The 57671-nt window shown below is 66.8% G+C and carries 52 protein-coding genes and 2 tRNA genes (2 of these 54 only partly in view); 34 read left to right on the forward strand and 20 right to left on the reverse strand.

Annotation, left to right across the window (positions count from 1 at the left end):
• From BN1186_RS01140 to pyrR, 7 genes are all read right to left on the reverse strand, one after another.
• Positions 1-3695 carry the 5' portion of a beta-galactosidase gene (locus BN1186_RS01140; RefSeq protein WP_139650735.1) on the reverse strand. 1873 nt of this gene lie to the left of the window's left edge, so the window shows 3695 of its 5568 coding nt (coding positions 1-3695); its start codon is at positions 3693-3695; the stop codon falls past the left edge of the window.
• A gap of 127 nt (positions 3696-3822) precedes the next feature.
• Positions 3823-3951: a hypothetical protein gene (locus tag BN1186_RS16195; RefSeq protein ID WP_281278422.1), complete on the reverse strand. Its 129-nt coding sequence runs from the start codon at positions 3949-3951 to the stop codon at positions 3823-3825.
• A gap of 517 nt (positions 3952-4468) precedes the next feature.
• Positions 4469-5056 (reverse strand): hypothetical protein, encoded by a 588-nt coding sequence (locus BN1186_RS01145; RefSeq protein WP_040281741.1) that lies wholly within the window; start codon positions 5054-5056, stop codon positions 4469-4471.
• 645 nt (positions 5057-5701) lie between these two features.
• Positions 5702-6007, reverse strand: a complete 306-nt coding sequence (locus BN1186_RS01150) for a hypothetical protein (RefSeq protein ID WP_139650736.1) — start codon at positions 6005-6007, stop codon at positions 5702-5704.
• 327 nt (positions 6008-6334) lie between these two features.
• The gene (locus tag BN1186_RS01155; protein ID WP_040281746.1) at positions 6335-7600 is read right to left on the reverse strand and encodes a dihydroorotase; all 1266 of its coding nucleotides are present in this window, start codon (positions 7598-7600) and stop codon (positions 6335-6337) included.
• Positions 7601-8530: an aspartate carbamoyltransferase catalytic subunit gene (locus BN1186_RS01160; protein ID WP_040281748.1), complete on the reverse strand. Its 930-nt coding sequence runs from the start codon at positions 8528-8530 to the stop codon at positions 7601-7603.
• On the reverse strand, positions 8527-9060 hold the full coding sequence (pyrR, locus tag BN1186_RS01165) for a bifunctional pyr operon transcriptional regulator/uracil phosphoribosyltransferase PyrR (protein WP_040281750.1): 534 nt from the start codon (positions 9058-9060) through the stop codon (positions 8527-8529). The genes BN1186_RS01160 and pyrR overlap by 4 nt, the downstream gene beginning before the upstream one ends.
• Before the next feature lie 79 nt (positions 9061-9139).
• Between pyrR and BN1186_RS01170 the strand changes: the two genes are divergently transcribed.
• Positions 9140-9364 carry a hypothetical protein gene (locus BN1186_RS01170; protein ID WP_040281752.1) on the forward strand — a complete coding sequence of 75 codons (225 nt, stop codon included), beginning with the start codon at positions 9140-9142 and terminating at the stop codon, positions 9362-9364.
• A gap of 220 nt (positions 9365-9584) precedes the next feature.
• Here BN1186_RS01170 and pepN read toward each other — a convergent pair whose 3' ends face one another.
• Positions 9585-12173 carry an aminopeptidase N gene (gene pepN / locus BN1186_RS01175; RefSeq protein ID WP_040281754.1) on the reverse strand — a complete coding sequence of 863 codons (2589 nt, stop codon included), beginning with the start codon at positions 12171-12173 and terminating at the stop codon, positions 9585-9587.
• A 166-nt stretch (positions 12174-12339) separates the two neighbouring features.
• Here pepN and ligA point away from each other — a divergent pair, with 166 nt between their 5' ends.
• Positions 12340-14433 (forward strand): NAD-dependent DNA ligase LigA, encoded by a 2094-nt coding sequence (ligA, locus tag BN1186_RS01180; RefSeq protein WP_040281756.1) that lies wholly within the window; start codon positions 12340-12342, stop codon positions 14431-14433.
• A 7-nt stretch (positions 14434-14440) separates the two neighbouring features.
• A complete protein-coding gene (locus BN1186_RS01185; RefSeq protein WP_040281758.1) occupies positions 14441-14887 on the forward strand; it encodes a ribose-5-phosphate isomerase in 447 nt (148 codons plus the stop codon).
• Positions 14888-14922: 35 nt separating this feature from the next.
• Here BN1186_RS01185 and BN1186_RS15330 read toward each other — a convergent pair whose 3' ends face one another.
• Entirely contained in the window at positions 14923-15072 is a 150-nt protein-coding gene (locus BN1186_RS15330) for a hypothetical protein (RefSeq protein ID WP_180348994.1), read from the reverse strand.
• Between the two features lie 34 nt (positions 15073-15106).
• Between BN1186_RS15330 and BN1186_RS01190 the strand changes: the two genes are divergently transcribed.
• The 15 genes from BN1186_RS01190 to BN1186_RS01260 all read left to right on the forward strand — a co-directional run bounded on the left by BN1186_RS01190 (position 15107) and on the right by BN1186_RS01260 (position 30299).
• On the forward strand, positions 15107-15916 hold the full coding sequence (locus BN1186_RS01190) for an Fpg/Nei family DNA glycosylase (protein ID WP_040281760.1): 810 nt from the start codon (positions 15107-15109) through the stop codon (positions 15914-15916).
• A gap of 48 nt (positions 15917-15964) precedes the next feature.
• Positions 15965-16393, forward strand: coding sequence for an OsmC family protein (locus BN1186_RS01195; RefSeq protein WP_425471457.1), 429 nt, complete (start codon positions 15965-15967; stop codon positions 16391-16393).
• Between the two features lie 97 nt (positions 16394-16490).
• Positions 16491-18008, forward strand: a complete 1518-nt coding sequence (locus BN1186_RS01200) for an ABC transporter substrate-binding protein (RefSeq protein ID WP_040281764.1) — start codon at positions 16491-16493, stop codon at positions 18006-18008.
• 41 nt (positions 18009-18049) lie between these two features.
• Positions 18050-19015, forward strand: a complete 966-nt coding sequence (locus BN1186_RS01205) for an ABC transporter permease (protein WP_040281766.1) — start codon at positions 18050-18052, stop codon at positions 19013-19015.
• Entirely contained in the window at positions 19012-19884 is an 873-nt protein-coding gene (locus tag BN1186_RS01210) for an ABC transporter permease (protein WP_040281768.1), read from the forward strand. The genes BN1186_RS01205 and BN1186_RS01210 overlap by 4 nt, the downstream gene beginning before the upstream one ends.
• Positions 19881-20684 (forward strand): ATP-binding cassette domain-containing protein, encoded by an 804-nt coding sequence (locus BN1186_RS01215; RefSeq protein WP_040281770.1) that lies wholly within the window; start codon positions 19881-19883, stop codon positions 20682-20684. The genes BN1186_RS01210 and BN1186_RS01215 overlap by 4 nt, the downstream gene beginning before the upstream one ends.
• Complete coding sequence (locus tag BN1186_RS01220) at positions 20681-21454, forward strand: ATP-binding cassette domain-containing protein (RefSeq protein WP_040281772.1); 774 nt, start codon at positions 20681-20683, stop codon at positions 21452-21454. The genes BN1186_RS01215 and BN1186_RS01220 overlap by 4 nt, the downstream gene beginning before the upstream one ends.
• Before the next feature lie 21 nt (positions 21455-21475).
• The gene (locus tag BN1186_RS01225) at positions 21476-22189 is read left to right on the forward strand and encodes an HAD family hydrolase (RefSeq protein ID WP_040281774.1); all 714 of its coding nucleotides are present in this window, start codon (positions 21476-21478) and stop codon (positions 22187-22189) included.
• Positions 22186-24693 carry a glycoside hydrolase family 65 protein gene (locus tag BN1186_RS01230; RefSeq protein WP_040281776.1) on the forward strand — a complete coding sequence of 836 codons (2508 nt, stop codon included), beginning with the start codon at positions 22186-22188 and terminating at the stop codon, positions 24691-24693. Before BN1186_RS01225 ends, BN1186_RS01230 begins: the two co-directional genes overlap by 4 nt.
• On the forward strand, positions 24690-25985 hold the full coding sequence (locus tag BN1186_RS01235) for a hypothetical protein (RefSeq protein ID WP_040281777.1): 1296 nt from the start codon (positions 24690-24692) through the stop codon (positions 25983-25985). The genes BN1186_RS01230 and BN1186_RS01235 overlap by 4 nt, the downstream gene beginning before the upstream one ends.
• Before the next feature lie 76 nt (positions 25986-26061).
• On the forward strand, positions 26062-26943 hold the full coding sequence (locus BN1186_RS01240) for an ABC transporter ATP-binding protein (RefSeq protein WP_040281779.1): 882 nt from the start codon (positions 26062-26064) through the stop codon (positions 26941-26943).
• Positions 26944-26952: 9 nt separating this feature from the next.
• A complete protein-coding gene (locus BN1186_RS01245; protein WP_052459632.1) occupies positions 26953-27750 on the forward strand; it encodes an ABC transporter permease in 798 nt (265 codons plus the stop codon).
• Positions 27751-27762: 12 nt separating this feature from the next.
• Positions 27763-28878, forward strand: coding sequence for a sensor histidine kinase (locus BN1186_RS01250; protein ID WP_052459633.1), 1116 nt, complete (start codon positions 27763-27765; stop codon positions 28876-28878).
• Positions 28875-29495: a response regulator transcription factor gene (locus BN1186_RS01255; RefSeq protein WP_040281781.1), complete on the forward strand. Its 621-nt coding sequence runs from the start codon at positions 28875-28877 to the stop codon at positions 29493-29495. Before BN1186_RS01250 ends, BN1186_RS01255 begins: the two co-directional genes overlap by 4 nt.
• A 60-nt stretch (positions 29496-29555) precedes the next feature.
• Entirely contained in the window at positions 29556-30299 is a 744-nt protein-coding gene (locus BN1186_RS01260; RefSeq protein WP_074436877.1) for an SDR family oxidoreductase, read from the forward strand.
• 28 nt (positions 30300-30327) lie between these two features.
• Here BN1186_RS01260 and BN1186_RS01265 read toward each other — a convergent pair whose 3' ends face one another.
• Positions 30328-30609: an HU family DNA-binding protein gene (locus tag BN1186_RS01265; protein ID WP_040281783.1), complete on the reverse strand. Its 282-nt coding sequence runs from the start codon at positions 30607-30609 to the stop codon at positions 30328-30330.
• Positions 30610-30991: 382 nt separating this feature from the next.
• Between BN1186_RS01265 and BN1186_RS01270 the strand changes: the two genes are divergently transcribed.
• Both BN1186_RS01270 and BN1186_RS16415 read left to right on the forward strand, forming a co-directional pair.
• Positions 30992-31972: a tyrosine-type recombinase/integrase gene (locus tag BN1186_RS01270; protein ID WP_484421937.1), complete on the forward strand. Its 981-nt coding sequence runs from the start codon at positions 30992-30994 to the stop codon at positions 31970-31972.
• Entirely contained in the window at positions 31972-32118 is a 147-nt protein-coding gene (locus tag BN1186_RS16415) for a hypothetical protein (RefSeq protein ID WP_425471461.1), read from the forward strand. The genes BN1186_RS01270 and BN1186_RS16415 overlap by 1 nt, the downstream gene beginning before the upstream one ends.
• Before the next feature lie 159 nt (positions 32119-32277).
• Here BN1186_RS16415 and BN1186_RS01275 read toward each other — a convergent pair whose 3' ends face one another.
• The gene (locus BN1186_RS01275; RefSeq protein ID WP_040281785.1) at positions 32278-33366 is read right to left on the reverse strand and encodes a PIN domain-containing protein; all 1089 of its coding nucleotides are present in this window, start codon (positions 33364-33366) and stop codon (positions 32278-32280) included.
• A gap of 282 nt (positions 33367-33648) precedes the next feature.
• Between BN1186_RS01275 and BN1186_RS15335 the strand changes: the two genes are divergently transcribed.
• Both BN1186_RS15335 and BN1186_RS01280 read left to right on the forward strand, forming a co-directional pair.
• Entirely contained in the window at positions 33649-33822 is a 174-nt protein-coding gene (locus tag BN1186_RS15335) for a hypothetical protein (protein WP_180348995.1), read from the forward strand.
• 153 nt (positions 33823-33975) lie between these two features.
• The gene (locus tag BN1186_RS01280) at positions 33976-34527 is read left to right on the forward strand and encodes a hypothetical protein (protein ID WP_139650738.1); all 552 of its coding nucleotides are present in this window, start codon (positions 33976-33978) and stop codon (positions 34525-34527) included.
• A 641-nt stretch (positions 34528-35168) separates the two neighbouring features.
• On the opposite strand, the gene BN1186_RS01285 is transcribed toward BN1186_RS01280, so the two are convergent.
• The 3 genes from BN1186_RS01285 to BN1186_RS01295 form a co-directional block, all read right to left on the reverse strand.
• Entirely contained in the window at positions 35169-36758 is a 1590-nt protein-coding gene (locus tag BN1186_RS01285; RefSeq protein ID WP_040281789.1) for an IS1182 family transposase, read from the reverse strand.
• A gap of 983 nt (positions 36759-37741) precedes the next feature.
• Complete coding sequence (locus BN1186_RS01290; protein ID WP_082031055.1) at positions 37742-38353, reverse strand: ATP-binding protein; 612 nt, start codon at positions 38351-38353, stop codon at positions 37742-37744.
• Positions 38354-38707 carry a Mu transposase domain-containing protein gene (locus BN1186_RS01295; protein WP_139650740.1) on the reverse strand — a complete coding sequence of 118 codons (354 nt, stop codon included), beginning with the start codon at positions 38705-38707 and terminating at the stop codon, positions 38354-38356.
• A 283-nt stretch (positions 38708-38990) separates the two neighbouring features.
• Between BN1186_RS01295 and BN1186_RS01300 the strand changes: the two genes are divergently transcribed.
• The 6 genes from BN1186_RS01300 to BN1186_RS01330 all read left to right on the forward strand — a co-directional run bounded on the left by BN1186_RS01300 (position 38991) and on the right by BN1186_RS01330 (position 47436).
• Complete coding sequence (locus tag BN1186_RS01300; RefSeq protein ID WP_040281793.1) at positions 38991-41759, forward strand: type I restriction endonuclease subunit R; 2769 nt, start codon at positions 38991-38993, stop codon at positions 41757-41759.
• Positions 41756-43042 carry a restriction endonuclease subunit S gene (locus tag BN1186_RS01310; protein ID WP_074436879.1) on the forward strand — a complete coding sequence of 429 codons (1287 nt, stop codon included), beginning with the start codon at positions 41756-41758 and terminating at the stop codon, positions 43040-43042. Before BN1186_RS01300 ends, BN1186_RS01310 begins: the two co-directional genes overlap by 4 nt.
• Entirely contained in the window at positions 43039-44067 is a 1029-nt protein-coding gene (locus tag BN1186_RS01315) for a restriction endonuclease (RefSeq protein WP_040281795.1), read from the forward strand. Before BN1186_RS01310 ends, BN1186_RS01315 begins: the two co-directional genes overlap by 4 nt.
• Before the next feature lie 28 nt (positions 44068-44095).
• Complete coding sequence (locus BN1186_RS01320) at positions 44096-45583, forward strand: type I restriction-modification system subunit M (RefSeq protein ID WP_040281797.1); 1488 nt, start codon at positions 44096-44098, stop codon at positions 45581-45583.
• A gap of 72 nt (positions 45584-45655) precedes the next feature.
• Positions 45656-46669 (forward strand): type IV toxin-antitoxin system AbiEi family antitoxin, encoded by a 1014-nt coding sequence (locus BN1186_RS01325; RefSeq protein WP_082031056.1) that lies wholly within the window; start codon positions 45656-45658, stop codon positions 46667-46669.
• Complete coding sequence (locus BN1186_RS01330; RefSeq protein ID WP_139650742.1) at positions 46666-47436, forward strand: hypothetical protein; 771 nt, start codon at positions 46666-46668, stop codon at positions 47434-47436. Before BN1186_RS01325 ends, BN1186_RS01330 begins: the two co-directional genes overlap by 4 nt.
• 143 nt (positions 47437-47579) lie before the next feature.
• Here BN1186_RS01330 and BN1186_RS01335 read toward each other — a convergent pair.
• The 3 genes from BN1186_RS01335 to BN1186_RS01345 form a co-directional block, all read right to left on the reverse strand.
• Positions 47580-47655: transfer RNA gene (locus BN1186_RS01335), tRNA-Pro, on the reverse strand.
• A gap of 361 nt (positions 47656-48016) precedes the next feature.
• Positions 48017-48090 (reverse strand) — tRNA-Gly (locus tag BN1186_RS01340).
• 62 nt (positions 48091-48152) lie between these two features.
• Positions 48153-49043 carry a patatin-like phospholipase family protein gene (locus BN1186_RS01345; RefSeq protein ID WP_040281805.1) on the reverse strand — a complete coding sequence of 297 codons (891 nt, stop codon included), beginning with the start codon at positions 49041-49043 and terminating at the stop codon, positions 48153-48155.
• Between the two features lie 93 nt (positions 49044-49136).
• Between BN1186_RS01345 and tig the strand changes: the two genes are divergently transcribed.
• Positions 49137-50501 carry a trigger factor gene (gene tig, locus BN1186_RS01350; RefSeq protein WP_040281807.1) on the forward strand — a complete coding sequence of 455 codons (1365 nt, stop codon included), beginning with the start codon at positions 49137-49139 and terminating at the stop codon, positions 50499-50501.
• Between the two features lie 66 nt (positions 50502-50567).
• On the opposite strand, the gene BN1186_RS01355 is transcribed toward tig, so the two are convergent.
• Entirely contained in the window at positions 50568-50798 is a 231-nt protein-coding gene (locus BN1186_RS01355; protein ID WP_040281808.1) for a hypothetical protein, read from the reverse strand.
• 134 nt (positions 50799-50932) lie between these two features.
• On the opposite strand from BN1186_RS01355, the gene BN1186_RS01360 reads away from it, so the two are divergent.
• The 3 genes from BN1186_RS01360 to clpX all read left to right on the forward strand — a co-directional run bounded on the left by BN1186_RS01360 (position 50933) and on the right by clpX (position 53612).
• Positions 50933-51562 carry an ATP-dependent Clp protease proteolytic subunit gene (locus BN1186_RS01360; protein WP_040281810.1) on the forward strand — a complete coding sequence of 210 codons (630 nt, stop codon included), beginning with the start codon at positions 50933-50935 and terminating at the stop codon, positions 51560-51562.
• A gap of 47 nt (positions 51563-51609) precedes the next feature.
• The gene (locus BN1186_RS01365; protein WP_040282001.1) at positions 51610-52206 is read left to right on the forward strand and encodes an ATP-dependent Clp protease proteolytic subunit; all 597 of its coding nucleotides are present in this window, start codon (positions 51610-51612) and stop codon (positions 52204-52206) included.
• Between the two features lie 125 nt (positions 52207-52331).
• Positions 52332-53612, forward strand: coding sequence for an ATP-dependent Clp protease ATP-binding subunit ClpX (gene clpX / locus BN1186_RS01370; RefSeq protein WP_040282003.1), 1281 nt, complete (start codon positions 52332-52334; stop codon positions 53610-53612).
• Here the strand turns inward: clpX and BN1186_RS01375 are convergent.
• Both BN1186_RS01375 and BN1186_RS01380 read right to left on the reverse strand, forming a co-directional pair.
• Complete coding sequence (locus BN1186_RS01375) at positions 53609-54979, reverse strand: MFS transporter (RefSeq protein WP_040281813.1); 1371 nt, start codon at positions 54977-54979, stop codon at positions 53609-53611. The two genes, clpX and BN1186_RS01375, sit on opposite strands and share 4 nt — an antisense overlap.
• Entirely contained in the window at positions 54976-56400 is a 1425-nt protein-coding gene (locus BN1186_RS01380) for a glycoside hydrolase family 5 protein (RefSeq protein WP_040281815.1), read from the reverse strand. The genes BN1186_RS01375 and BN1186_RS01380 overlap by 4 nt, the downstream gene beginning before the upstream one ends.
• 122 nt (positions 56401-56522) lie before the next feature.
• Between BN1186_RS01380 and BN1186_RS01385 the strand changes: the two genes are divergently transcribed.
• Positions 56523-56918, forward strand: a complete 396-nt coding sequence (locus BN1186_RS01385) for a hypothetical protein (RefSeq protein WP_040281817.1) — start codon at positions 56523-56525, stop codon at positions 56916-56918.
• A gap of 21 nt (positions 56919-56939) precedes the next feature.
• Positions 56940-57671, forward strand: the 5' portion of a protein-coding gene (locus BN1186_RS01390; RefSeq protein ID WP_040281819.1) for a S41 family peptidase. The gene runs 2490 nt beyond the window's last position; the window shows 732 of its 3222 coding nt (coding positions 1-732); its start codon is at positions 56940-56942; its stop codon lies off the right edge, out of view.

Raw genomic sequence — 57671 nt, forward strand, 5'->3', positions numbered from 1 at the left:
AGGTCCACCTGGGAACCGTTGGTCCGGGTCTGGTGCGTGTTGCCGAAGTTGTCGACGTCGAGTTCGAGGCGCCACGCGGTGTCCTGGCCCTCGGGGACGTTGAGGTCGACCTCGGTGCGGTACCAGGCGACGCCGGGCTCGGTGGCCTTCATGGTGGTGGCCGGGGCCCAATCGGTGGTGTCGACGCCCGGCAGGTGCCAGCCCTCGCGCTCACCGATCTTGCCGCCCGTGTTGTACATGCCGCGCATCTGGTCGATCTGGCCGAACGGGTCAGCCGAGCCCAGGATCTTCCAGGTCTCCGTGCCGGCCTTCGAGCCCAGGGTGGCCTCGTACAGGCCGCGGTTCTGGCGCGACAGACCGTCGTCGGACCAGTCGAGGTTGAGGCCCAGGTTGTTGGCCAGGACCGTCACGACGACCTGCTCGCCGCCTGTGATGGCGCCCTCAGGCACCGGGACGGACTGAGTGCTGCCGTTGAGGGTGCGGGCGCCGGCGTACTCGCCGTTGACCCACACCTGGAAGAAGCCGGGGTTCTTGCGCTGCGCGCCGAACGTGCCCGCGTTGCCGCGGAAGCTCAGCGTCTCGGGCGCCTCGTCGGCGGCGGTGTACTCGGCGCGGTACCACACGGATCCGTTGTGGAAGCCGTAGCGGTTCGAGTCGAGCACCACGCCGTTGCGGCCGGGGCCCTGGCGGTGCTGCAGGGGAGTGGTGGCGTTGGCCAGCACCCAGTCGGAGTCGTCGAAGTCGACGGCGACGGGCATCTCCTCGGCCTTCTTCACCCAGTCGAGCTGGGGCTCAGTCACGTCCACCGGGCCGGGGGCCGCCCCATTGGTCAGGGCGCCACCGTTCCAGGTGTAGGACGTGATGCCGGCGGGGAGGGTGACGGCCAGCGTGCCGGCCTCATCCATCGAACCGGTGATGTGCGCGACGGTGCCCTCGAACGTGACGGTGCGCACCAGGTACGCGCCCGAGACCTGGACCTTGTCGTTCACATCGCCACGGATGCCCTCGACCATCCAGGTGTCGGCCGCGTAGTCGCGGTCCATCACGCGCAGGATGAGCGTCTCGCCGTCGGCGCGGGTCACCGTGATGTCGATCGGGGCGGCGCCGTGGGTGTAGTTGAGGCGCAGCTGCTGGGTGGCCGCGGTGTAGGTCTGCTGCACCGAGGCAGGAGCCTCCACCGTGTAGCCGGCAGGGAGGCGCAGCACGGTCTCTCCCGCGTCGCCGCTGTAGCCCACCAGCGTCTGGAGGGTGCCGTCGGCGGTGACGATGGGGGAGTCGAAGACCTGCGAGGTGGTGTACAGCATGTCGTGCACGCCGCCGATCTTCAGATCTGCGGTGAGCATGAGCGCGTCGCGGCCGTGGATGGTGAGCTTGGTGCCGGGCTCCTGCGGGATGCGGGGCCAGGCGAGCTCGCCGGCCGGGGCCTCGGGCTCGGGCGCGGTGTCAGCGCTGTAGACGCGCACCGCGTCGACGGAGAAGTACGCGCCGCGGGGATCGGTTGCGCCGTCGAAGAATTCACCGGTGTGGACCAAGCGGACGGTGTGCTCGCCGTCGGCCAGGTCGCGCTTGGAGAAGATCACCTGCTGGGGGATGGCGCCGGTGGTGACGACCTCCTCCGCGGTCTGGCCCACCTTGACGCCGTCGATGAAGACATCGGCCGGGCCGTGGTTTTCGGAGAAGGCCGCGAGCACCTCGAAGCCGGTGCCGGTGAAGGTGAACTCCACCGAGTCGCCGGCGGTGCGGGTGTAGGTCTCGTCGCCGTCGATGTTGCCGGCGGTCCAGGTGTGACCGGAGGCATGCGTCCAGCGGGCGGACTCGGTGCCGCCGGGGCGGAACGCCACCGGGGCGGGATCGAAGGTGAAGAAGTCCAGATCCGAGTTGTTGTACACCGTTGGCGCTGCGCTGGGGGCACCCAGCACGTTGATGGCGTCAATCGCGAAGGCCGTGCCGTTCGCGTTGGCGCCCGCCTGGCCCGTCAGGGTGATGACGGCGGTGTGGTTGCCGGCCGCCAGATCCGCCTTGGAGAACAGCGTCTGCTGGGCGGGCGCGTTCTGCTCGGTGTTGTAGGAGGCGTCCATCGTGACGGGGGCGCCGCCGTCGATGGAGATCGTCGCGGTGCCGTACTGCGGCGAGGTGGGCGCGATGACCTCAATGCCGGTGCCGTTGAAGGTGACCGTGGCGGTCGAGCCGGCGGTGGCGCTGCGGGTCAGGGTGCCCTTGTAGGCGGTGCCGTCTGCCACCTGGTTCCAGTTGGCCGAGTAGGAGATCCGCGCGGAGCGGTCGTCGTCGGTGAACTGGTCGGTGATGACGCCGCCCTCCTCGCCGAGGTTCAGCGGGATGGCGAACGAGGTGGTGCTGGTGTCGTTGGAGTTGCCAAGGCGGGCGCCGATGAAGCGCACGCCGTTGCCGGTGACCGAATCCTCCAGGTCATCGGTGGCGACGCGCTGGTAGACGTTGGTGGCGCCGCCCTGCAGCTCAGCGGGCTGGATGCGGGGGGCCGGGTCCATCGAGCTCAACTGCGGGACGCCGCGCTGATAGTAGCCCAGCTCCTTCTGCACCGCGAGCTTTGGCGTGATCGTGCGGTCCTCGTCGAGCGCCGCACCGTAGTCGTAGCTGGTGAAGCCGGAGCCGGGAGCGCCGGTGTAGCCCCAGTTCGTGCCGCCGATGATCATGTAGTAGTTGAACGCGGTCACGCCCTGGCCGATGTTGTTCATGCCCCACTGGCGCGTGAAGGCGGGATCGACGTAGGTCTTGCAGTGGTCGTTGTCCGTCCACGGGGCGCCCCACGGGGAGAACGCGCCGCCCTGGGCCTCGGTGATGAAGTTCGGGCTGTCCGGCGCGTAGCGGCGGAGGTTGGCCTCCTGGTCGCTGATCGTGCCGCGGGTCGCGTCGCAGGAGAAGCCCAGCGGGTACCAGTCGTAGGCGTAGAAATCGAGGCCGAGGTTCTCCACGTCGGAGAAGCGACCGCCCAGGCCATAGTCGTTGTGGAACAGCGGCACCGTGATGCCGTCGGCGCGGACGAACTCCGCCAGTTCCTTGAGGAACGCGCGGCGGGGCTCATTGTCGGCGATCAGTTCGTTCTCCACCTGGTACATGACGATGGAGCCACCGCCGTCGGTGACCTGGTGCTCGCGCGCGATGTCGTTGAACGCGGCCAGCCATTCCTTGGAGGGCTCGAGCACGGACGGGTCGGTGCCGCGGAGACTGTCGGCGGACTTGTTGGAGAAGTAGGCGGGGAGGCCACCCATGGAGATCTCAGCGTTGACGTACGGGCCAGGGCGGGCGATGACGTACAGGCCCTCCTCAGCGGCCAGCGTCAGCAGCCTGTCAAGGTCGCGGGGGCCGGTGAAGTCGAACTCGCCGCCCTCTTCGCTCTGGTGCAGACCCCAGAAGAAGTACAGCGACACGGCGTTGAAGCCGGCGGCGCGGAGCTTCTGGAACACATCCCGCCAGCCGTCCTCGTGCGGGACGCGCCAGTGATGCAACTCGCCGGACCAGATGACGAGACGCTCGCCGTCGACCATGTAGGAGTTCTTGTCCCACGTGACGGTGTGGGGCTGGCCGTCGTTGCCGGGGAACGTGATCTTGTTCCCCTGATAGGCCGGCGGGTCGACGGCTTGTGCCGACCCCGGTGAGATGAAACCGGTGATTGACAGGGCAATCACCGCGAAGATGGCCAAAAGCCGTCTTGACAAGGTGTTGAACACGCTGAGACCTTCCGTGCGACAGTGCAGGTGAACTGAGTCTGTCAAGTCACGGGCCCCGAGGCAAGGAAACCTCCGGTTCAATCATGCGGTGTGGTCGCTTGCCGCCCGAGCCCGCTCAGCTGTCGACGGTAGCGCTGGCCACTTGTGTCCAGTCGGCGTCCTGCACAAGCATCCTGGGCTGCTTCGACTCGGGATCCGCTGAGACCTCCACCCGGCCGACCGTCGTCAGGTCGAGATCCTTCATGAGGTCATCGAACGCGGCTGCCACATAATCTGGCGACAGCGCGTCAACCCTGAAGGGCTGCTCCTGCTCAGCCTCGTGAGGCTCATGTGGGAGACGGTGCCCTCGGACACGCAGGTGGAGTGGGTCGTCACCACTTCCGGCGCCAATGCCCACACCTCGACGTGAGCCTCCCCGTCACATCCCTCGACGAGGGTGACGGCCCGGTGGAGGGAGTCCTCGAGAGGGAAGTCGCGCCCCAGAACCGACAGCGGCTGCGCCGTGTCAGCGACGGGGCTGAAACGCGTCTCATCGGGATCGGCGGTGCGATAAACGTCGCGTTGTTCCACCGGCCGACCCGAGAACACAGTGACCGCAGCCGGGGTGATGCGGTAGCCGGCCACGGTGTGGCGTCGCTGATTGCCTCTGCCAGACGCGCTGAGGCCGCTTCAAGGGGTGGCTCAGGCGCCTGGGTGCACCCCGCGCCGAGCGCAACCGCGTCAGTCAGTCCCAGCAGTAGGCGTACCGATGGAGCCGGGCGTTACCCGAAGTACTCATTGAACATTGCGTCGGCCTGGCCAGCGGAGGAGGCCTCATTGTCGATGTAGTTGCGGATAGTGGTGCGTAGGGCCACCACCATGTCCTCCGCGGCGGTGTGTCCACCGGCGATGGCTGTTTCGAGCCTATCCGCGAGGGAGTTGATGGCTGATGACTGCGCGGCTGTGACGTGCGGCATGTCAATCATCTGCACGGGCAGATCTGAGGTCGACTTGGCCTTGGTCTCCAGTGCGCCCATCTCGGTGGCGATATCGTCCCAGTAATCGATGTGCGTCTTGAACCACTCCACATCCGTGCGCAATTCGTCGTCGGAGGGGTTGCCGGGGTTGTCCAGGTTCCGGCCGGAGCCTCCTGGGCCTGTCCATTCGCCACCGGGGCCGATGTTGATCAGATCGTTTTCCAGCAGTCCGACATTGATGACAGTGTCGATGGCGGAGGAGAGCTCGCGACCCTGCTCCTTGACGCGGTCGAAGAAGAGGGTGCGCTGCCGCTGGATGGCGTCGACGACTCCTTTGGCGGCGCTGATGAAGCCATCGATCTTCGAGTAGTTCTGGATCAAGTCCTGGACCATGTCGATAGATGTCCTGCTGCTCGATCGCAAGATCGCTCAGGTTGCCCATGGTGGTGGTGATGTTCGTCAGGAAGCTGGAGGTGTTGGTTACCATGTCCCCCACGAGGCCGCGGGCCGCGCCCGCGCGGCGGTTCTGGGTGCCCACGACACTGTTGAACTCATTCGCGCTGGAACCCAGCCAGGAGTCTCCCGCAGCCTGGACCTCTTCCATGTTGGCCGGGTAGTAGATGGCGGAGAAGTCGGCGTGGACGCCGAACCAGTCGATGAGGAAGTCGCCGATGTCATCGGGGATCCTAGCCAGTTTGTCCGCACGCGTGCCCTGCTCGTCGTCGGTGGTGTTGTACTCGGTGCGGGCGGACTCGATGTGCTCCATGGCCTCGCCCTGACGCGTGTGGTCTTTGCCACGGATGTTGTGCCAGAACTTGTCGAACCCGCTGGGCTCTTCCTCGCTGTAGTAGCCGCCCGAGGGGCAGAACGGCCACGATTCACAGGAGTACTCCTTGAAGTCCCCGACGAGGCCTTGGGCGGCGTCAAGTTCCGCGAGCACCAGTTCCGCTTGGAGCTCGTAGGCGTCAGTCAGGTCTTCTGTCATCTGTCTGATGAGATCAATGGTGTCTTGGGGGCTCATGGTTCACTACCTCCGGGTCACGATGCGATGAAATGTTGGCGGGCGGCGGCGAAGTGGCCGCGGGCTTCAGCGATGTCGGTATCAACTTGGGGCGCGGCGGCCAGCGGTCGGGGCAGAATGGCGAGGATGGTGTCGCACAGCTCCTGCAGCGACGCCTCCTGCGCCCATTCGGGGTTGAGATACACGGCGTTGAAACGGCCTCCGACGGTGGAGACGTTGACACGGTTGCCGGCGTCCTCGTGACGCTCCTCGCGCGTGCGCTCGACTTCGCCGGCCTTCAGCCTGGCGAGGTAGCGACGCATGGCCTGACGTCCGCGGCGCATGTCTTCGAGGTAGGAGGCTACCGCGTTGATCGGCAACTCCCGGTGAGGTGTCTCTTCGACCGCGTCAGTGCGTGGGGAAACTCGGGGCGGTAGGGCCTCCCCGATGAGTTGAGACAACTGTTCAGCGAGTGCTGCGGGTTCGAATCGGTTTCTCCATTGGCTGGAGATCCGTGGCGATTCCACAGAGCCGTTCTCGACGTGGATCGCGATGGTCCCTGTGGGGTCTTCGAGCTGCTGATCGTTCACACTTCCTCCTAGCTGAGAACTCTAGAGGGCAGCGAGGTCACGGGCTCTAGGCCCAGATGCTCACATGGTTGCCGAGGTGCGTCAGCGTCGGAAGGTCGGCTTGCCGCGCAGGAAGGTGGCCTCCACGGGGTCCGGGAGCGTACGGCCGTCGTACGGGTTGTTCCGGCTCAGGGACTTCGACCCGGTCTTGTCCACCTCCGCGGTGCGATCCGGGTGGATGAGCACAACGTTGGCGGGTTCGCCGACAGTGAGGGGGCGGCCCTGGCCGGACAGCGAGGCGAGGCGGGCCGGCGCGTGGCTCATCCGCTCGGCCACCTGTTCCCAGGTGAGGCGGCCCGGCTTCACCATGGTCTCGATGACCACGGACAGCGCCTGCTCCAGGCCCAGCATGCCGGGCTTGGCGTCGACGAAGGCGTGGTCCTTGTCCTGCGGGGCGTGCGGCGCATGATCGGTGCCCACCATGTCGATGGTGCCGTCCTCGAGCGCGGCGCGGAGCGCCTCGATGTGTTCGGGGGTGCGCAGGGGCGGGTTGACCTTGTAGACGGTGTCGTAGCCGGTCAACTCCTCCGTGCCCAGCAGGAGATGGTGCGGGGTGACCTCGGCGGTGATGTTGATGCCGCGGGACTTCGCCCAGCGCACCACCTCGACGCCCTCTGCGGAGGTGATGTGGCACACGTGCAGCCTGGAACCGGTGGCCTCGGCGAGCATGGCGTCGCGGGCGATGATCGTGGCCTCGGCCACAGGCGGCCAACCGGCCAGGCCGAGGCGACCCGAGAGTTCGCCCTCGTGGCAGCAGGCGCCGGGGCCGGCCAGGAACGCGTCCTGCGAGTGCTGCGCGATGACGCCACCGAACGGGGCCACCCATTCGAGGGCGCGGCGCATGAGTTGCGGGTTCATCACGCACATGCCGTCGTCGGAGAACATCGTCACGCCGGCTCCGGAGCGGTGCATCAGGCCGAGTTCGGAGAGTTCCTCGCCCTTGAGTCCCTTGGTGATGGCGCCGATGACGACGACGTCGACGAGGCCGGCCCGGCGGCCCAACGCATGGACGTGCTCGGCTTTCTCCGCGGTGTCGGTGACCGGCTGGGTGTTGGCCATGGCGCACACCGCGGTGAACCCACCACGGGCCGCGGCCTCGGAGCCGCTCTGCACCGTCTCGGCGTCCTCGCGGCCGGGCTCGCGCAGGTGCGTGTGGGGATCGACCAGTCCCGGCAGGGCGATGAGGCCGTCGCAGTCGATGACCTCGGCGTCGGCGGGGGCGTCCTCGGCGAGCACGCCGTCGACAAGGTGCAGATCCGTGCGCGTGCCGTCGGGCAGTTGCACTCCTCGAAGCGTGGTGGCGGTCATCTACTGTTCCTCTCCCGCGAGCAGGTGATAGAGCACGCTCATGCGCACCGCGACTCCGGACGAGACCTGGTCGAGGATGATCGAGCGGGCGGCGTCGGCGGCGGCCGACGAGATCTCGAGGCCGCGGTTGAGCGGGCCGGGGTGCGCGATGCAGGCGCCGTCCTTCAGCATCGCCAGGCGGCGGGGGGTCAGCCCGTAGGCGTCGATGTATTCGCGCTCCGACGGGAAGAACCCGCCGTACATGCGTTCGCGCTGCACGCGCAGCATCATGGCGACGTCCGCCTCCGGCAGCACGTCGTCGAAGGTGGCGGTCGTCTCCACGCCCCAGGCCTCGACGCCGGGAGGCATGAGCGTGGGCGGGGCCACCAGCGCGACGGAGGCGCCGAGTTTCTGCCACAGCAGGACGTTGGAGCGCACAACGCGGGAATGGAGGAGGTCTCCGGTGATGACCACGCGTTTGCCTGGGAGGTCGCCGAGGTCGTGGGCGCGGAGGTGGCGGCGCACGGCGTGCGCGTCGAGCAGTGCCTGGGTGGGGTGCTCGTGCATGCCGTCGCCGGCGTTGACCATCGAGGCGCGGACCCAACCGGCGGCCTGCGCCACGGAGCCGGAGCCGGCGTGGCGCATCACGATGGCGTCGACGCCCATCGCGTCGAGCGTCTGCAGCGTGTCCTTCATCGACTCACCCTTGGACACCGACGAGCCCTTCGCCGAGACGTTGATGGCGTCGGCGGAGAGCCACTTGGCGGCGAGTTCAAAGGAGGAGCGCGTCCGCGTCGAGTCCTCGAAGAACAGGTTGACCACGGTGCGCCCGCGCAGTGCGGGCAGCTTCTTGATGGTGCGCGACTGGACCTCGTGCATCTCCTCGGCGGTGTCGAGGATGGTCCAGATCTCGTCTTCGCTCAGGTCCGCTATGCCGAGGAGGTGCTTCACTCGCCGCTCCGTTCGATGGTGATGAGGTCTTCCCCGTCCGTCTCGGCGAGATGCACGCGGACGCGCTCGTCGCGGGCGGTGGGGATGTGCTTGCCGACGATATCGGCCTGGATCGGGAGGTCGCGGCCGCCGCGGTCGATGAGGGCCACCAGCTGGATGGCGCGGGGCCGGCCGAGATCTGCCAGCGCGAGGAGGGCGGCCTGGATGGTGCGGCCGGAGAACAGCACGTCGTCGACGAGGACGACGACCTTGTCGTCGATCTCCGCGGGCAGGACGGTGGGGCTGGGCATGCGCGTGGGATTGCGGCGCAGGTCGTCGCGGTACATGGTGATGTCGAGCCTGCCGACGGGCAGGTCGTGGCCCTGCTCCCGGGCGATGGAGGCGATGCGCTCAGCCAGCGGCGCGCCTCTGGTGATGATGCCCAGCAGGATCACGTCGTCGCTGCCGTGGTTCTTCTCGAGGATCTCGTGGGTCATGCGGGTCAACGCCCACTGCATCTCGTCGGCACCTACGACGGCGCGTGGCTCCATGGCTTCCTCCCGTGGTCGCACCGAATCTACCGCACGGACCGGCATGCCCGGCACCCCAGTTCGGTATAGAGTGCAGCCCATGAACCTGCTCCCTCTTGAGGTCCTTCCAGGCTGGCCCCAGCCGGAGCCCGTCTCTGACACGTTCCTCATGCTGCTGATGGTGATCGGCCCGCTGGCCTTCGGCGTGATCGTGGCCCTGCTGTACTTCGGCCCCAAACTCGCCCGTGAGCGGCGCGAGCGTGAACTCGGCACGGTCGTCGCCCGCCACGACCTGGACGCCTCCCGCCCCGATCAGTCCCTGTAACTGCGCCGGGGTTGCGGGGCATCCTCCGGCCACCACGTCCCTGAGGCCGGGCGAGAACGACTTCTTCGACGGACCTTTTGCATGCTTCCTCGCCACCATCGTGGTGGAACTCCTCTGAGTGAAGACCGTGTCGAAACCCCCAAGCATCCGCACCGGCCGGAAACGGACGCTTGGGGGGTTCGACGCGACCGCTCCGCTCGCTAGCTCGCGGCCGGCCGGCTCAACCAGCGTTGCGGCTGCGCCCCTGGGCCTTCAGCGCGCGCCTGGCCTCGTCGAGGCGTTCGGTGACGCTGCGGCGCACCTGCTCGCTGGGCTCGTTGTCATCAAGCCACGCCTGCACGGTGGCCACGAGGGACTCGGTGACCAGCGGCGTCGGGAACAACCACCGCAGGGCGGTGCCCACGGTGGCGTAGCCCCGCTCTGCCCATGGGCCCTCGCGGCGCGAGATCTTCCCCAGCAGATCGAGATAGGCGGCCGGGTAGGGCTCCAGCACCTCGTCCTGGCCGTAGCGCCAGAAGCCCATGCAGATGGCGCGGTGCGTCTCGTTGGGCACGTCCGCGTCGTCGGTGGCCAGCGACCAGGCCTGAGCCTTGGAATCCTCGTCCGGTACAGCGGCGCCCGCGCCAGCGGCCTGCTCGGCCCCGGCGGAGGTGTTGTCGCGGTCCAGTTCGGCCGAGATCTCGTCGTGGCCGATCGCGCCCAGCTTCGCCAGCGAGGCGGTGATGGCCCAGCGCATGCCGGTGTCGATGGCCAGCCCCGCGGGCACCTCCTCGCCGTTCAGCCAGCCGCGCAGCAACTCGATGCCCTCGGCGGAGCGGATGTTGGCGACCAGAGCCTTGGCGATCAGCACCTGCTTGTCGGAGCCGGGCTCGGCGTCCTTGAGGAGTTTGGCCAGTCCGCCCACCCAGCGGGTGTTGAGCTCGTCGCGCAGCTCGGGCGCGGTGAAGGCGAGGGAGGCGTTGGTGGCCTGGTTCAGCAGCGTGGAGACGCCGGCCATGTCCTGCTCCGACGGCAGCGCGGCCTGCACGAGGCGCTTGTACTGCTGGGAGGGGAACTCCGCGTCGCGGGTCATCTCCCAGAACGCGGTCAGCGCGACGGCGCGGGCGAGCGGATCGGTCAGCGCGCCGATGTGCTCCACCAGCGCGGCGGCGGACTGCTCGTCGAGGCGGACCTTGGCGTAGGTGAGGTCGCCGTCGTTGAGGAGCACCACGTCGCCGCGGTGCACGCCGATGAGGTGGTCGATGGCGGTGCGCTCGCCGTCGATGTCGGTCTCCACGTACTCGCTGCGGGTCAGGCCGTCCTCGCCGAGCGCGTAGACGCCGATGCCGAGGCGGTGCGTGCGCAGCGTCGGCCAGTCCGGGTGCGCGGTCTGCACCACGTCGAAGCGGGTGAAGCGGCCCTCGTCGTCGACGTCGAAATCCGCGGCGAGGGTGTTGACGCCGGCGGTCTCGAGCCACTGGGAGGAGAACCAGGACAGGTCGCGGCCGGAGGCGGCCTCGAGTTCGACGAGCAGGTCGTTGAGCTGCGTGTTGCCCCAGGCGTGCTTGCCGAAGTACTCGTGCACGCCCGCCAGGAAGGCCTCCTCGCCGACGACGGAGACCAGCAGCTTCAGGACGGAGGCGCCCTTGGCGTAGGTGATGCCGTCGAAGTTCTGCTCCACCTTCTCCAGGTCGCCCATGTCCGCGGCGATGGGGTGGGTGGTGGAGAGCTGGTCCTGCAGGTAGGCCCATGCCTTGCGCTCGTTGCTGAACGACGCCCACGAGTTGGCGCCGGTGTCGTAGCGCTGCGAGATCTTGTCGTTGGCGTAGTGGGAGGCCCACTCGGCGAACGACTCGTTGAGCCACAGGTCGTCCCACCACCGCATGGTCACCAGGTCGCCGAACCACATGTGGGCCAACTCGTGGAGGATGGTGTTGTCGCGCGAGTCCAGTTCGCGGGAGGTCACGCGGGAGCGGAAGAGGTACTCGTCGCGGAACGTGACGCAGCCGGCATTCTCCATGGCGCCGGCGTTGAACTCGGGCACGAAGATCTGGTCGTACGTGGTGAACGGGTAGGGCACGCCGAAGGATTCCTCGAACACCTCGAAGCCGCGCTGCGTGGTGGTCAGGATGCGGTCCGCGTCCAGGTATTCGGCCAGCGACTGGCGGCAGGCCACCGAGGCGGAGATCTCCTTGCCGTCGGTGGTGATGGTGCCGGGCACCACGTGGAACTCGCCGGCCACGAGGGCGGTGATGTAGGTCGACATCCGCGGCGTAGTCTCGTGCTCGAAACGACCGAAGCCGTCGCCGATGTCGTGGGGTTCCACGCTGGCGGAGTTGGTGAACACCACCCAGTGGTCGGGCGCGTCGACGGTGAGCTGGAAGGTGGCCTTCTGATCCGGCTGCTCGGCGTTGGCGTACATGCGGCGCGCATCCGCGGTCTCGAACTGCGTGTAGAGGTAGACCTTCCCGTCGGCCGGGTCGACGAAGCGGTGCAGGCCCTCGCCGGTGTTGGAGTAGCGGCATGTGGCCACCACGCGCACCTCACAGGTGCCTTCGGAGAGTTCCGGGAGGGGGAGGCGGTAGCCGTCGAAGGCGGAGGTGTCGAAGGGCTCGCCGTCGAGGGTGGCCTCACGCACCTCATCGGCGATGAGGTCGAGGTGCGTCGAGCCGCCGTGCGACGTCAGCGTCAGCTCGGTGGTGGAGACGAACTGCTTCTCCGGCTGCGCCACGTCGCGCCCGGTGAGATCCACGTGGATCCGGTACGACTCCGTGCTGATGACCTGGGTCCGCGCGACTGCCTCGTCGCGCGTGATGTTCGCCGTAGCCATGAGGTGGTGGTTCTCCTGTTCACTGGTTTCAGCCGCCGCCAAAGGCAACGGCTCTCGACATTGTTCTACCGAACTGCACGAAAAGGTGGGATTTCGGGCACTCTCCCGCAGAACTGGGCGGTGAGACGCCTTTCCGGGCCTGCTCCTGGTGGTTGCGTGTGCAACGATGAGCGCCATGACCGAACAGACCGAGGCGGGGGTCGAGTCCCCGGAGTTGCGCCGCGAGTGGACCGAGCTGAACAACCGGCTGGCCGAGGCGCAGGAGGCCTACTACGGGGCGGATTCGCCCACGTTGTCAGATGCGGACTACGACGAGGCCATGCGCCAGTTGCAGGCACTCGAAGAGGCCCATCCCTCCCTGGTCACGCCGGATTCGGTCACGCAGCGGGTGGGTGCGGCCCGCATCACGGACTTCAAGCCGGTGGAGCACCGCCGTCGCCTGCTCAGCCTGGACAACGTGTTCTCGGAGGAGGAACTCGCGGCATGGCTGACGCGCACGCCCGCAGAGCGTTACCTGTGCGAGCTGAAGATCGACGGCCTGGCCATCAACCTGCTCTACCTCGACGGCAGGCTCAGCGTGGCCGCCACCCGGGGCGACGGGCGCGTGGGCGAGGACGTGACGCCCAACGTGCTCACCATCAAGGGGGTGCCGCACCGGCTGAAGGGGGATGCGCCTCCCGTGCTGGAGGTGCGCGGCGAGGTGTTCTTCCCTGTGGCCGGTTTCGAGCGCCTCAATGAGCAGTTGGTGGCAGACGGGAAGGCTCCGTTCGCGAACCCGCGCAACGCCGCGGCGGGCTCGCTGCGGCAGAAGAATCCGGCGGTGAGCGCCTCGCGCCCGCTGCAGATGATCGTGCACGGCATCGGTGCGGTGGAAGGCACCTCCTTCACGTCGCAGTCTGATGCCTACCGCCGGTTGAAGGAGTGGGGCCTGCCCGTCTCGGAGGCGTACCAGGTGGTCTCCTCCGCCGAGGAGGTGGCCGGATTCGTCGACTACTACGGCGAGCACCGCCACGATGTGGCCCACGAGATCGACGGCATCGTGATCAAGGTGGACCAGCTCTCGGAGCAGGACAGGCTGGGTTCCACGTCGAGGGCGCCCCGCTGGGCCATCGCGTACAAGTATCCGCCCGAGGAGGTCAACACCAAGCTGCTCGACATCCAGGTCAATGTGGGTCGCACCGGCCGGGTGACCCCGTACGGGGTGATGGAGCCGGTGTTCGTCAGCGGCTCCACGGTGGAGATGGCCACGCTGCACAACGGCTACGAGGTGGCACGCAAGGGCGTGCTCATCGGGGACACGGTGGTGCTGCGCAAGGCCGGCGACGTGATCCCGGAGATCGTGGCACCGGTGGTGGCCCTGCGCGACGGCACGGAGCGCGCGTTCGTGATGCCCACACACTGCCCCTCCTGCGGCACGGAGCTGCGGCCGGAGAAGGAGGGGGACAAGGACATCCGCTGCCCCAACTCGCGCACCTGCCCCAGCCAGTTGCGCGAGCGGCTGTTCGGGTTGGCCTCGCGGGGTGCGCTCGACATCGAGGCGCTGGGCTGGAAGGGGGCGGACGCGCTGCTGGGCGCCGGCCTGCTGGCAGACGAGGGCGGGCTGTTCGACCTGAAGGCTGAGGACCTGCTGCGCACCGAGTTCTACACCCGGCAGGCCAAGCCGTCAGACGGCGACGCGCCCACCCGTGACGGCCGCGTGCTCTCGACGGTGGGGGAGAACCTGCTGAAGAACCTGGAGGCCGTCAAGACCCAGCCGCTGTGGCGCGTCCTGGTGGCGCTGTCGATCCGGCACGTCGGGCCCACCGCGGCACGCTCGCTGGCGGCGCGCTTCGCCTCGCTCGACGCCATCCGCGCCGCCTCCCTGGAGGAGTTGGCCGATACCGACGGCGTGGGCGGCGTGATCGCCGAATCGGTGAAGAACTGGTTCGACGTGGACTGGCACGTCGCGATCGTGGACAGGTGGGCGGCGGCCGGCGTGCGGATGGCGGACGAGGCTGACGAGGCCGCGCCCCGCACACTTGAGGGGCTCACCGTCGTGGTCACGGGATCGCTGGAGGGCTTCACCCGCGACAGCGCGAAGGAGGCCATCATCACCCGCGGCGGCAAGGCGGCCGGGTCGGTCAGCAGGAACACCGACTACGTCGTCGTCGGCGAGAACGCCGGCTCCAAGGCGGCCAAGGCGGAGGAACTGGGGTTGCCCATCCTCGACGAGGCCGGATTCGTCACCCTCCTGGGCGAGGGGCCCGCCGGGCTGGGATGATGGAGCCATGCGAATCCACATTGCCACTGACCATGCAGCTTTCGAGCTGAAGAACTACCTCGTCGAGCGGCTTCAGGAGGACGGCCACGAGGTCGTCGACCACGGCGCCCACGAGTACGACGCGCAGGACGACTACCCGCCGTTCGTGATCGAGTGCGCCGAGGCCGTCGTCGCCGAGGAGGGCTCGCTGGGCGTGGTGCTGGGCGGCTCGGGCAACGGCGAGCAGATCGCCGCCAACAAGGTGAAGGGCGCGCGCGCGGCGCTGGCCCACAACACGGAGTTGGCCACCCTGGCGCGCGAGCACAACAACGCCAACATCGTGTCACTGGGCGGGCGCATGCAGCCGCTCGAGGAGTCCTACGAGATCGTCAAGGCCTTCATCGCCACCGAATGGCTGGGGGAGGAGCGGCATCAGCGCCGCATCGACCTCATCACGGCATACGAGAACCGCTGAGCCTGGATCTGGGCCGCTTTTTTCCGGTTGAACGCTCAACGTGGCTGCGCATCGCGGCGTGGTTGCGGCCGGCGTTCGCCCTCGCGGCGGGGCAGCAGCTTGGCGCGGAGCGCCCGCTCGCGGTCCACCAGACCTGAGACGCCATCGCGCCCGAACTCGCGCCGCTGCTGTTGCTCATCGCTCATGCCCACAGTCTAGGGCGCTGGCTAGAGTGGCGGGATGCCTGAGGGTCACGTCATTCACCGGCTCGCCTCCCAGTACACCGCCACGTTCGGCGGGGGCGAGGTCTCCGTCACCTCCCCGCAGGGGCGGTTCAACGCCGCACCCCTCGACGGCTCGGTCTTCCTGCAGGGTGAGGCCGTGGGCAAGCACCTGTTCCTCGACTTCTCCACCGGCGACGTGGTGCACATCCATCTGGGGCTGATCGGGAAGATACGGTTCGAGCCGCTGGCCCCACCGGTGGGCCAGGTGCGCCTGAGGGTGCACAACGGACGCACCATGGCCGACCTCCGCGGTCCCCAGTGGTGCCGCACCATCACGCAGGACGAGCGCGACGCAGTCGTCGAGGCGAGCGGGCCGGATCCACTGCGCGACGATGCGGACCCGGCGCGCGGGTTCGAGCGGCTGCGGCGCTCCGGCAAGTCGATCGCCGCGCTGCTGATGGATCAGCGGGTGGCCGCAGGGGTCGGCAACATCTTCCGCGCCGAGGTGCTCTACCGCCACCGCTTGAACCCCACCGTGCCCGGCCGGGAGATCGACCGGCGCACCTGGAATGTGCTGTGGGCCGACATGGTGCATCTGATGCACTACGCCGTCGACCATGGCCGGATCGACACGGTGCGCGAGGAACACGGCCCCGAGGCGCAGGGCCGCGACCCGCGCGTCGACCGACACGGGGGAGAGGTCTACGTCTACCGCCGGGCGGGGCAGCCGTGCCTGGTGTGCGGATCGGAGATCCGCTGTGCCACGATGGAGGGCCGCAACCTGTACTGGTGCGGGCGGTGCCAGCGGCGCAAGCGGGCGTCATGAGAACATCCACCCGAGAACCGATCCGAAGGGACATCGACCATGGCAGAAGTGAGCAGGCGTGCAACCGAGGTGGTTCTCACCCGAATCTCCAGCAGCGAGTTCCGCGCCACCAACGAGCGGGGTGGCCACATCACGATGGGTACCGGGGACTCGCCCGAGTTCACTCCGGTGGAACTGCTGCTGGCCGCCATCGCGGGGTGCGGCTCCATCGATGTGGACATGGTCACGGCGCGTCGTGCGACCCCGGAGGCCTTCAAGGTGACCGCCACGGGGGACCGGGTCAAGGACGGGGACGGCAACCGCGTCGACGACATCAGGATCTCGTTCAACGTGACGTTTCCCGAGGGAGAGGATGGGGACCGCGCGCGCCGCATCCTCGATTCGGCCATCGGGCAGGCCCACGACAGGCTCTGCACGGTGTCGCGAACCGTCGAACTGGGCACGCCTGTGGTGATGGAGCGCGGCGCGTCCGCCTGAGCGCCGGAAATTCCCCGGCAACAGCGGGAATGAATCGGGTCCCGGGCGGGTTGACAAGGGATGGCGACCGTCGCCGTCACTCACGAAGGACACCCGTATGAGAACACTCTGGAAAGCCGTTGCCGCGATCGCCGCAGCCTCCATGATGCTGACCGCCTGCGGGGGCTCCACCGACGGCGACGCCCCGGGTGGCAACGACACCGTCGCGGCGGACGCGGATGCGGCCATCGAGATCGGTTCGCTCTACGAGCCGGGCAACCTCAGCAACACCGGCGGCGGTGGGCAGGGTGTGACCGAGGCCTTGGGCGGCAACGTCTACGAGGCCCTCATCAAGCTCGAGGATGACGGCTCCATCAGCAACCTCCTCGCCGAGGACTATGAGGTCAGCGACGACGGCCTCACCTACACGTTCACCCTGCGTGACGGCGTGCGGTTCCACTCTGGCCGCGACCTCGTCGCCGCCGATGTGGTGGCCAGCTACGAGCGGGTGGTCGACGAAGACTCCCAGGCCGCACGCAAGTCCAGCTTCGCCGTCGTTGAATCCGCCGAGGCTCCGGACGACCACACCGTCGTGTTCACCCTCAGCAGCAGGTCCATCTCCTTTCCCTACTTCATGAGCTACGTGTGGGTGGTGAACCCGGACCTGGCGGATCCGCAGACCGAAACCGACGGCACCGGCCCCTACACGCTCGACGAGTGGCGCCGTGGCAGCACGCTCAGCCTCGTGCGCAACGACGACTACTGGGGTGACCCCGCCAGCAACGGAAGGGTCACCTTCAACTACTTCACCGATGCCAGCGCGCTCGGCAACTCGCTGCTCACTGGGCAGCTCGATCTCGTGACCGCCATCCAGAGCCCGGATTCGCTGGTGCCGTTCGAGGACAACCCCGAGTTCCAGATCAGCGAAGGCACCTCGACGGTGAAGGAACTGCTCGCCTTCAATGACCGCGTGGCCCCGTTCGACGACGCCCGCGTGCGCCGCGCCATCTACTCCGCGGTGGACCGCGAAAAGCTCCTCAGCGCGATCTGGGACGGCCGCGGCACGCTCATCGGCTCGATGGTGCCGCCCACCGACCCCTGGTACGAGGATCTGACCAGTCTCAACCCCTACGATCCAGACCTGGCGAAGGAGCTTCTCGCCGAGGCCGGCCATGCCGACGGGTTCTCCTTCACGCTCCAGACCCCCAACTACGATCCCCACCCGCAGGTGGCGGAGTTCCTGAAGTCTGAGCTCGCCAGGGTGAACATCACCGTGGAGATCGAGACGATCACGTCGGACGAGTGGTACGAGAAGGTGTTCAAGGAGCGCGCCTTCGAGGCCACGCTGCAGGAGCACGTCAACGACCGCGACGTGGTCTGGTACGCCAACCCCGATTTCTACTGGGGCTACGACAATGCCGACGTGCAGCGCCTCGTAGACGAGGCCGAGCAGGCCGCCAGCCCGGAGGAGCAGGCCGAGAAGCTGAAGGAGGCTAACCGGATCATCGCTGGTGAGGCCGCCAGCAACTGGCTCTACCTGTTCCCGCAGATCGTGGTTGCCCACGCGGACGTGGCGGGCTTCCCCGTCAACGGGTTGAACTCGCAGTTCCACGTCTACGACATCACTAAGGGCTGAGAGTTGCCCCTGACCGACCATCGCACCCGGGTGGGCGCGCCATGATCTCCTATCTGGCGCGCCGGCTGGGCTTCCTGCTGCTCAGCTTCGTGTTGGCCATGCTCGCCATCTTCGTCCTGCTGCGCCTCCTGCCGGGAGACCCCGCCAACGCTCTGTTGTCGATCGACGCGACGCCTGAACAGATCGAGGCGGCCCAGGATCAGGTGGGCTCGAACCTGCCGATCTGGCAGCAGCTTCTCGTGTGGCTGGGCGAGGTAATGCGGCTCGACCTCGGAGAATCGTTCATCAGCGGCACCGAGGTGCTGCCGGAGATTGTGCAGCGGCTGGGCGTCACGATTCCCCTCACGCTGATCGCCTTCACGCTGTCCCTGCTCGTGGCCAGCTTCGTCGGGTACTTCGCCGCCACTCAAGCCCACACCCGGCTGGGCGTGCTGTTGTCGGGGCTGTCTCAGGTGGGCATCGCGGTGCCCGTGTTCTGGATCGGCATCCTGCTGGTGTGGATCCTCGCGCTCCAGTTGCGGCTGTTTCCGTCCGGCAGTTTCCCACGCGACGGCTGGGCTGACCCGGCAGGGGCGCTGCGCTCGCTGACCCTCCCGGTGCTCACCATCGTCGCTGTGATGAGCGCGTCGCTGACCCGCTACGTCCGCTCCGCCACGCTCGACGTGCTCGATTCCGACTACCTGCGCTTCGCACGTGCGCTGGGCGCCGGCAGGGGAGAGGCGTTCGTCGCGCACGGGCTACGCAACGCGTCGGTGCCGGTGATCTCGATCCTCGGCATCGAGTTGGCCTCGACGCTGCTGGGCGCCGTCGTCGTCGAGTCCGTCTTCACGCTGCCGGGCTTGGGCTCCATGCTCACCAAGGGCATCGAACAGCACGACTACCCGAGCATCCAGGGGGTGCTGCTGGTGACCACCTTCTTCGTGCTGATCATCGGCTTCCTGGCCGACGTGGCCCAGCGCCTCGTCGACCCGCGCCTGCGCACCACCCTGTCGGGAGCGGACGCATGAGCGCGCCGGTGGAGCTGCCCACCCAGGTGGAGGCCGCGCCCGAGGTGGCGGGGCGCGCCCGGCTACCGCTGACACTCGTGGTGGGTGCGGCCTTGCTGCTGTTCGCCGCCGTTGTGGCGCTGACCTCGTTGGTCTGGCTGCCCTACGACCTGGCCGACACCTCCGGTGGCCGGCTCGAGGCGCCCGGTGCTGACCACTGGCTGGGCACCGACAGGCTGGGCCGCGACAGCGCGTCGTTCATCATGGCGGGCACCCGCATAGCCCTGACCGTCGGCATCGGCAGCACCGCTATCGCGGTGGGGATCGGCGTGGTGGTGGGTCTCATCGCCGCGTTCTCACGGGGCTGGGCGGACGACCTGCAGTCGTCCCTGCTCGACGTCGTCATCGCATTCCCCACCCTGTTGCTCGCCATGCTGATCGGTGCTGCCCAGGGTGCGAGCCTGACCTCGGCCGTTGTCTCCATCGGAGTGGCGGCCTCCGCCATCGTCGCGCGGCTGACCCGCGTGCTGGCAAAGCGGCTGCTGCGTCAACAGTTCATCACCGCCGCACGCACATCGGGCACCGGCTGGTGGGGGATCATCCGCCACCACCTCCTGCCGAACATGTGGCCCACGCTGGTGGTGGCCGCGGCGCTGATCTTCGGCGCGGCGGTGCTGGCCGAGGCGAGCCTGTCCTACCTGGGCCTCGGCGTGCCGCCGCCCAACTCCTCGCTGGGGCGGCTCCTGCAGGAATCACAATCGACCGTGCTCACCGCCCCCTGGGGTGCGATCGCTCCGGGCCTGGTGATCGTCGCGATCGTGCTCGGCGCGAACTTCCTCGCCGACGGTCTGCGGGACCGCCTCGACCCCACCAGGAGGGAGCGCCGATGAGCCCCTATATCGAAGTGACAGATCTCAGCGTCGCCGTGGGCGCCGGCCACCGGGTGGTGGACGGGGTCTCGTTCCACGTCGGCGAGGGCGAACGGCTGGGCATCATCGGCGAATCCGGATCCGGCAAGTCCGTGACCACGCTCGCGATGCTCGGGCTGTTGCCCCGCACTCTCAGGGCCGGTGGATCCATCCTCATCGACGGGCAGCAGGTGGTGGGGGCACCCGAGCGCGCGTTGCAGAGCGTGCGGGGGGTGAAGGCCACGATGGTCTTCCAGGATCCCTCCACGGCGCTGGATCCCCTCGCGCGCGTCGAGAAGCTGATCGCCGAGCCCATCCGGCGGCACAGGGGCCTGCGCGGCTCGGCGCTGTCATCCGCGGTCAAGGACGCCCTGGCGGAGGTCTCCCTGCCCTCGGACGACCGGCTGCTGCGAGCCTTCCCCCACGAGATCTCCGGCGGTCAACGGCAGCGGGTCGCCATCGCCGCAGCGCTGGCGTGTCGGCCGCGGGTGCTGATCGCGGATGAGCCGACGACAGCCTTGGACGTCACGGTGCAGGCCGAGATCCTCGATCTGCTGACGCGCGTGGCGGATGCCCATGGCATGGGGCTGGTGTTCGTCTCGCACGACATCGCGGTGGTCTCTGCCACCGTCGAGCGCGCCATCGTGATGCGTTCGGGGAAGGTCGTGGAGGAGGGGCCGGTGGGGCGCCTGATCGAGGAGCCTCAGGACGCCTACACACAACGGTTGATCGGCAGCGCCCGCGCGCTGGACGCTGCCCTGACGACGGGGCGGATCGGATGAGCATCCTGGCACTCGACGACGTCACCTTCCGCTACCGCGGGGCGAGGCAACCGGCGCTCGACGGCGTGAGCATGACGGTGCAACCGGGCCGGAGCCTCGGGATCGTCGGTGAATCAGGCTCGGGGAAGAGCACGGCTCTGTCGCTGCTGCTGGCGCTGCGCGAGCCCAGCGCGGGACAGGTCCTCTTCGAAGGTGAGCCGCTGCGTGCGCGGGACACGGCACAGGTTCGGCGTCTCCGACGTGGCGTCCAGCCGGTGTTCCAGGATCCCTACGCCTCGCTGGATCCGCGGATGAGGATTGACCGGATCGTGGGGGAGCCTCTCTTCTCGCTCGGTATCGAACGCAACGCCGGCGCCCGGCGTCGCCGCGTCGCCGAGGCGCTGGCAGAGGTGGGGCTCGGCGACGACACGCTGAGCCGATACCCGCACGAGTTCTCCGGCGGACAGCGCCAGCGCATCGCGATCGCCCGTGCCCTGGCGACGGAGCCCTCGGTGCTGGTGGCCGACGAGCCGGTCAGCGCGCTCGACGTGACCACCCGGATCGACGTCATCGCCCTGCTGGACAGGCTGCGGAGGGAACGGGGGTTGGGCATCGTGATGGTCTCCCACGACATCAGCGTGGTCGCGGCGCTGTGCGACGACGTCGCGGTGCTGAAGGACGGCCGGCTGGTGGAGGCAGGGGAGACGCTCCCGCTGCTCACGAGCCCCAGGCATGCCTACACGCGCCAGTTGATCTCGGCGATCCCGAGGCTGACTCCGCCAGTCGCGTGAAACCCCGCATAGGGTGGAGAAATGGAGTGGAACAACTACCAAGCTGTCCTGTTCGACCTCGATGGAGTCATCACCCCCACCGCTGAGGTGCACATGCGCGCCTGGGCGGAGATGTTCAACAGCTTCCTCGGCACACGCAGCGGACAGGCCCCGTACACCGATGACGACTACTTCGAGTACGTCGACGGCAAACCCCGCTACGACGGGGTACGCGACTTCCTCCGCTCCAGGGGGATCGTGGTGCGCGAGGGTGAACCCACCGACGACCCCAGCGAACTGACGGTCTGCGGGCTGGGCAACCGCAAGAACGAGGCGTTCAACACCATCATCGAGCGCGACGGCGTGGATCCGTACCCGGGATCCGTTGCCCTCATCGAGCAGTTGGCGGCCTCCGGGCACAAGATGGCGGTGGTCTCGTCCTCGAAGAACGCGCCGGCCGTGCTGCGCGCCGCCAAACTCGCCGAGCACTTTCCGGTGATCGTCGACGGGAACGTCGCCACCGAAGCCGGCATCGCGGGCAAGCCCGCCCCTGACACCTTCGAACACGCCGCCGCCATGCTGGAGGTGCCCACTGAATCGTCCGTCGTGATCGAAGATGCGATCTCCGGCGTGCAGGCCGGCGCGGCCGGCAGCTTCGGCCTGGTCGTCGGCGTCAACCGAGGGGTTGGCCGAGACGCGCTCAGCGAGGCCGGCGCCGACATCGTGGTCGACGACCTGCAGGAGTTGGTCTCGTGAAGGTCCGCCAGATCAGCAGCGACCCGCTGAACCGCTCCCGATTCCCGATCGAGCCGTGGCGCTTCGTCGAATGCGAACCCAGGAGCGAGGATGTGGGCACCACCGAGACGCTGTTCGCCCTCGGCAACGGCTACCTCGGCATGCGCGGGAACCCGGAGGAGGGCCGCACCAGCTACGCGCACGGCACCTTCATCAACGGCTTCCATGAGACCTGGCCCATCCAGCACGCCGAGGAGGCCTTCGGCTTCGCGCACACCGGCCAGACCATCGTCAATGTGCCCGATGCCAAGGTGCTGAAGGTCTACGTCGACGACGAGCCGCTCTCGCTGTCCGTGGCGGATCTGGACAGCTATGAGCGCGCCCTGGATCTGCGTTCCGGACGCCTCGTGCGCACCGTCGTGTGGCGCACCCCCGCGGGCAAGGTGGTGGAGATCAGGAGTTCCCGCATGGTCTCGTTCACGGACCGGCACCTGGCGCTGATGGAAATCGAGATCACGCTGCTCGAGGGAGGCGAGGCCCCCGTCGTGGTGAGCTCGCAGATCGTCAACCGGCAGGACGGCTACACCGATTACCGGCCTCCGGAGGAGCCCGAGGGATTCGACCCGCGCCGCACCAACAAGTTCCACGAGCGGGTGCTCAACCCCGAACTGAACTGGAACCAGGGCGAGCGCATGATGCTGGGCTACCAGACGGCGCACTCCGGCATGACCTTGGCCGTGGGCGCGGATCACGCCCTGGTCACCGACAACCAGTTCGAGTCGATCATCTCCACCATCGACGACGTGGGCAAGCAGGTCTACCGGGTCGAGGCGAAGCAGGGCGAACCTATCGTGGTGCGCAAGGCGGTGGCCTATCACACCTCCCGCGGCGTCCCCGTCGAGGAACTGGCCGACCGGTGCCGCCGCACGCTCGACCGGGTGCGCGACCAGGGCTTCGACTACTTCTACGACAAGCAGCGCGCGTGGCTCGACAACTTCTGGCGCGACTCCGACGTGGTGATCGAGGGCCAGCCCGCCCTCCAGCAGGCGGTGCGCTGGTGCCTGTTCCAGTTGGCGCAGGCGTCGGCGCGGGCAGATCAGATGGGCATCCCGGCCAAGGGCGTGACCGGTTCCGGCTACGAGGGCCACTACTTCTGGGATACGGAGATCTACCTTCTGCCGTTCCTGACCTATACCTCGCCGCGGGCCGCCCGCAATGCGTTGCGCTCGCGGGTCATCATGCTGCCGCAGGCGCGCGAACGGGCCGCGGTGGTCTCGCAGCGGGGCGCGCTGTTCCCGTGGCGCACCATCAACGGGGAGGAGGCGTCGGCGTACTACGCCGCTGGTACCGCCCAGTACCACATCGACGCGGACGTGGCCTTCGCCTTCGAGAAGTACCGCGACCTCACCGGGGATCAGGGCTTCATGTACCGCGACGGTGCCTCCGTGCTGGTGGAGACCGCCCGCATGTGGGCGGATCTCGGATTCTGGCGCACCGACGCCGAGGGGGTGCGGACCTTCCACATCCATGGCGTCACCGGCCCCGACGAGTACACCGCGGTGGTCAACAACAACCTCTTCACCAACGTCATGGCACGCGCCAACCTCACCTACGCGGCCTCCCTCATCAGGGAGATGCGTGAGGTGGATGAGACCGCGTTCAACCGGGTGGCCGAGGAACTCGACCTCGACTGGGACGAGGTTGACGAATGGGAGGCCTGCGCCAAGGGCATGTTCATCCCGTTCGACGAGACCTTCGGGATCCATCCGCAGGACGAGAAGTTCCTGTCGTCAGAGATGTGGGACCTCGAGAACACGCCTGATGACAAGCGGCCGCTGCTGCTCAACTACCACCCCCTGGTCATCTACCGCTTCCAGGTGCTCAAGCAGGCCGACGTCGTGCTGGCGCTGTTCCTGCAGGGGGACCAGTTCACCGCGGAGGAGAAGAAGGCCAACTTCGAGTACTACGACCCGATCACCACGGGCGACTCCACCCTCTCCAGCGTGGTGCAGTCCATCCTCGCGGCGGAGGTGGGCTACCAGGACATGGCCATGTCCTACTTCCTCTCCGGGCTGTTCGTCGACCTCGCGGACCTGCATTCCAACGCCCGCGACGGCGTGCACATCGCCTCCACCGGCGGCGTGTGGAACGCGCTGGTGCACGGCTTCGGCGGGCTCCGCGATCACGGCGGGCGCCTCGCCTTCGACCCGCGTCTACCCAAGGACTGGCCGTCGCTGACCTTCCCGCTGACCGTGCGCGGCTCCCGCATGCGGGTGAGGCTGGAACGCGAGGCGATCTGCTTCGACGTGGAGGAGGGCGGCCCTGTCGAGCTGTCGGTCCGCGGGGAGGCCGTCACAGTGTTCCCCGGCACCCCGGCCACCGTTGCGCTCGATGGGCAGGGGCCCGTGCTGCCGTCGTTGGTGGGCAGCCATCCCGTGGTGGGCGGCCGCCGCGAGGACGGCTCCGTGGTGCAGGCCGTGCTGCCGGAATCGCATCCGCAGGAGATCACCGAGGAGGTGTCGTGAGCCTTGAACTCACCGGAGTGGCCCCCGAATTCTTCGAGACCAGGCCCCGGCCGGACGGCTTCGAGGCGGTGGGCGACGGCAGGCTGCGTCGCCTGAGCGTCGAGTTCGGTGAGGGATGGCGCCTGCTCCACGACACCGTCGATGCGGGTGGCGCCGAGTTCCAGCACGCCTCCGGCGTGACGGCTGTGGTCCACCTGTCGTCAGGGCCGCGGATGAGGCTCCAGGTGACGCTCACCTCGGAACTCGACGATGTGATCACCGTCCCCGGCGCGCTGCTGCGCGTGGAGGGCGAACAGGCGCCCATCTGCTGGCTGGCCGAGGCCTCCGGAGAGATCGTGTTGCCGTCGGAACGCGGGCCTGGCCTGCTCACGCAGCGCCGGGGGCTGTGCACCGACGGGCCGGAGCCCGGCACCGCCTACCTCCTGGAGGCCGAGCCGATGCTGCGGCCGAAGGCCACGCTTGCGGCGGCCTGGACCTACGAGGCGCTCGAGGGGGACATCCTCGACGTGCCGGGGGAGCCGTCGTGGTTCCCCATTGACCGTTACCCGCCCCTGGGGCAGAGCATCGAGCTGAGCATGCCCGACGGGCTCGTGGTGGCACGCGACGACGTGCGAGTCACCGAGACCGACGGCGAGTTCGAGCTCTTTCCCGGCCCCGGGCTCACCACGGTGGCCGTGTGGGGGCCTGCCGGCCGGACGCTCCTGGAGATTGGTTCGCACCGCGGCATCGAGGAGTTGCGGGAGCAGGTCGCGAGGGAGCGTTTCGTCGACGACTGCTGGGCCTATGTGGCCGTGCGGCACATGATGGAGAGCTGGGCACCCGACGAGCTGCTGGACCGGGTCGACTTCGTGCTGGGCCAGGTGCTGGAGACGCCGACGGCGTGGTCAGCGGCAGCGGCGCATCTGGCCTCGCAACTGGGGTTGCCGCTGGAACAGGAGGCGCAGGACGCTGCCACCCAGGTGCTCTCCCGCGGTCGCGCCGAGGACGTGATCGTCTTGGCCACGCACGGGCTGATCCCCATCGACCTGCTGGGCGGGGGCTGGCCGGTGGGCAACTTCACCGCGCTGGGCGTCGAGGCCATGGCGAGCATCGGCTACGGCCGGGTCCGTTCGGCCGGGGCGCCGCTACGGGGGCGAGACGTCGCCATCGCCAAGCTGTTCGCAGCGGGGCTGGGGGAGACGGAGCAGGGGCTGCGGGCCTCGGCCTGCGCCATGGTGGCGGAGCGGCGCCTGCTGTGCACGCTGTCCGAGCAGCCAGACACGCGGGAGCTGGCCTGGCTGTCGGTGGGGTGAGCTGGTGACACAAGTCACACCGCACCGGTGACATCGCACCCTGCCGCCGTCGGCCCTCCGGGGCGAAGCTGGAGGCATGACAGACACCGCAGCCATTCAGCTCACCGGGCTCAGCAAGAGCTACGGGCCCGTGACCGCCGTCGACAGGCTGGACCTCGACGTGCCCGCGGGCCAGATCCTGGCGCTGCTGGGCCCCAATGGGGCCGGCAAGTCCACCGCCACCGAGATGATCATCGGCCTCACGGCTCCCGACGCGGGGAAAGCCGAGGTCTTCGGGCTCGACCCCATCGCGGCCGTGCGCACCGGTCACACCGGCGCGATGCTGCAGAACGGGGCGCTACTGGCCGACACCACCGTCGGCCGGCTGCTGCGTATGATGCACGGCATCCACCTCAGCCCCCTGCCGCTGGCAGATGTCATCGAGATGGCCGACGTCGGCGGCATCCTGAAGTCCAGCACCTCCAAACTATCCGGTGGTCAGGCGCAGCGGGTGCGTTTCGCGCTGGCGATCATGGCGGACCCTCAGCTCATCATGCTCGATGAGCCCACCGTCGGGCTCGACGTGGACGCCCGCCGCCGCTTCTGGCGGATCATGGGCTCGCTGGCGGACTCGGGCCGCACCGTGGTGTTCGCCACCCACTACCTGGACGAGGCCGACGAGTTCGCCGACCGGATCGTCGTGCTGAACGAGGGCCGCGTGGTGGCCGACGGAACTGGCGCCGAGATCAAGGCGCGGGTGGGTGGACGGCACGTGTCGTTCACCGGCCCGGAGCGCGACTGGTCGGTACTCGACGCGGTGGTGAGCGTGGAACGCGACGGCGACCGGGTCACGCTCAACAGTTCGGACGCCGACGCCACGCTCCGCGCCCTCTTCACCGGCCCCGACGCCGGCGCAGTCGCAGATGTCGAGGTGGCCTCCGTCCGCCTCGAGGATGCCTTCCTCTCGCTCGTTTCCTAAGGAGCCATCATGACCACCGCCACCCTCAGCCCCACCCGCCCCGTCGCTCGCTCGAAGAGCTCGGCGGCCAGGACGTGGCACTACTTCGTCCATTCGCTGGGCGCCATGCTGCGCGACTGGAGCTTCATGGCCTTCATCATCGCGCTGCCGGTGACGATGTACCTGTTCTTCGCTGGTATCTACGGCGACCAGGAGGCCTACGGCGGCGTCACCGTCGCCGCCGTGATGATGGTCACCATGGCCACCTACGGCGGGCTGGGTGCCGCGATGAACGCCGGCGCCGTCATCCAGTCGGAACGCTCCTCGGGCTGGTTCCGGCAGTTGATGATCAGCCCGCTCACCCCGTCGGGATTCGTGACCGTGAAGGTCGCCACCGCAGTGTGCGCCGTCATCCCCGCGCTGCTCGCGGTGTTCATCGCGGGCATCATCCGCGGGGTACGGCTGCCGCTGGAGACCTGGCTGGCCACCTTCGGGGCGCTGCTGGCGGCCCTGCTGCCGATGGTGTTCCTCGGGCTGGTGATCGGGCTGTGGTTCAAGCAGCAGACCGCCACCGCCGTGACCACGTTGACCATGCTGGCGCTCGCGATGATCGGCGGCCTGTGGTTCCCCGTCGACATGATGCCCGGCTGGATGCAGCCCATCAGCAAGTCGCTGCCGTCGTACTGGGCGGGCAGGATCGGAATGTGGCCCGTCCTCGGCGGCGAGTTCCCGTGGCGCGGCGTGCTGATCATCGGTATCTGGACGCTTGGCCTGCTGGCGCTCGGCGGCCTGGGCTACCGTCGGGCTGTGCGCACCTCGCGCCGCTGACCGAAGGCACGCATGGACACCGTCACCGACGAGAGCCTGGCCCCCGCCTACGACCCGGGGGCCGAAGGCCTGCCCTGGTATCGGCGGGCGCTGCGGCAGGGAGCCGGTTACTCCGCGCCCAGTGCGTTGTTCGTGCTGGTTCCCATCCTGTTCAGCTGGGATGCGCCACCGGCCACGCTGGCCGCCGTCATCTTCACCTCAGTGCTGACCGGGTTCTTCTTCCTGGGCACATCCCTGGTGATGCACTGGCCCGAATGGAAGCGGTGGCTGTGGCTGCTGGGGTTGATGGGAGCCATCTCGTTGATGGCGTTGGTGCCGGATTCCGGCCGCCCGCTGTACTTCGCGGCCTACGTGACCACCAGCGCCGCGGTGCTGTTCGTCTTCCGTCAGTCGTGGATCGTGATCACCGTGGTGTCCGTGTTCGCCGCAGGCCTCTCCGCCATCATGCGGGACATGTTCGGCGTGGTGATGGGTGCCATGGCCTTGGCGATCGCGCTGTCCATCGCCCTGGGCCTGGAGGCCGAGCGCACCCGCAGGAAGCTGAAGGTGGCCGAGGATCGGACCGCGGTGCTCGCCGTCGCCGCCGAACGCGAACGGATCAGCCGGGACCTGCACGACATCCTCGGCCACTCCCTGACCACCATTGCCGTCAAGGCTGACCTGGCCGAGCGGCTGGTGGGGCGCGACGACGACGCCGCGCGCACCGAAGTCGCCGGGTTGGGCGCCGTCGCACGTCAGGCCCTGGCCGATGTGCGCGCCACCGCTTCGGGTATGCGTGAGGTTCGGCTCGCCACCGAGGTCGCCGCAGCGCGCTCCGTGCTGACGGCGGCGGGCGTGGAGGCCGACACGCCCACGGCGCTGCCGGTGCTCGACGATGCTTCCTCCGAACTGCTCGGCTACGTGGTGCGGGAGGCCGTCACCAACGTGGTGCGCCACGCGGACGCGGCGCGCTGCACGATCGCCTATGCCGACGGTGTGCTCACCGTCGCCGATGATGGCCGGGGGCTGAACGGCGACGAGAGCGGCGGCTCGGGGTTGATCGGCCTGCGGCATCGCATCGAGGGCGCCGGCGGTGAGTTGACAGTGTCGTCGAGTGGTGGCACGACGGTGGAAGCGAGGCTGCCATGACCACGTTGCTGATTGCCGATGACCAGACGCTGATCCGCACCGCCCTCGCGACGATGCTCGGGCTGGAGGCCGACCTGGAGGTCGTCGGCCAGGCTGGCACGTGCGGGGAGGCCGTGCGCGTCGCGGGGGAGACGCAGCCGGATGTGGTGTTGCTCGATGTGCAGATGCCTGACGGTGGGCTCGGGGTGGACGATGGTATCGACGCCATCCCCGGGATGCTCGCGGTGGCGCCGTCCGCGCGGATCGTTGTGGTGACCACGTTCGGCCGCCCCGGCTACCTTCGGCGGGCGCTGGAGCAGGGGGCCGTCGGGTTCCTCGTGAAGGACACGCCCGTGGATCGTCTGGTGGAGTCGATCCGCCGGGTGGCGCAGGGCCTGCGTGCCGTCGACCCGGAGTTGGCGGCGGCCTCGTTGAGCATCGGCGCCTCGCCGCTGACGCAGAAGGAGGCGCTGGTGCTGGCGGCCTCAGCCGGTGGGGCGAGCACGGTGGAGATCGCGCAGTCGGTGCATCTGTCCGAAGGCACGGTGCGCAACTATCTGAGTTCGGCCATCGGAAAGTTGGGCTCCCGCAACCGTGCCGAGGCCCTGCGCACCGCCACCGACAACGGCTGGGTCTGACGCCCCGCACTACTCAGTGGGGTGTAACGAAGGGGGCAAGAGACACGTAGGGTCGAGGGTATGAAGATCTGCATCATTGGTGGCCACGGAAAGATCGCCCTCCTCCTGCACCCTTTGCTGGTGCAGTCAGGGCACGAGGTGGCGGCGCTGATCCGCAACCCGGACCATGCCTCGGAGGTGGAGGAGACAGGTGCCGCTGCTGTCGTGGCGGATGTCGAGCATCTCGACACCGAGCAGTTGGCCGAACAGTTCGCGGGCTTCGACGCCGTCATCTGGTCCGCCGGCGCTGGCGGTGGCAACCCCGAGCGCACCTACGCGGTGGACCGGGACGCGGCCATTCGCGCCATCGAAGCGGCCTCGAATGCCGGGGTGTCGCGTTTCGTGATGGTGTCCTACGTGGGTTCCGGGCGAGACGACATCCCTGCGGACAACCCCTTCAGCCACTACGCCACGGCCAAGGCTGAGGCCGACGCGCACCTGAGGTCGTCGGCGTTGAACTGGACCATCATTGCGCCGGGTCAGCTCACCGAAGACGAGCCCACGGGGCTGATCGAGTACGGCGAGCACGTGACCCAGGGGGAGACCTCGCGAGGCAACGTCGCGCATGTGCTTGCACTGGCCGTGGCCCGCGCGGACCTCGCCGGGGTGACCGTCTGGTTCCGTGACGGCGTGCATCCCATCGATCTGGCGCTGGACTCCCTAGTGCGCAGGCAGAGCGGGGAGACCGTCAGCTCACTGACGGAGGGTGTGGGGCCGGATGGCCCGTTCATCCAGGGGGTAGACGCAGACGTCCCCCGGGACTAGCCCGGGGGACGTCGACGGCTCATTCAGCTCACTTGCCGCCGTTGACGGCCTGCTTCAGCTTGGTGGCGGGCTTGAACGCGGCGGAGGTGCTGGCCGCGATCTCGAGGGTCTCGCCCGTCTGGGGGTTGCGGCCCGTGCGGGCAGCGCGAGAGCGGGTTTCGAACGTGCCGAAGCCGGGGATCGCCACCTTGTCACCCTTGGCGAGGGCGTCGGTGATCGCCTCAGCGAGGGCCTCGATGGCGCGCTCGGCAGCAGCGGCCGACAGGTCGGTGGACGAGGCGACGGCCTCGACGAGTTCACGCTTGTTCATTCTCATTCTCCTTCAGTGGTCCGGGTGGACCGTAGCGGCGTGCGGTGCCTAGGCACCAACGTCGGCGTGCTTCGCTCGCGCGACGCGTTGCATAGAGCCTAGCCACGGTTTGGCGCAGTACCGGGGATTTCGGGCAGGTCTAGCCTCGTTGAGTCGCAGAAAAACCCCAGCGCGGCTGGGAAGTGGGTACCTCAGTAGTCGGGGCGACAGGACTCGAAGACGATTCAGGGCCCTACTGTGCCGCCGGCTTGACTACGTGTAATGTAGGTTTGGCTAGGTGTTTCACCTGGTCTAGGCTGCGTCACGGGAGCTCAGTAAACGACACTGTTTGCCATCCGCTATTGCACGTTTATCGCACGACGTGGCAACAGGAGGGAGGATTGTGGTCCGAAACAGCACGTCTCCGAGCCAGCCGCGTCGACGGCGTCGTGGCTTCGGAGCGATCCGTCGACTTCCCTCCAAACGATACCAAGCCAGCTTCCTCAGCCCCGATGGTGAGCGGATAGTCGCGCCGACGACCTTCGAGGTGAAGATGGATGCCGAGGCCTGGCTGGCCATCAACAGCGCTGCGATCGCGGAGGGGCGGTGGAGGAAGCCCGTGGCTGCTTCCCCGGCGGACATCACCTTCCAGGAGTACGCGGAGGACTGGCTCCGACGGCGTGAGTTGAAGCCGCGGACCCGTGCGGAGTACGAGCGGTTGCTGGCGCTCTTGATGGAAGGATTCGCTGCCAAGCGGATTGATGCGATCACCCCGGACGTCGTGCGTCGGTGGTACGAGTCGCTCGACCCGACACGACCCACCCGCCGCGCTCATCAATACGATCTTCTTCGCACGATCATGGGCACGGCCGGTGATGAAGAAATCATCGACGCCAGCCCTTGCCGTATCCGCGGGGCTGGGAAGGCTAAGCGTGCTCGACAGATCCGGCCCGCCACCTTGGCGGATCTCAAGGTGATGACTGGGGCGCTTCCCGAACGGTGGCGGGTGCTCCTGCAGCTCGCCTCCTGGTGCGCCTTGCGATTCGGCGAACTCACCGAGCTGCGCCGCATGGACGTCGATCTGGACAATGGGGTGCTTCGCATCTCTCGTGGCGTTACCTGGGTACACGGCGAGCCCATCATCGGCGATCCGAAGTCCCAGGCTGGTGTCCGCGACGTTTCCATCCCTCCGCATCTGGTACCCGACCTGGAAGCCCACCTTGCGCGTTTCGTCGGGCCCCGTCGCGATGCCCTGGTCTTCACTGCCGTAGGGGGACCCGGGCACTTGAACCACGGCACCTTCTACAAGGCGTTCCGTCACGCCCGCGCTGAGGCGGGGCGGGAGGATCTGCGCTACACGACATGCGTCACACCGGGGCCGTGATGGCCGCCCAGGCGGGCGCCACGACCAGGGAGCTCATGGATCGGCTGGGGCATACGACGTCGGAGATGGCCATGCGGTATCAGCACGTTGCCGAAGGACGACAGGCCGAGATCGCGCGGCGCTTGTCGGCGATGGCGGGGGAGTAGCGACCTCGGGGGGACGGGGCCGCGCGGTCAGAGGGAACGAGCGCTCATGCCGATGTGCGCGACTTCGCGCTCATGCCAACGTGCGGATGTTCAGGTCGGCGGACCCGAAGCGCGGTCGTCTCCGAGGAGCCGACATGCGTAGCCTGTGGGAGTGCGCGGCTAGCTCGATGCCCTCGCCTGTCTAGACCGGAGCACGATGCTCTGGACGTCGGCGGTGTCTCCACTGGTGTCGAGCTCTACGACGACCTGCACCGCGACTTCACTGTTTGCCTCGAAGTAGTGGTCGTTGAGTTCCCCGTAGAGACTCATTGTCTCGCCTTCATCGATGAACCAGTCGCCCTTGAAGACGGCACCTTCGAGGTTGATGAGAGCCTCCGCTGTCGCGGTGACGGTATGCGTAGTCTCGTCTTCGTCGAACTCGAACTCTGTGACCTGATCGATGTCGCTGATGGAACAGGTCTCCATTGCCGGCAACTCAAACTGCACGAACTCTGGGTACTCATAGTCGCCGCCGTAGACCATCTGCTGCGAGATCTCTTCCCCTGCCAGCGCGTAGAGGGCATTTGTGGCCGCGGCCACCAGGGCAACATGAGCGGCAGTTGCTTCCACCTCCGCTATGGCATTCAGGATATTCTTAGCGCTCCCGACGCGCCGTCGATCCAACTTGTGCTCGTCAAGGTCAGTGAGCAGATCATGATGGATCGTCCTCGAGTCTCCGGATAGAAACCCCTTATCCGCTGTCACGAACAGCACCTTCTCGTCGTCTCCGAGCTGCCCTAGCACAGCGAGTACCGTCTCCCAGATCAGTGTGTCGCGGAAGCCGACCGATACCAGCTTCTGCTTCGCGTCGATCTCCATGAAGGGGCGTCGGCGTGCGAGATCTCGCTTGAGGATCGCTGTGGCCGAGACGTCGGGCACCGGTGCGACGGCGACATTGTCTCGATTTAGGACGGCCTCGAACGCGGCATCCAGATCGGCTTCGATCTGCTCGAAGCTCGCTTTCAGATGAGCAGCCGTTTGGGTCACATCGACTCCGGCCTTGGCCATGTCGCCAACCCCCTTCGCGGCCTGCTCATGAGCGTGATTGGCAGCTTCGCGACGTTGCCTTCGCAGCTCGTCGATCACGACCTGCGGGTACACGACGGTAGCGTGACCGCGCGCCGCCAGCTCCAGCAGCTTCTTGCCGGGCGCGCCGGCCAGCCAAGGGTCGCTGCGGAGCGCGTTTGTGTCGAGCACGACGGTGAGCATGCGCACCATCATGCCTCACCGGGCGCGGGCGGTCATCCCGAGAGTCGTACGTCCGCAGACGCGGAGTTGCGGTCGTGTGAAACTGTCGAGTCCCAGACATCGCACCATCAAAAAATGAGCATGCTTCGAAGAGGAACTTACTGTTAGCCCGGCCCAGCGCTTCGAGATGGCCTGCGGAATGCCGGAAGTATCGAGCACTCATGGCCCTTGTTCCAGTTGACTGTCAGAGCTGTATGTAACGATGAAGCAAGATCTGGGAACGCCCAGAGCTAAGACAGAGTGATGGGGGTTCCTGTGACCATCTGGGACACTGTTGACCGGCTGGATGAGGAGCAAAAGGATGTGCTCGTCCTGGTTGCGGATGAGCCCCGAGCCACGGCGCTGCCGGCAAGAGTGTGCGAAGTCTTGGACTTGGAGCGCGACGAAGCTCTCATGGTGGGCGCCGAGTTACGCTAACTCGGACTCGCTGTCGAAGATGTTTCGTTGGCGTGCGAGATCGCGCTCACACCGAAGGGGAAACGTGTCGCAGAGCACATCATGGAGAGCCGTGCCACTGGCCCAGACCGGGCCGATGCGGTAGAGACCGCAATGCTGCGGTGGCTCCAATCAGTGGACACAGCGAGCCCGCAGAACTTCTACGCCCACGGACAGCCGGAAGGGCTGGATGCCTCGGAGGAGGAAGTGGTTCACGCCGCGGACGCGCTCATAGAGAGCAATCTGGCAACAATGGTTGGACCTAGACGGGCAGACGGCCGCATCGTCGCGATGCGAGTCACGTCGACGGGTAGGGCTGCTGCGAGGTCGGGCAGGCCGATTTCCCATTTCATGCGCGCCGCTTCGACGAGCATCGACTACAGCACCAACACTTCAATCAGCGGTGACATGGCGGGCGCTATCCAGGGTGGGCGCGGAAACGTGCAGACCGTAACCTTTGATTGGGAGCGCCGGGCTGAGTTCGTGCGCGCAGTTGAGGATGTACTAGCTGATGTCGCGGATGAGTCGGCGCGGAGTGAGTTGCTGGCACTACGGGCAGTCGCCGCCGATCCCCAGGTGCCGAAGGAGGTGGTGCGGGAGAAATGGACGGCCGTGATGGCGTCCGTGTCATCAGTTCTGGATGTGGTGGTGAAGCTGGCCCCATTAGCCGCTCTTCTGGTGGGATAGATGCCGCTTGTCGGCAACCCCACGGACGCACTCATCTGCCGCGGTGTGCGAGGGAAACTTGGCGGCTGCCGGTCACTGAGCACGAGTTGACAGTGGCTGCCACCAAATCCGCAGAGGGTGGAGTCAAGGTCTGGTTAGTCTCCGGTGAGGGCACGCGAAGCAGCGAACGATCTATCCGGCTCAAGATCGATCTGAATGGACCAAAACGGGGCGAGTTCGAGGTAGGAATGTAAAACGACAGTGCGCAACTATACGACGAGTCGTGTGACTTTCGGGCCCTCCTTGGGCAAGATGATGCCAATCAATTCGGAGAGGCCCAAGCGCATCGACTCCGCCGCCAACACTCATACCGGTTCTGCTCGCCCGCGACGCCCCTCCACTTCCGCTTCGAGCAGGCTGAAGAAGTGATCGGAGGCTGATGTGACGAACACCTCGTCAGGGTTGTGACGGTCTAGGAGGGCGCTGAACAAGGCGCGATCTCTGCGTCGCGTTCGAGGTGGGTGGCGGGCGGACGCCACCAATGGGCCGTCGAGCGGCATTTCAGGTCAGCACTCTGGGTGCGACAACGGGGTCTTTCCGCCCGTCCTTTGGGCATTTCGCGCGGCTGTCGGGGCGGCTGCAAGGGGGCCGGCCGCGACCGGTCAGCCCAGGACCCAGGTCCCGTTCTGGTACTGCAGGCCCATGGTGAGGAGGCGGCGCAGGTTGAGTGCTGCGACGCGGTGGTGGAGCCAGTTGTTGTTCTTCTCCACGCCGCGGTAGGGGACGCGACGGGCTCCGTGGGTAAGCCAGGCGATGGAGCGTTCGACCATCGGACGGTGCTGTCGGTAGGTGGCCTGGAAGCTTTCGTCGGTAGCGCGTTTGCGGTGCGCGCGTTGAAGCAGGTCGTGCTCGTGGAGCACCAGTTTGCGGCCGCGTTTGGCGGTGGTGCATCGGGGTCGCAGTGGGCAGCCCGAGCAGGCGGACTCGAAGGTGACGGTGTTCTTGGCCGACACCGGTCGGGTGACGCCGGCCGGGCAGGTCACCGTCCCGGCGTCGGTGTCACGGACGAAGTCGTCGAGGGTGAACCCGTCGGGCACCGCCGGCCGCAGCGGCCAGGGCTTGATGATCGGTTCGTGGCCGGCCTGGTCGAGGTCGTGGAGCATCTCGCCGGTGCCGTAGGCAGAGTCGGCCAGGACCTCGACCGGCTGGCCTTCGCCGATCGTGGTGTCCTCGGCGAACAGGGCCGCGCCCACGTTGGCGTCGGAGTTCGCAGGGCCGCTGGACTTGGTCGCCTTGACCGCAGTGGTCAGCCCTGTGTCGGGCTCGACGACCACGTGGGCCTTGTAGCCGTCCTGGCGCCGTTCGCGGGTCTTGTGGGCGTGCCGGGTGTCGGGGTCGACGGTCGAGATCACCCGGTCCGGCGCGGTCCGCCGCGCGATTCGCCAGCGGCCGTCGGTGCCGTCGGAGTCCTCGGCCGGCTCGACGTCTTGGCCCGCGACCAACGCCAACAGGGCGACCGCTTCGGCCGGCTTTCCGCCGTTCTTGGTGATCGTCTCGATGTCGAGGGCGGCGAGCAGCGCCAGCGCATCGTTGACCAACGCGGTGACCAGCTCATCGCGCGCCGCGGGATCGTCCCACAAGATCGGCGGCTTCCCTGCCGAGCTGTAGTCCTGACCGGTCAGCACAGCCAGCCGGATGCACTCGGTGGCGATCAGGTCCTTGGCGCCGGGCACCTCGCGACCGACTCGGCGGATCTGGGCGATCAACTGGGTAACGGTGTCCTGGCGGGCAACCGCGTCATCGAGGATCGTCGAATCCAGCGCCCGGCGCTGCCTGCCCGCCACCGCCCCGGTTTCGGCAATCACGTCGCGGACCACCTCGAAGATCCGCTGCGGACGGTCGCTGGCCGCAAGCCGACGCCGCCAGTAGGTCAACGTCGAGGGATCGAAGCCCGCCTTGTCGATCGCGTATCCGCACGCCGCCTTCCATCGCAGATCGAAGGTCAACGCGTCGACCGCTTCGCGGTCGGAGTGGCCGTACAGCGCCTGCAGCACGATCACCGAGGCGATCACCTCACCCGGGATCGAGGGCCGCCCACGGCCAGAGGGAAACAGGTCCGCAAACAAGGTGCTCGGGAACAGCCGGTCCCGATGCTCGGCCAGCAGCGCGAACACACTGCCCGACTCGAGCAGATGCCCGGCCACCGATTCCACGTCCAGCAGTTCGCGCTGCCGATCAGACTCACCCTGCATACGCACAGGATTTCAGCCCCACCCGCCGACCGTGGGAGGCGCGCCTTTGTTCAGCGCCCTCCTAGGTAGCGCTGTAGCACTTCAGGCTCGGTCAAGTCAGCTCCAGGCCCTTGCTGAGAAAGCCATGTCTCCATATCGGCAACGAGGAGGTCGACGGACTCCGTGTCCGACAAAGGTTTGATGGACCGCATCTGCGCCACCCCTGTCGTGCCGGAGAGCCGGAACCGCTGGCGCACGTAGTGCACAGCGAACTCGAGACGACGAAACCACCTTGGGCTCTGAGTTGCCTCTGCCATCAATATCGCACGGACAGCGCTGACGGGAATGCCCCTGGACTGGGCAGCACTTGCCGCGTACGACCACACACTAGGGCCGATGTCCCTACGTGCTCGAGCCGTGGCGGCGTCACCATGGCCCACCTCTAGCGCACGCGTCAGGCCAAAGTAGGCGGCTGCGGCTGCGGCAGCGGTCCACACAGCATTTAGGAGTTCGTATGGTTGCGGGATCACTCGCTGTGTCCACGGGCTCAAAATCCCGCCTGCTATGCCACCCGTCAGGCTGAGGAGGACACCCGTGGCGCCGGCCAGCAAGTACTTCAGCCGATGCGTCGTCGCGGCAGCTGCCCTCAGTAGGTGCACCAATCCGAAGGAGGTGAACACTGCGAGGCAAATCGTCACAGCCGCGACCGGGCTTGCATGAATTCGGTTTGCCGTGACTGCAACTACAGATGAGACGAGGCCGACAGGCGCCATCCTGAACGCCAGATACCAACCGAGGCTGAACCGTCCGAGCTGTCCCGCCGCGGTAGTTGTGTCGACATAGGCCGCTGGCCAATTGGATCGCATCGCCCCATACAGGCCAACGAGTACGAATGCGCCAGCTATGCCCAGCCCGATGCCGTCTATCACCGGTCAGCCCGTGCGCACATGTGGGATTGCCAACTCGTCACATACTCAGACGGCGACGTCGAGTGGCACCTGCCATTAGCAATTGTGCACACTCTCAAGCCTCCAAGTAAGGAGTCGAAACGCTACCTCCCCGCGTACTCTACGGCACCAACCCAGGGTGGCCGCCGAACGTGGCCTCGTTACCACGATGATCAGAGGGTAGCGCCGTAGCCTGGCTAGTTCTTCGGTGAGGCGTCCCCTCTGATGGGCTTCGGTGAGGCGGGCGATCCAGTCGGTGGCGGTGGCGAACAACACGCGGTGGCTTTGGTGGGCCGCGGCGACCCCGAGGGCGGTGGCGAGGTGGGTTTTACCTGTGCCGGGCGGGCCGAGCAGCACGATGTTGCGGTGTTCAGCCAGCCAGGCCCCTGACGCGAGAGCCTGGATCGGGGCGCGGACGGCGGGTTGGTGGTCGAAGTCGAACTCATCAAGGGTTTTGACCGCTGGCAGGCCTGCTGCGCGGATCCTCAGTTGCGCGCCGGAGGCGTTACGGGCTGCGACTTCGCGTTCCAGGACTGCGGCGAGGTAGTCCTCGTGGGTCCAACCGGTGTCACGGGCATGATCAGCCAGCCGGGCAGCTGCTTCGCTGATCCGGGGCGCTTTCAATGATGCGGCCAGGAAACGGATCTGTTTGAGAGCATCGGTTGCCATCTAGAGTGCCTCACTGTCGAGTCCGAAGGCCTTGTCGTAGTCGGCCAGATCCCTGAGCAGATCAGCATCGACCAACCGGTGTCGGGGTTGTTGGAATCGGTGACGCAGCACCGCTGCGGCTTTGACATGGTCGGGGTCGGTGATCGTGAGGTGTTTGCCCCAGCAGCGACGATGCTCCGCGACCAGGACTCCGGCGTTGCGGACTTTGACGGTATCGAGATCGGCGGTCACGTCAACGCGGGCGCCGATCGCTGAGGGATGGACTGAGTAGTCACAGGTGTCGACCCTGACGTAGTAGTCACGGCCCAAACGGATCTGGTTGCGCCAGCCAAGGTGCAGCATCTGTGGCGGCAACGGTCGCATCCTGGCCAGATCGGCCTCGAGCCGGTCGATCGGGCGGGCCCGCAGTGTTCGGACCTGCCGGGCGTTCGCGGTGGCCAGCCACTGCGTGAACTGGGTGTGTGGACCTTCTCCCTACGCACCGGAGCAGCCGAGATCTCTCCTATGGTCGGATTCGTACATCCGGACTGGCCTTTGAGCACGGTGCGATGTGGCGGTTTGGTTCGTGCGGCTGGGTGATCGGCAAGCTTCGACTGTCATCGCAGCGAACCTTTCGCTTCTTCTCTAGGATCGAGTCGTGACCGATGCCGCCCGCCTTGCTGCTGAGCAGCGGGCGCGTGTGCTCATCGACGAGCAACTCCAGGCCGCCGGGTGGGTTGTTCAAGATGGCAAGGCGATGAATCTGTTCGCTGGTCAGGGCATAGCGGTGCGCGAGGTCGTGATGGCGCCGGGCCACGGGCGCGTCGACTACCTGCTCTACGTGGACAAGAGGGTCGTCGGCGTCATCGAGGCCAAGCCCATCGGCACGACCTTGTCGGGCGTTGAGTGGCAGTCGACGATGTACGCCACCGGGCTCCCTGAGTCCCACCGCAGGCGGGCACGGTTGGTCGACGACCGGCTGCCGTTCGTGTTCGAGGCCTCCGGCAGCGAGACCCACTTCACCAACGGGTTCGACCCGGACCCCCGAGCACGGAAGGTGTTCGCGTTCCCCAAGCCCTCGACGCTCGCCCGGATCCTCCGCGATGCGGACGCCGATCCGGAGCGCCCGACGTGGCGTGCGAAGGCCCGCGCTCTTCCTCCGCTGGATGAAGCGGGGTTGAGACCGGCGCAGATCGTCGCGATCAATGGCGTCGAGCAGTCCCTGGCCGAGCAGCGCTTCGACCGATCGCTCATCCAGATGGCCACCGGCGCCGGCAAGACCTACACCGCGGTCACGCTCGCCTACCGCCTCATCAAGTTCGGCGGCTTCTCACGGGTCCTGTTCCTGGTGGACCGCAACAACCTCGCCGACCAAACCCTGGCCGAGTTCCAGAACTACGCCACCCCCGACGACGGACGCCGGTTCTCCGAGATCTACAACGTCGACAAGCTCACGGGTGCCGGGATGCTGGCCAGCTCGAACGTTGTGATCTCCACGATTCAGCGGGTCCACTCGGTGCTGCGCGGTAACGACGTGGCTGACGCGGATGATCCTCAGCTGGATGGGTACGTCCCGGAGCAGCCGGTCACCGTCGCCTACAACCCTGAGTTGCCGCCGGAAACGTTCGACCTCGTGATCGTGGACGAGGCGCATCGCTCCATCTACGGCGTGTGGCGCGGAGTATTGGAGTACTTCGACGCCCACGTCGTCGGTCTCACCGCAACACCGGGCAAGCAGACGTTCGCGTTCTTCCGCCAGAACCTCGTCTCCTCGTACACCTACCAGGAGTCGGTCTCCGACGGCGTAAACGTCGACTTCGACATCTACCGCATCCGCACCGAGATCACGGAGCAGGGCGGGAGGATCGACGCGGGCACCTTTGTGCCGAAGCTCGACAAGCGCACCCGGGTGCAGCGCATCGAGGAGATCGACGAGGCGGTCGATTACACCGGCGGCCAGCTCGACCGTGCGGTGAGCAACCCAAACCAGATCCGACTGGTGCTAGAGACTTTCCGCGACCGGCTGTTCACCGAGATCTTTCCAGGTCGCTCGGCCGTCCCGAAGACGCTCATCTTCGCGAAGGACGACAACCATGCCGAGCAGATCGTCACACTGGTGAGGCAGGTGTTTGGCAAGGGCAACGACTTCGCCGCCAAGATCACCTACACCGCCACTGATCCCAAGGGGCAGTTGCAAGCCTTTCGCACGTCCCCGAAGCTGCGCATCGCCGTCACCGTGGACATGATCGCCACCGGCACCGACGTGAAGCCCCTGGAATGCGTTTTCTTTCTCCGGGACGTGAAGACCGCGCAGTACTACGAGCAGATGAAGGGTCGCGGCGCCAGGACCATCGCGGCCGCAGACTTCCAAGCAGTCACCCCTGATCCGAAGGCCAAGCAGAAGACCAGGTTCGTGATCGTCGACGCCGTCGGCGTCACCGAGCACGACTTCGTCGAGCCGCCGCTCAACCGAACCCGATCCATCTCGCTGGAGCAGCTGCTCAAGAAGGCGGCGAACCTCACGATCACGGAGGACGAGACCGCGACGCTCGCTTCGCGGCTGTCGGCGCTCGAGCTGCAACTCACGCCGGACGAGCGCTCCGAACTCGACAAGGTGGCCGGGCAGCCGCTCAAGGCGATAGTGCGTGGGCTCGTCGACGCTGTGGATCCCGATGTGCAGGCGACGGCTCTCGAGGCAGCGGGGGAGGGAGTCGATGTCGCGACGGTGGTGGCGCAACTGACTGAGGCGGCGATCGAGCCGTTGGCCGCCAATCCCGAGTTGCGCACCCGCATCATGGAACTGCGCCGCACCCACGATCAAATCATCGACGACGTGAACGCCGACCGGCTCCTCGCCGCCCACGGGGTCGTGGACCCGGAGGAAGCCCGATCGCTGGTCCGCGACTGGAAGGAGTACTTGACGACCCACCGCAACGAGATCACGGCAATCCAGCTGATGGATGAGGCCAAAACGCGCCGCATTCCGTTCGACGCCATCAAGGAGCTTGCCGACCGCATCGCCCGGCCGCCCAGGAACTGGACGCCTGACATGGTGTGGACGGCCTACGAACTGGTAGACGTGGGCAGCGTGCAGCATCGCGATCGGTCGCGCCTCACTGACGTTGTGTCGTTGGTCCGCTATACGCTCGAACTCGACGACGAACTCATCCCGTTCGCCGATACCGTCCAGCGACGCTACGCTGGCTGGCTCCTGTCGCAGGAGCAATCGGGCGCGACGTTCAACGAGAAGCAAAGGTGGTGGCTCGACCGCATGGTCGACGTGATCTCGAACTCCGCCGGCATCACTGCCGATGACCTTGACGAGGCGCCCTTCGACGAGCGCGGTGGCATTTATGGCGCACTCCGCGATCTCGGCGACGGGGCCGGGGACCTGCTTGACGAACTGAACCGGGAGCTCACGGCGTGAGTTCGCTCCCGTCTGGCTGGTCAGTACGCACCCTCGGGGAGATTGCTGACACTGCCTTGGGCAAGATGCTTGACCGAGGAAGGTCTAAGGGTCTCCCTCAGGTGCGCTATCTGCGAAACATTAACGTGCAGTGGGGGCGCATCGATACTGGCCACCTAGCAGAAATGGAGCTGGCCGACGAGGAGCGAGAGCGGTTTAGGGTCCGAGAAGGGGATCTCTTGGTTTGTGAGGGAGGAGAGGTTGGTCGAGCCGCCATCTGGAAGCAGGATGACGAGTACATCGCCTATCAGAAAGCGCTGCATAGAGTGCGCCCCAAGGACGGCATCGCTCCCGAGTACCTGAGATATGCCTTGGAGAATGCAGCACGAACAGGTGCCTTGAAGCCGTTCACGACAGGTTCCACGATCGCCCACTTGCCTCAGCAGAACCTACGTCGACTCCCCATCGCATTGGCGCCCCAGCGAGAGCAACCTATGGTAATTGAAGCCTTGGAGGGCCACCTTTCGCGCATTCAATATGCGCATGAAGCGCTCGAACGAGGCATGCACCGACTCGACGCTGTGACTAAGGCCATTTTGGTTGGCCTGATTCCTGATCGCGATGGCTACCCGAAGGATTGGATCACTGCCACGGTTGGTGACGCTGGGCGGGTTGAGCTTGGCCGACAGCGGCACCCCGACTGTCACTCCGGTCCCAACATGCGCCCCTACCTGCGAGTAGCGAACGTCTTCGAGGATCGAATCGATTCGTCGGACCTTATGGAAATGCACTGGCCGGGTGATAGCTTCGAACGATTCGAGTTGCGGCCCGGCGATATCTTGCTCAATGAAGGGCAAAGCCCGCAGTTCTTGGGACGACCCGCCCTCTACGCAGGTGAGCCGGCCAATGTTGCCTTCACCAACAGCCTAATCAGATTCAGGGCGCGCGCAGATGTCTTGCCAGAGTTCGCCTTGCTCGTATTCCGACGTCACATGCACGCCGGGCGATTCATGCGCGAATCGCGCATCACGACCAACATTGCGCACCTGTCTGCGTCCCGCTTGAAGAGGGTAGAGTTCCCGATTCCCCCAGTCTCGGCTCAGGAAAAGATTGTGGCTGCTGCGACGGATCAGCTGTCTTGTGTCGCGCGTTTGCGCACGTCCGTGACTGGGGCCAAGCGGCGAGAAGGCTTGCTCCGGCGTTCTCTACTCTCCGCTGCCTTCTCAGGGCGTTTGACTCGCCGAGCCTCGGACATCGATCACTTGGAGGAATTCGAGACCGAACTGGAGGGATTGGCCGGATGACCGCGATCTGGGGAGTACACAATGACACGCTGACTGATGAGCTCGTCGACGACGGGTTCATCAGCGTTGGCTGGGACGAGATGAGCGACCTTCGCGCCGTCCCGCACGGGCGGGAGGGGCTAAAGGAGACGCTTGCCCGAGTGATGCCGAACGCCAAGCCGAGGGCCATCGCAGGATGGGCAGGCATTCTGGTTCGACTGCGGGACGAGATGCAACCGGGCGACATCGTCGTCGCGCCATACAAGCCAGACAGCACGATCAACATCGGGATCATCAGCGGCGAGTACGAGTTCGCGGCCGACGCACCCACCCACCGCCACCGGCGGCCGGTCGAGTGGCGCAAGATCGGGCTCTCGCGGACGATCTTCACGCAGCCAGCGCTCTACGAGCTGGGTTCATTCCTGACGATCTTCCGTATCCGCAAGCATGCTGATGAGTTCCTCGCCGCTCTCCGCTCCGGCGATGAGTCGGTCGATGAGATCACTCGCGTGGTCGAGGCCGTCGCGAAGGACGATCCGGACGAGGAGGCAGCCGACGAGCCGCGGGCGTCTCGGATCGAGCGCCACACGCGCGACTTCGTGCTGGAGGCGCTGCACAAGGAGCTCTCCCACTCCGCGTTCGAGGAGTTCACGGCAGATCTGCTCCGCGCGCTCGGCTATCAGGCCAGGGTCACGCAGTACAGCCAGGACGGGGGAGTGGACGTCATCGCACATCGCGATCCCCTCGGCGTCGAACCGCCCCAGATCAAGGTGCAGTGCAAGCATCTCACCAGCACCGTCGGGGCGCCCGAGGTGCAGCAACTGATCGGCACACAGGGCTCTGGGGAGTATCTCCTCTTCGTGACCCTCGGCAGCTATAGCCGTGATGCCGTGTCGATTGAACGCCAGCGCTCGGGTCTCCGGCTGGTGTCCGGCGAGGACCTGGTGACACTGTTCCTGGAGAACTATGCGAAGCTGCCGGAGCGCTGGAGGCTGCGCATCCCGTTGACGCCTGTGCTCGTCGTCGGCGATGCGGCTGGCGTCTGAGGAGTCGTGATGGTGAGAGAGGTGTCCGGTGGCTGACGCGCGTCGGTTGGTCGACAAGATCTGGTCCTACGCGCACGTTCTGCGTGACGATGGTGTCGGGGTACTTGAGTACACCGAGCAGCTGACGTATCTGCTGTTCCTGAAGATGGCGCACGAGCGCGCCACCCGGACACTGCGGCCCGAACAGATCGTGCCGGAGGAGTTTTCCTGGCAGCGTTTGCTCGATGCGGAAGGCGTCAAGCTCGAGACGGCCTACACCGAGATCCTTCAAGGGCTGGGAAAGCAGCCCGGCACCCTCGGCACGATCTTCCGCAAGGCCCAGAACCGGATCCAGGACCCGGCCAAGCTCAAGCGCCTCATCCACGACCTCATCGACAAGGAGCAATGGTCATCGGCCGGCACGGACATCAACGGAGACGCCTACGAGTCACTGCTCGCGAAGGGCGCCTCCGATAAGGGGTCCGGGGCTGGGCAGTACTTCACGCCGCGCTCTGTGATCGCGGCGATGGTGGACTGCGTTCAGCCGACGGTGGCGGACTCCGTCGTCGATCCGGCATGTGGCACCGGTGGATTCCTGCTCGCGGCGCATGAGTACGCCTCGCGCGGGGCTGAGACGATGACGCCGCCGGAGCGCAAGCACCTCAAGGAGACGTTCGCCCGTGGTGTCGAGCTGGTCGACGGCACGGCACGCCTGGCCGCGATGAACCTCCTCCTGCACGGGATGGGGGAGCCCCATGGGGAGTCGCTGATCGAGGTGCGGGACTCTTTGGCTCACGACCCGGGGGACCGCTGGTCGGTCGTGCTGGCCAACCCTCCGTTCGGAACGAAGTCGTCGCTGACGATGGTTGGTGCCGACGGCCGGGAGGTGTCCGAGGACCGCGCCGTGGAGCGTCAGGACTTCGTCGTCACCACGTCGAACAAGCAGCTCAACTTCCTGCAGCACATCATGACAATCCTGGAGATCAATGGCCGGGCGGCCGTCGTCCTGCCCGACAACGTCCTTTTTGAGGGTGGTGCGGGGGAGACTCTGCGGCGTCGGCTGCTCAACGACTTCGACTTCCACACTCTCCTTCGCCTCCCCACCGGATTGTTCTATGCCCAGGGCGTGAAGGCCAACGTCTTGTTCTTCGACCGCAAGCCCGCATCAGAGACCCCCTGGACCTCTCGGCTCTGGGTCTACGACCTTCGAACCAACCAGCACTTCACCCTGAAGCAGAACCCGCTCACGCGCGCCCACCTCGACGACTTCGTCGCCGGCTTCATGCCCGGTGGGGCGCGCGACGAGCGTTCCGAGAGTGAGCGCTTCAAGTCGTTCGGCTACGACGAACTCATCGCGCGCGACAAGGTGAACCTGGACATCACCTGGCTCCGAGACGAGACGCTCGAGGACTTGGACAACCTGCCGGCCCCCGAAATCATCGCGCGTGAGATCGTCGAGGATCTGACCGCCGCGCTGGAGGAGTTCACGGCGGTAGCGGACGCCCTTGAGGTGGCGAGTGGCCTTCGCAACCCCTAGCGAGGAGCGCGTCTGAAAGTCCAACCTGCCAGAATCGGTCAAAATACCGGCCCGGTCAGTAGTATTGACCGCATGGATCTTTTGACCGCTCAGTCTGGCGACTTGCACGGACTCATCCGTCACGCGCTGGGGCAGTACGGGGTGAAGACAACTCCGGTGGACGACCCCGACGCGGGCGCCGATCTGTTTGCACTCATCCCGGGGTGCGGTTCGGAGCCGCTGAAAGTGCCCGTCGAGCTCAAGTTCCGCTCCCAACCATTGGGCGTCGCAGAGGCTGACCGCTGGGCACATGGTCGAGTGGACCCGGTGATCCTGGCTCAGCCATCGGTGCCGCGCGACCGCGGCGCGCAGTACCGGGCCTTGGGTATCAACTACATCGACAGCGGCGGCAACGCGTACCTTCACTTCCCGGGCTTCCAGGTCCACGTCGAGGGCCGCAAACCCCGACTCGCGGTGGGGCCTGCGCGGCGAAAAGTCACGGCCTCGTGCACCCCGGCAGAGCTCAGGGTGATCTTCGCGCTCCTGATCCGTCCGGACACGGTGGAGATGAGCTACGAGAGGCTGGCCGTTCTGGCCGGCACGTCCAAGGGCTCCGTCACGAACGCGATCACCGATCTCCGCCACCGCGGCCACGTCGCTGAACTGGCCGGCAAACGGCGACTCATCGACCCGGACCGGCTGGCCCGTGACTGGATCGACGGCTACGTGCGCGACCTTGGGCCGAGACTGCAGGAACTTCAGGTTGCAGGTCCAGCAGCCCATTGGTGGATCCAGGATTGGCACGAACCCGAAGGAACTCTCTCCGGCGGCGTCGCGCTCGCAGCGATGGGCGGTGACATCCGCCCAGACCGCACTGTCGTCTACGGTCAGCCGCCCTGGTACGCCATCCGACAACGAGCGCGACTCTCCCGAGACGGCGACGCGCCGGTGATCCTGCGGGAACGGTTCTGGTCGTCTGATCTCCTCGACGACAGGCTCGTGCCTCCGCTGCTCGCCTACGCTGACGCCCTCACCGGCGGCGACCCGCGGGAGGTCGAAGTCGCTCAGGACCTGGACCGCCGCCATCAATGGGCGTTCCGGAGATGAGCGGGCCGATTCCGGGGCTCCCGGAGGGGCTCGTGCTCACCCTGCGGCAGACCCTGCCGGACTTCACCTTGGTCGGGGCATTGGCCAGGGACTACCAGCTTCACACGGTCGCCGGACTACCCACCGGGAGCGCGACCAGGGATGTCGATGTCTCAATCCTCGTGCCCTCGCTGGATGCCTATCATCACCAACTGCGGCCGTTCTTCGGGCCGAACGCGACGGGCATCCGGTTCCAGGTGGACGGGTTCGAGGTCGACGTGATTCCCTACGGTCCGCGGGTTGCGCCCGGCGGGGTCGTCGAGCCCGCCGAAGGCCTCACGCTCGACATCACGGGCATGGCGGAGGCCGCCGCCACAGCCGAAACGGTGACCTTGGGCAGCACGGCGGTCAAGGTGCCGACGCTGAGCTCGATGATCGGCCTCAAGCTGGTGGCTTGGCACTATCGACACGTCGGTGAACCGAACAAGGATGCGCGCGATCTCGGCCCGCTGTTGCAGGCCACCCGCTACGGTCCCCACGGCGAAGCGCTCTGGGATGACGTAGAGGCGCTCCAACGTTGGGAGTACCAGGATTACCTCGTGGGCCCCTACCGGGCGGGCCGACAACTGCACGCTGACTGGGAGCCTGCATCCCTGGAACGTTTGGCCGGCATCCTCGACGGTGACGGCCCCACCCTGGCCTCGCACATCAGCCGCGCTTCCAGGGAAACGGTGGGGGAGCTCGACGTGCAGCTGGCCGCTCTCCGCGCGGGGATCACCGGCTCCTGATGGACGCAAACCGGCTCCTCGCTCGGCGCGAAGGGGCGACCCGAAGGACGGCGTCTCGCGGGTATCGCGTGAATCGCTATTGCACGCATATTGCACGAGACGACGTTCTCATTCCGCAACTGGCGTCTGACTGGGGCGAACGATGGTCGGGGCGACAGGACTCGAACCTGCGGTCTCCTGCTCCCAAAGCAGGCGCGCTAGCCACTACGCTACGCCCCGGTGCCCGTTGCCGGGCCAGGAGGCAGTCTACTTCATTTGCGGCACTGTCCAATCCAGGCCGATGGGTGCAGCGCCGTCCACGAGATGGAGGCCCAGTTCCTGAGGTGTGCACATTGCATATCTCCCCCGGCGCGCTCGGAGATGGAGCCGGGCGGTTCTTGAATGGATGGAGGTTGTCAATGTGTCGTCGTGCAATGCCGTTGCACGAGGAGACCAACGAACAGGTCCCGAAGACCAAGATGGGGGGCATCACGGAAGAGATGGCTGAGGCAGCTGGGCAGGTCGTCGCCAACCCCGGCTTACTCACTCTGGAGGACAAAGACATCGCCCACCGCATTGCACGGTAGGCGATGTACTTCCTTGGAGCGGATGACGGGAATCGAACCCGCGTAGCTAGTTTGGAAGACTAGGGCTCTACCATTGAGCTACATCCGCAGAACCGTCGACGAGTGTAGCAGCCCGAGCCGCCGGACCGGGAACTCCACTGACCGCGAAGATCAGCGCTTCCCGAGAAACGCTCGCAGGTCGTCGAGTTGACTCTCCGCCTGTGCGCGCCCCGCCGCGAAGACCGAGCGCAGCACCGGCACGCGGCGCTCGGAGTTCTTGATCGGCATCTGGTCAGGGAAGATCAGGTGAGCCCGCCCGGCGCGCTCCAACTCGAAGAGTTCATCCAGCGTGCGGTTGTAGTTCGCGGGCCGCTCGAGCAGCCCCTTCGCGATCGCCGGGTACCGGCGGAACAGGCCCCGGTAGCCGGCGGGGAACCGGGCCGCGGGTTTGCGGTAGCCGCGGGTGCGTGTCATCACCACCACGAACTTCTCGTAGCCCGCCTCCTTCGCCGCATCCAGGGCGAACCCCCCGGTGGGGCCGAGGGCGCCGTCGCAGTAGAGCTCGCCGTCGATGCTGGTCAGCGGCATGAACAGCGGCATGGTCGAGGAGGCGCGTACCCGCTTCATAAGGTCCGGCAGGGTATCGATGTCGTCGCGGCCCCAGTAGACCATCTGGCCGTCGCTGCAGCGCACCGCCCCGATGGCGACCTGAGCCGGGTTCGCGGTGAACGTCTCCCACCGATAGGGCAGCGGCTGGCCGGGCAGCGAGGTCTGCTCGTAGATGAACTCGGCGTTGAACATGCCCTTGCCCTGCAGCCAGGTGCGCCAGTTGCCGAACTGTGGCTCGGCCGCGAAGTCGACGAAGGACACCTCCGCGCGGGGGATGTCGCGCGAGACGTAGTTGGCCAGGCAGCTTGAGCCGGCGGAGATGCCGCCCACCCAGTCGAGGTGGATGCAGGCCTCCAACAGGACGGCCAGGACGCCGGAGGAGAAGGAGGCGCGCATGCCTCCGCCCTCGAAGATCAGGGCGGTGTCCGTCACGGTGCTGGTCAACTCGCTCACACAGTTGACTGTAGCGGCGTGTTGGAGCGGTGGGGATCCACCGATAGACTGGCGGGCGATTCAGAATTTGACACCCCCTTCAGGAGTCCACTCGTGCCCAGCACCGCCCAGAAGCTCAACCCCACCCGGGTCAAGCTCACCGTCGAGATCCCGTTCGCCGATCTCCAGCCCTACCTTGACAAGGCATACAAGGAGATCGCCGATCAGGTGACGATCCCCGGTTTCCGCAAGGGCAAGGTGCCCGCCGCGGTGATCGACCAGCGGTTCGGCCGCGGCGTCGTCCTGCAGGAGGCCATCAACGAGGCCATCCCGGAGACGTACAACGTCGCCATCGACGAGCATAAGATCTACCCCATGGCCCAGCCCGAGGTTGACATCACCAAGCTCGAGGACAAGGACGTGGTGGAGTACACCGCCGAGGTGGACATCCGCCCCGAGTTCGACCTGCCTGATTTCGACAAGGTCGAGGCCACCGTCGACGCCGTCGGCTCCTCCGACGAGTTGGTCGAGGAGCGCATCGAGCTGCTGCGCCAGCGCTTCGCCACCACCAAGGATGTCAAGCGCAAGTCCAAGAAGGGCGACGTGCTCACCCTCAACCTCAAGGCCACCAAGGACGGCGAGGAACTCGACGACGCCACCGCCGAGGGCATCACCTACGTGATCGGCGACGACAAGGGCATGCTCGAGGGTCTCGACAAGGCCGTCAAGGGCCTGAAGACCGGCGAGGTCGCCACCTTCACCTCGACGCTCGTGGGCGGCGCCCACCGCGGCGAGGAGGCGGACATCGAGGTGACCGTCACCAACGTCCAGGAGCAGGAACTGCCCGCTGTCGACGACGAGTTCGCCCAGCTGATCTCCGAGTTCGACACCGTCGAGGAGATGAAGGAGGACCTCCGCAAGGGGGCCGAGCAGCAGGTCCGCGCCGATCAGATCGCCGACGCCCGCGACAAGGTGCTTGAGGCCATCCTCGAGAAGGTCGACTTCGAGCTCCCCGAGGGCGTGCTGAAGAACGAGCTCGAGGCCCGCCGCGCCGACGTCGAGCGTCAGCTCTCCCGCGGCGGCCTGACTGTCGAGCAGTACCTCGAGCAGACCGAAGAGGAGGAGGCCGAGACCGTCGAAGAGTTCTGGGCCGAGATGGACAAGCGCTCCACCGACGCGCTGCGCGCTCAGATCATCCTCGACGTGTACGCCGAGGAGAACAACCTCGACGTCTCGCAGCAGGAGCTCACCGAGCTGATCTTCCGCAGGGCCCAGCAGTCCGGCACCACGCCGCAGGACGAGATCAACCACATGATGGAGCACAACCACATGCCCGAGTGGATGGCCGAGATCCGCCGGGGCAAGGCGCTGGCCCAGATCTGCGCCGCTGCCACGGTCAAGGACACCGAGGGCAACGCCGTCGACACCTCGCTGGCTCAGGCCGACGAGGACGAGGCTGCCGAAGAGGCCGCCGAGTAACCCTCAAGCGCACATACGCGAACGCCGCCGGCCCCCACGGGGCCGGCGGCGTTCGCTTTGCGTCGGTCAGCGGCAGGTGCCGTTGGCGATGGACTCGGCGATCGCGTCGGTCTCCGAGTCCATCGAGTAGTCCCAGCCGCTCTCGCCCACACCGGTGAAGAGTTCGTCACGGTCGGCGCCGAGGTACAGCACCGCGTAGGAGTTGGTCACCCCCTCGTAGCGTTCTCCTGCGATCTGGGGGGAGAACGTGTCGCAGTGCTCGTAGATCAGCGCGTGGGCGATCTCGTGGCGTACCACATCCAGGTACGTGTGATTCGTGAAGTACTCCGGATAGAACTGGCTGTCGGCCCCGCTCAGGTCAGCGCCAACAGCCCAAGCCCTCGGCGAACATGCGCTGAGGGTCTTGGGTCTGGGCCATTTCCCGGTAGGTTATGGATGTGACTCAGACTCGAAATGACATCCGCATGGCCGGGCTCGGTGCCGGCGGCCTCGGTATGAATGACAACGTCTACTCCTCCCTCCTGGCCAACCGGATCATCTTCCTCGGCTCGGAGGTGAAGGACGACAACGCCAACGCGATCTGCGCGCAGATGTTGTTGCTCAACGCGGAGGACCCCCACAAGGACATCTACCTGTACATCAACTCGCCCGGCGGGTCGGTGGATTCCGGCATGGCGATCTTCGACACTATGCAGTGGATCAGCAACGACGTGGCCACCGTCGCCATGGGGCTGGCCGCCTCCATGGGGCAGTTCCTGCTCTCGGCGGGCACGCCCGGTAAGCGTTTCGCGCTGCCGCACAGCCGCATCATGATGCACCAGCCGTCCGGCGGCCTCGGCGGCACCGCGTCGGACATCCGCATCCAGGCGGAGCAGTCCCTGCACATCAAGAAGACCATGGCCAACCTCATCGCCGAGCACACCGGTCAGAGCGTCGAGCAGATCGAAGCCGACTCGGACCGCGACCGCTGGTTCACCGCGGAGCAGGCGCTCGAGTACGGCTTCATCGATCACGTCTACGAGCGTGCATCCCAGATTCAGTCGGAGGCTCCGAACCAGTGATCAACTCCAGCACCCTGCCCCGAGGCATGGCTCCCGAAGGCATGAACATGAACTACTACATCCCCCAGTGGGAGGAGCGCACCAGCTACGGCGTGCGCCGCGTGGACCCGTACACCAAGCTGTTCGAGGACCGCATCATCTTCCTGGGCACCCCCATCAACGACGAGGTGGCCAACGCCGTCATGGCGCAGCTGCTGTGTCTGCAGTCGATGGACCCCGAGCGCGACATCTCGATCTACATCAACTCGCCCGGCGGCTCGTTCACGGCGCTGACTGCCATCTACGACACGATGCGCTACATCAAGCCGGACATCCAGACGGTGTGCCTCGGCCAGGCCGCGTCGGCCGCCGCGGTGATCCTCGCGGCCGGCACCAAGGGCAAGCGCCTGGCGCTGCCCAACTCCCGCATCCTGATCCACCAGCCGGCCACCGAGGGCGGCTACGGGCAGTCGTCGGACCTGGAGATCCAGGCCCGCGAGATCCTGCGCATCCGGTCCCTGATGGAGCAGATGCTCGCTGACGACACCGGCCAGGACGTCGAGAAGGTCAGCAAAGACATCGAGCGCGACAAGTACCTGACCGCCCAGGAGGCGATCGCGTACGGCATCGTCGACGACATCCTGCCCTCGCTCAAGGGCCTGTGATCCGCGCCGCTGGTTGAGCCTACGCGCTCAACCAGCGGGGACGGTGTGTCGCCGGTGGGGTGACCCATCGGCAGGTAATGTGGTGGACCAACAAGGCATCCCAGTGACGGTAGGAGGTGGACGTCGTGGCACGAATCGGCGAATCCGGCGATCTGTTCAAGTGCAATTTCTGCGGTAAGACGCAGAAGCAGGTCAAGAAGCTCATCGCCGGCCCTGGCGTCTACATCTGTGACGAGTGCATCGGACTGTGCAACGAGATCATCGAAGAGGAGTTCCCCGATGCCCCGGAGACGGGTCTGGTGAAGGAACTGCCCAAGCCGCGCGAGATCCGCGACTTCCTCGACACCTACGTCATCGGCCAGGACAGCGCGAAGAAGACCCTCGCGGTAGCGGTCTACAACCACTACAAGCGCATCCAGTCTGAGCTCGGCAGCCACGGGCGCCGCTCGGATTCAGATGACGTGGAGGTGGGCAAGTCCAACATCCTGCTGATCGGCCCCACCGGCTGCGGCAAGACGTACCTTGCCCAGACCCTGGCCAAGATGCTCAACGTGCCGTTCGCCATGGCGGACGCTACCGCGCTGACCGAAGCCGGCTACGTCGGTGAGGATGTGGAGAACATCCTCCTCAAGCTGATCCAGGCCGCGGATTTCGACATCGCCAAGGCTGAGACCGGCATCATCTACATCGACGAGATCGACAAGGTGGCCCGCAAGTCGGAGAACCCGTCGATCACCCGCGACGTGTCCGGCGAGGGAGTGCAGCAGGCCCTGCTGAAGATCCTCGAGGGCACCGTCGCCGCTGTTCCGCCGCAGGGCGGGCGCAAGCACCCGCATCAGGACTTCCTGCAGATCGACACCACCAAGGTGCTGTTCATCGTGGGCGGCGCGTTCGCCGGCCTGGAGGACATCATCGGCCAGCGCGTGGGGAAGCGGCCGCTGGGCTTCAACAACAGCATGGTGCTGCGCACCCCGGACGCCGATCCGTTCTCCCAGGTGCGCCCCGAGGATCTCCACAAGTTCGGCCTCATCCCGGAGTTCATCGGCCGCCTGCCGATGCTGACCACCGTCTCGCCGCTGGACCGTGAGGCCCTGGTGCGCATCCTGGTGGAGCCCCGCAACGCGGTGGTGCGCCAGTTCCAGAAGCTCTTCGAGCTCGACGGAGTGCAACTCGACTTCGAGGACGGCGCGATCGAGGCCATCGCGGACCTGGCGTTGGAACGCGGCACCGGGGCCCGCGGTCTGCGGGCCATCCTCGAGGAACTGCTGCTCGACGTGATGTTCGACGTGCCCTCCGACGAGGAGGTCGCCCAGGTGATCATCACGAAGGAAGCGGTGCTCGGGGAAGAGGCGCCCACGCTGGCGCCCCGGGCCAAGGTCGCCCGCCGTCGGGACCTCTCGGCCTAACCCCCACCAACCTCCCGCCGCGCGAGGCTGAACTCGGTGAGTTCGGCCTCGCGCTGCCGGTTGTAGGGGAGGAACAGCAGGGGGATGAGGCTCGCCAGGCAGAACGCGATGGGCACCAACGCCGTGGCGACCCTGATGCCCAACTGGGCGCTCTCCGACTGGACCGACGCGCCGGCCTCGTAGCCGTAGGCGCCGAGGATGGACATGTAGATCACCAGTTGCACACCTGTGACCGGCGCGCCGAGGATGGCGCGCATGGCCGCGATCTGGCCGGTCTTACGGGTGCCGGTGCGCTGCTCGTTGTCGTCGACCAGCAGCGCGTCCACGGCGACCGAGGCCGTGGCGATCACGTAGCGGCCGAACATCAACACCAGGTAGCAGAGCAGGACCTGCCACCAGGTGGTGGCGAAGAACAGCAACCCCAGCCCGGCCAGGTACGGTGCCGCGCCGATCCACAGCGACATGCGCACGCCCACCGTCGAAACCAATCTCGCCACCAGGGGCATCAGGGCGAGCACCACCAGCATGGAGCCGACGTCGGCCACCGTGGCCTGCCAGCCGTCCGCCCGGATGACGTGGTCCATGAAGTAGAGGAAGGCGGTGAAGTAGATGCCCATGGGGGCGGTCACCAGGAGGCTGTGCAGGAACCACACCCAGAAAGCCCGCATCCTCACCATGGAGCCCAGATCCTCGAACACGGCCCTGCCGCTGAGCGGGGAATCGTCGATGCCGCTGTCGTAGAGCCTGTCCGGATCCCGGTTGCGCAGCCGGCAGACCGCCACCAGGTAGACCAGGGCGTTGACGGCGACGACGCCCATGAGGATCACGGCGATGGTGGTGCGCTCGGTCACCAGGTCGCCCACCAGGAGTTGCGTGGCCACCACGGTGGCGATGAAGCTCACCCCGTTGCCGATCCACTGGCGCACCACCTCCACCTGCACACGTTCCTTCGTGCTGGGGGCATAGAGGTAGTAGTGGCTGGTGGCGGAGATGAGGTAGACGGTGGCCGCCACGTCGAAGATGAACAACTCCAGCAAGAGCACCAGGAAGATCGTGTGTTGGCTCCAGTCCGGGGACGTCCAGGCCATCAAGGCGAGCATCACGATCATCCACGGCACCGTGTTGCGCATGACGCGTACCAGCTTGCCCCTGCCGGGCACAGCCCTCTTGCGGTCCAGCCATACCCCGATGACGGGGTCGTTGAGCACGTTCCAGATGTTGAACGCCAGGTAGAGCCACCCGATGTACTTCGGCTCCAGCCCGATCACGTCGGTGTAGAACTTGATGTAGACGTTGTGGATGATGACGTTGGACATCCAGGTGGCGGGCAGGGGAGTGGCGAGGCGTACCCGCTCGCCGAACTTCACCCCCGCACCACCACTCGGCCGCTGCCTGGCTCCGCGGGCAGGCGCAGGACGCCGCCGTCGCTGGCCGGTAGGGCGCGGTGCGCGCCGTCCACCGTGTAGGTGACGGCGGCGCCCTCGGGGACGAAGAACTGATGGGCGTCTGCGCGGGCGACGTCGGCCGGGCTGGTGGTGAACTCGGCGCTCCAGCCGGCGGGGTCGATCGCTTCGACGGTGCCGACGACGGCGTGCACGCGGGGCCGCACCAGCGAGCGCTGCGCGTCGGTCCCGGCGAAGGCCGGCTCCCAGCACCAGTAGGTCTGGCTCCACAGGTGCTCGTCGACGAAGTCCTGGATGGCGTGCGCGTGGCCGGCCACGCCGTCGTAGGTGCTCAGCGCGCCCCATTCCCCCAGGAGCGCGGGCCGTTGCCAGCGCTGCTGCAGCTCGGCGTGCCGCTCGAGGATGGTGCGGATCCGTTGGTCGGAGGCCATGGTCACGGCAGGAGTGTCGACCACCAGATCGTAGGCGTGGGGGGAGGAGGCCACCGGATCGAGGTCTGCAGGGAGGGGCGCCAGGCTGGGCACGCCCATGTTCGACAGGTAGGTGTTCTCGCGCAGGATGATGTGGCTGTGGCCCGCCTCCCGGATGGCGCCGCCCACGCGACGGTAGAACGCGTCGACCGAGCCGCCGTCGAACTCGGCGAGCGCGGGGGCGACGGCGTCACCGAGCGCGCGGTGCAGTTGTGGGTCGTCGAGGCGTTGGAGTTGGGCGAACTTGGCCTCCGGATCTGCCCAGTCGTCCGCCACGGCCATGGGATCCTGGCCGGTCAGCTCGGCGAACGCCCCGATGAGCAGCTCGAAGTACCCGGGTAGCGCGCTACCCGGCACCGGTTCGTTGAACAGGTCCAGGGCCACGACGGCCGGCTCCTTACCCACAGCGTCGAGCACGGCCAGCCAGAACTCGGCGAAGTGGTCCTGCAGGCCGCGGCCGCCCACCTGTGCGTTGGACCAGAAGGCGTCGAGGGCCTCGTGCACGGCGGGGGAGGAGAGGTAGGCGTCGCTCCAGAGGCTGGTGGCGTCGAAGGGGTGGTCGGTGAGGGTGGCCCACCCCGGCGCGCCGTCGGAGTGCGCTTGGGCGTAGAGGTCCTGGTGGGCGTCGAGCACCACGTGGAGCCCGTGGCGGCGGCAGGTCTCCACCTGCTCCCTGAGCCAGCCGAGGTAACCCTCGTCCGGGCGGCCGGGTTCGGGCATCGCCGCGGCCCAGATCACGCCCAGCCGGATGCCGTTGAGCCCCCAGGCTGAGGCCTGCGCCAGGTCTTCGTCGGTCCAGGGAGGGATGCCTGGTGCGCGCCTCTCCGGGTTCTTGTCGACGAAGTTGATGCCGTGCAGGAAGGTGTGGCGCCCGTGCTCGTCCCTGAACGCGGTGCCGTCGATGGTCCATTGCATGGGCTACTGCCTACCAGTCCGTCGCAGGCCGCGTGCGGGTTCGGCCGATTACGATCCCGGGGATTATCCACAGCGGGACAAACTCATCGAAGATCGGGGTTGGCTTTATCCATAGTGATGGCATGAGTTTTGAAGATCTGCCGGACGACTGGTCCGATCATCCCCTGTCCACCCCGGGCCTCGCCATCGACGTGGTGGACCTGTTCTTCAGAGGCCGGGATCGCGCTGCCGGAGCGCTGCTGTTGTTGCTGTGCGATGCGCAGCACAGGTTGCTGCAGCCCATCGTCATCGACGACGTACCGTGGCTCGCGAGTCAACCCGAGCGGAGTCGGTTCTTCGACGGGTTTCTCGGCCACTTCCCGGAGGTGACCATGGTTGCTGCGGTGTCGTCGCGGTTCATGCTGCCGCCCGGCGTGGCGCGCGGCTGGCGCGAGAGCGCGGAGGCGGCGCTGGGGGACCGCCTGATCGCCTTCTTCACGGCGGTGCCCAACGCCGTCGTGGAGGTGCCCGCGGCATGAGTTGCACGTAAGCTGGGGCGGGTGACCCGAGGCTATCGACGTTTCCCACACCTTCATCAAGACCAGGTGGTCTTCGTCGCAGACGACGACCTGTGGCTGGGCCCGCTGTCTGGCGGTCGCGCCGCCAGACTCACCGTCGGTGAGGCCACCCCACGCAACCCGAGGTTCTCGCCCGACGGCACGAAGGTCGCGTACACGGCCACCACCAACGGCCGGTGGGACGCCTACGTGCTGGACCTCGACGGCGGCACTCGGCGGCTGACATGGCTCGGCACGCGGCGTCTCATGGTCTCCGGGTGGCTGGACGATTCTCACGTGCTGCTCTCCTCGGATCATGAGGGCGTCCACCGCGTGGACACCTACATGTACTCCCTTTCACTCAGCGGGGAACTCGTCCGCCTGCCCTGGGGTGGCGCCACCGCCGCGGCGGTGCACGGCTCCGGCAGGGTGGCCGTGGCCACCATCAACCACCGGGACCCCTCAGGCTGGAAGCGCTACCGCGGCGGCATGGCCGCACGGCTCTACGTCGGCGACGGGAAGGGCGAGTGGACCCGGATCCTCCCGGAGGTGACCGCGGGCCTGCACCACCCCACCTGGGTGGGTAACCGCCTGGTGTTCACCTCGGATCTGGGCGACGCGCCGGACGTCCAGGCCCAGGTGTGGTCCGTCAACGCGCAGGGCAAGGACCTGCGGGCCCACACGTCGCACACCGCTGAGGACGGGTATGTCCGCGACGCCACGAGTGACGGCGAC

Source organism: Tessaracoccus massiliensis (assembly GCF_000826065.2).
Lineage (GTDB): Bacteria > Actinomycetota > Actinomycetes > Propionibacteriales > Propionibacteriaceae > Arachnia > Arachnia massiliensis_A.

What these genes read in the sequence shown, in the direction of transcription:
- ligA (WP_040281756.1), top strand. Translation starts at nt 12,340, where the DNA reads ATGAGCGCCATGACCGAACAGACCGAGGCGGGGGTCGAGTCCCCGGAG.
- BN1186_RS01155 (WP_040281746.1), bottom strand. Translation starts at nt 7,600, where the DNA reads ATGACCGCCACCACGCTTCGAGGAGTGCAACTGCCCGACGGCACGCGC.
- BN1186_RS01185 (WP_040281758.1), top strand. Translation starts at nt 14,441, where the DNA reads ATGCGAATCCACATTGCCACTGACCATGCAGCTTTCGAGCTGAAGAAC.
- BN1186_RS01285 (WP_040281789.1), bottom strand. Translation starts at nt 36,758, where the DNA reads ATGCAGGGTGAGTCTGATCGGCAGCGCGAACTGCTGGACGTGGAATCG.
- pyrR (WP_040281750.1), bottom strand. Translation starts at nt 9,060, where the DNA reads ATGGAGCCACGCGCCGTCGTAGGTGCCGACGAGATGCAGTGGGCGTTG.
- BN1186_RS01365 (WP_040282001.1), top strand. Translation starts at nt 51,610, where the DNA reads ATGAACTACTACATCCCCCAGTGGGAGGAGCGCACCAGCTACGGCGTG.
- BN1186_RS01330 (WP_139650742.1), top strand. Translation starts at nt 46,666, where the DNA reads ATGAGCGGGCCGATTCCGGGGCTCCCGGAGGGGCTCGTGCTCACCCTG.
- BN1186_RS01380 (WP_040281815.1), bottom strand. Translation starts at nt 56,400, where the DNA reads ATGCAATGGACCATCGACGGCACCGCGTTCAGGGACGAGCACGGGCGC.
- BN1186_RS01220 (WP_040281772.1), top strand. Translation starts at nt 20,681, where the DNA reads ATGAGCATCCTGGCACTCGACGACGTCACCTTCCGCTACCGCGGGGCG.
- BN1186_RS01210 (WP_040281768.1), top strand. Translation starts at nt 19,012, where the DNA reads ATGAGCGCGCCGGTGGAGCTGCCCACCCAGGTGGAGGCCGCGCCCGAG.
- BN1186_RS01360 (WP_040281810.1), top strand. Translation starts at nt 50,933, where the DNA reads ATGGATGTGACTCAGACTCGAAATGACATCCGCATGGCCGGGCTCGGT.
- BN1186_RS01170 (WP_040281752.1), top strand. Translation starts at nt 9,140, where the DNA reads ATGAACCTGCTCCCTCTTGAGGTCCTTCCAGGCTGGCCCCAGCCGGAG.
- BN1186_RS16195 (WP_281278422.1), bottom strand. Translation starts at nt 3,951, where the DNA reads ATGAAGGATCTCGACCTGACGACGGTCGGCCGGGTGGAGGTCTCAGCG.
- BN1186_RS01265 (WP_040281783.1), bottom strand. Translation starts at nt 30,609, where the DNA reads ATGAACAAGCGTGAACTCGTCGAGGCCGTCGCCTCGTCCACCGACCTG.
- pepN (WP_040281754.1), bottom strand. Translation starts at nt 12,173, where the DNA reads ATGGCTACGGCGAACATCACGCGCGACGAGGCAGTCGCGCGGACCCAG.
- BN1186_RS15330 (WP_180348994.1), bottom strand. Translation starts at nt 15,072, where the DNA reads ATGAGCGATGAGCAACAGCAGCGGCGCGAGTTCGGGCGCGATGGCGTC.
- BN1186_RS01260 (WP_074436877.1), top strand. Translation starts at nt 29,556, where the DNA reads ATGAAGATCTGCATCATTGGTGGCCACGGAAAGATCGCCCTCCTCCTG.
- BN1186_RS01255 (WP_040281781.1), top strand. Translation starts at nt 28,875, where the DNA reads ATGACCACGTTGCTGATTGCCGATGACCAGACGCTGATCCGCACCGCC.
- BN1186_RS01150 (WP_139650736.1), bottom strand. Translation starts at nt 6,007, where the DNA reads ATGCGCCGCGGACGTCAGGCCATGCGTCGCTACCTCGCCAGGCTGAAG.
- BN1186_RS01215 (WP_040281770.1), top strand. Translation starts at nt 19,881, where the DNA reads ATGAGCCCCTATATCGAAGTGACAGATCTCAGCGTCGCCGTGGGCGCC.
- BN1186_RS01250 (WP_052459633.1), top strand. Translation starts at nt 27,763, where the DNA reads ATGGACACCGTCACCGACGAGAGCCTGGCCCCCGCCTACGACCCGGGG.
- BN1186_RS01240 (WP_040281779.1), top strand. Translation starts at nt 26,062, where the DNA reads ATGACAGACACCGCAGCCATTCAGCTCACCGGGCTCAGCAAGAGCTAC.
- BN1186_RS01385 (WP_040281817.1), top strand. Translation starts at nt 56,523, where the DNA reads ATGAGTTTTGAAGATCTGCCGGACGACTGGTCCGATCATCCCCTGTCC.
- BN1186_RS01245 (WP_052459632.1), top strand. Translation starts at nt 26,953, where the DNA reads ATGACCACCGCCACCCTCAGCCCCACCCGCCCCGTCGCTCGCTCGAAG.
- BN1186_RS01225 (WP_040281774.1), top strand. Translation starts at nt 21,476, where the DNA reads ATGGAGTGGAACAACTACCAAGCTGTCCTGTTCGACCTCGATGGAGTC.
- BN1186_RS01145 (WP_040281741.1), bottom strand. Translation starts at nt 5,056, where the DNA reads ATGGTCCAGGACTTGATCCAGAACTACTCGAAGATCGATGGCTTCATC.
- BN1186_RS16415 (WP_425471461.1), top strand. Translation starts at nt 31,972, where the DNA reads ATGGCCGCCCAGGCGGGCGCCACGACCAGGGAGCTCATGGATCGGCTG.
- BN1186_RS15335 (WP_180348995.1), top strand. Translation starts at nt 33,649, where the DNA reads ATGGGGGTTCCTGTGACCATCTGGGACACTGTTGACCGGCTGGATGAG.
- BN1186_RS01290 (WP_082031055.1), bottom strand. Translation starts at nt 38,353, where the DNA reads ATGGCAACCGATGCTCTCAAACAGATCCGTTTCCTGGCCGCATCATTG.
- BN1186_RS01205 (WP_040281766.1), top strand. Translation starts at nt 18,050, where the DNA reads ATGATCTCCTATCTGGCGCGCCGGCTGGGCTTCCTGCTGCTCAGCTTC.
- BN1186_RS01325 (WP_082031056.1), top strand. Translation starts at nt 45,656, where the DNA reads ATGGATCTTTTGACCGCTCAGTCTGGCGACTTGCACGGACTCATCCGT.
- BN1186_RS01200 (WP_040281764.1), top strand. Translation starts at nt 16,491, where the DNA reads ATGAGAACACTCTGGAAAGCCGTTGCCGCGATCGCCGCAGCCTCCATG.
- BN1186_RS01315 (WP_040281795.1), top strand. Translation starts at nt 43,039, where the DNA reads ATGACCGCGATCTGGGGAGTACACAATGACACGCTGACTGATGAGCTC.
- BN1186_RS01190 (WP_040281760.1), top strand. Translation starts at nt 15,107, where the DNA reads ATGCCTGAGGGTCACGTCATTCACCGGCTCGCCTCCCAGTACACCGCC.
- BN1186_RS01275 (WP_040281785.1), bottom strand. Translation starts at nt 33,366, where the DNA reads ATGCTCACCGTCGTGCTCGACACAAACGCGCTCCGCAGCGACCCTTGG.